The organism is Psychrobacter nivimaris (assembly GCF_009812035.1).
GTDB classification, from domain to species: Bacteria; Pseudomonadota; Gammaproteobacteria; order Pseudomonadales; family Moraxellaceae; genus Psychrobacter; species Psychrobacter nivimaris.
The window spans coordinates 57,672-115,342 of the sequence record NZ_VZIZ01000015.1 but is presented as its reverse complement, the minus strand read 5'-3'; the positions used below and the strand labels follow the sequence as shown (position 1 = coordinate 115,342).

Sequence of the window (57,671 nt, the reverse complement as noted above, 5' to 3'; positions counted from 1 at the left end):
TCGGTAGCTACCTAGCTGATCCGGTGTGCGGTTACCCATAGGGAAGTAGGCCAATCCAAGCTCTTCATCGGCAGTAGCGACTGACCATGAATTTGGCGAACTGGTCTTATAAGTTTGGGTTGGATCATTGACATCGAAAGGTGCTGTATTGTCAGGATCACCTGAGTCCCAGTTCCAAAGCAGCTCACCGGTATTGACATCATACGCACGGATCACACCAGAAGGCGAGTTGACGTCGTAATTGTCATTGACAGCACCAGCGACGATGATGGTATCACCCGCGATGACTGGTGGTGACGTCGAGTAATAGTAACCTGCTTGATTAAACGGCATGTTATGCATCAAGTCTAGTGCACCATCATCCCCAAAGTCTTGGCAGCGTTGCCCAGTGTTTGGATCAAGTGCATATAACTTCGCATCAGAGGTTGGGATAAATATCTTGGCATCACATTGCTTAGACGCGTTTTCAAAGGTATTGCCAGCAATTTTCTGTACTTGCACGGGGCTAGCTGTACTGTTGCTATTCTCTGCTGAATTATTAGCAGCGCTAGCGATAGGGTCAGGACTGGTCGCTTGACCCGCATAATAAGACACACCTCGGCAAGTTTGATGCTGTCGTTGTAAGTTTTCCTCTACTTGAGGATCAAACTTCCATAGCGTCTCACCAGAGTCGGCATCTAGCGCTAGTACCCAGTTATGAGGCGTACATAGGTACAGCGCATTGCCGATTTTTAATGGTGTTGCTTGATAAGTGGTCTCACCGACATCGTTAGGCCCTTTGACGTCACCTGTTTGGATTTGCCATGCCAGCTCTAAATCTTTGACGTTATCGGTATTGATTTTATCTAGAGGTGAGTAGCGCTGACCATAATCAGTACGACCATACGCGCTCCATTCGCCATCTGGTGTTTGCTGACCGTTTGATAACGGATCACCAAGGTTAGCTGACGTCTCATCTGAGCTGACGTTTTGCTCGTCATCATTTGCAGCAGTCAAATCAAGCTCACCGAGTTTGTCGGTGGCATTGTTGGCTAAACTACCAAAAGAGAGTAGTGCACCTACGGCCACGCTTACGAGCAGACCCCAATAGTACAGAGGGCTTTTCTTAACGTTGTTTGTAGCTGCAACATTTGCGGCTACGTGAGTTTTAGGCCCACGCATTTTGTTGGATACCCATGGCAGTAGCATGAGCAAACCAAATATAAGCGGGAAGCCAACTCGAGGTGCTAGCGCCCACCAATAGAACCCAGATTCCCAAAGCGCCCAAGCCATGGTTGCTACGATAAATAGTGCATATAACCCGTAAGCACTCCAGTGTTTTTTGAACAATAAAAAAGCTGTCGTTAGTATAATGACGCCAGCAATGAGGTAGTAAGGACTACCGCCTAAGGACAATAAATAAGCGCCGCCAATGAGTAGAGGGGCGGCAAAAATTGCCATAATGATCGCTACGAATTTTTCCATGAGCGGTATCACCTGTTTACAAAAGAGCAAGTTAATATGTATTGATATTTAGTCGCAAATCAATTTCATTCGACCAAATATCAATACAAGTGTGAATGATATATAAAAGAAACATTGAATAACGTTCTAGAATCTATTTTATCATCCACAGCTCAGTCTAGTAAGGGTGAGCAAGTCTGAGATACTTTATTTAACAAATGCTCATTAATTTGCAAATTGCTTTTGACATAGCTCTATGAAAGCGCGACCATATTGACGGATTTCTGCATCATCGCGTACCGCCATCCAACTGGTAAAGCGACCAAAATGATCGACGGGTATGGCAGTCAGGTTTTGATAATGGCTTGGCTCAAATGCCATTTCTGCGATGATACCAATACCTAGGCCTAGACCGACATAGGTGCTGATCACATCGGCATCGAGCGCCGCTAATACAATATCTGGCTCCAGTCCTGCTTCATCAAACGTCTTGTCAATCGCGCCGCGTCCTGTAAAACCACCGTGATAGGTCACAATCGGATAGCTGGCAAGCGTGGGCAAGTCGATAGACTCTTGGCTAGCCAGTTCGTGATCACTCGGTACGATAACGCGATGCGTCCAGTCATAGTAACGGTAGCATCTTAAATAGTTGTTATGCAGCAAGGACTCAGTGGCAATACCGATATCGGCTTGACCGCGGATGACCATCTGAGCGATGGTCTCAGGATCTGCCTGTTGCAAAATCAGATTTACTTTAGGGAAACGATCTTTGAACTCTTTAACCACTTGCGGCAGTACATAACGCGCTTGCGTGTGAGTGGTAGCAATCGTCAGCGTACCGATATTAGGATTATTAAAGTCTAAACTTAGGTTTTCAATGGTACGGATTTCAGCAAAGATAGACTCGATATGTGGCATAAGAGCCGTACCCATGGTGGTCAGCCCTGTCAGACGCTTTCCTTGACGAATAAATACTTCGGTCTTCAGTTGGTTTTCAAGTGCCGCGATATGTTTTGACAAGCTCGATTGGCTGGTGTGTAGCACAGTCGCTGCTTGACTTAAGTTATAGCCATTAATCACCGTATGCCAGACTGTTTCCAACTGCTTGAGCTGAATTTGCAAATGTCGCTGATTGACCACTACGTCGATTGCCATAACTTAATCCTATTGTATAAATATACAAACCTCGTCTGTATATGAAAGTAAAAATGTCTGAACATACAGTAATAAAGTAGTGTAAAACAAAGCTATTATTCTTGTATATAATAAATAGCTATCAATTTATGATAATTATGAATATAGAATTTGTATTTTGCAATGCTAAAAAATTATTTGTTCAGTAAATGTTGTTTAGTCAGTAAATGTTGTTTAGTCAGTAAGCGTTGTTTATCCAGAGAAGCCATTTGACCTAACAACTTATAAAGAGCGGTCACTATTAAGCATAAAAAACTAAGCATAAAAAAACAGCTACCTTCTAAAAGATAGCTGTTCGTTAGTTATAAAGTTATTTATTACTATTAATTAGTCGGTATTGACCAATTTCAAACTCAGCCTATTTGGCAATATCAAAGCGATCTGCATTCATAACCTTGTTCCAAGCGCGGACGAAGTCACGAACGAATTTCTCTAAGTTATCATCCTGCGCGTATAGCTCAGCATAAGCACGTAATATAGAGTTAGAGCCAAATACCAAGTCTACACGGCTCGCTTGCCATTTGACATTTCCTGTACCACGCTCACGTACTTCGTAGCTATTAGCAGTGTTGTCGGCTGCTTTTACAGGGTGCCATGTGTAGTTCATGTCTGTTAAATTGACGAAGAAGTCGTTAGTAAGCACGCCAGCACGTTCAGTAAAGACGCCATGTTGGCTTTGACCATGGTTGGTATCAAGCACTCGCATACCACCAAGCAATACGACCATCTCAGGCGCTGTCAATCCCATTAGCTGCGTACGATCAAGCAGCATCTCTTCTGGTGATACCGCATAGTCGCCCTGAATCCAGTTACGATAGCCATCATGTAGCGGCTCTAAATCAGCGAAAGATTCGGCGTCAGTCATTTCAGCGTCAGCATCACCGCGACCTGGACTAAACGGTACAGTAATATCTACGCCTGCATCGTTCGCTGCTTGTTCAATAGCGGCATTACCAGCGAGCACAATCAGATCGGCCAAACTCACGTCTTTATCAAAATCAGACTGAATGCTGGTTAATGTCTCAAGCACATGTTGCAGCTGCTCTGGCTCATTGCCTGCCCAGTCTTTTTGTGGGGCTAAACGGATGCGTGCACCGTTGGCACCGCCGCGATAGTCCGAAGCGCGGAAGGTACGAGCGCTGTCCCATGCTGTAATGATCAACTCACGACGACTAATGTCACTATCTAAAATTTTTGCTTTTAGCGTTGCAATATCATCAGCAGTCAAGTCTGCATTACCTGTAGGAATAGGGTCTTGCCATACAAAGTCTTCGCTTGGTACATCGGCACCTAAGTAACGAGATTTCGGCCCCAAATCGCGGTGAGTCAGTTTGAACCACGCTCTAGCAAACACTTCATCAAAGTATTCTGGGTTGTTATGGAATTTCTCTGAAATCTCGCGATAGATAGGATCTTTGCTCAATGCCATATCTGCATCAGTCATGATTGGGTTGCGACGTACACTTGGATCATGAGCATCTAACGGACGATCTTCTTCTTTGATGTCAGTTGGTTCCCACTGCCATGCACCTGCTGGACTTTTGGTCAGTGCCCATTCATGGTTCAATAGTAGCTCGAAATAACCGTGGTCCCACTGGGTCGGATTGGTGGTCCATGCGCCTTCGATACCACTTGAAACGGTATCACCTGCATTACCACGACCTTTAGGATTGCGCCAGCCTAGACCTTGCTCTTTGATATCAGCAGCTTCTGGCTCGTCTTCTAGTATCGTTGCATCACCATTACCGTGACACTTACCAACGGTATGTCCACCAGCGGTTAGAGCGACAGTCTCTTCATCGTTCATTGACATACGAGCAAAGGTAGTACGCATATCTTGAGCAGTCTTTAATGGGTCAGGGTTACCATCCACACCTTCAGGGTTGACATAGATCAAGCCCATTTGTACGGCTGCTAGTGGGTTTTCTAGTGACGCGCGGTCTTCGTCGCTGTCATAACGGTTTTTGGTAGCAGCTAACCATTCGCGCTCAGAACCCCAGTAGATGTCTTTTTCTGGATGCCAGATATCAGCACGACCACCAGCAAAACCTAGAGTTTTAAAACCCATAGACTCATAAGCCATGTTACCTGCCAAAATCATCAAATCAGCCCAAGACAATTTATTGCCGTATTTTTTCTTGATTGGCCACAATAGACGACGTGCTTTATCAAGGTTGACGTTATCTGGCCAGCTGTTCAATGGTGCAAAGCGTTGGTTGCCAGTATTAGAACCGCCGCGACCATCAGAACGACGATACGTACCAGCTGAATGCCATGCCATACGAATCATCAAACCACCATAGTGTCCCCAGTCAGCTGGCCACCATTCTTGCGACTCAGTCATTAGGTTTTTTAAGTCAGTCTTGACCGCTTCTAGATCTAGCTGTTTAAAAGCTTTAGCATAGTCAAAGTCTTCACCCATTGGGTCAGTCTTTTTGTCTTGCTGATGCAATATGTCTAAGTTTAGAGCATTTGGCCACCAATCTGTCGCAGCAGAAGCAGTGGTAGTGTGCGCTTGATGCATAACAGGGCAGCCACCCATACTAGGACGTTGAGCCTCGTGCGAGTTATCAACGTTTTCGCTATGGATCGTTGGGCCTTGACCATCACCCTGATCATAGGTTGTGTTAGTAGGCGCATTATTATTGTTGCTTTCGTGATCTACAGGACAACGAGCAGCATCTGGGGCAGTGTTTTTGTCAGTGGTGTTATTGGTTGAGTCGGACATGGTATAACTCCTAGGCTATGATAATCGAAAGAACAAACCGTGAATCTCGGTAGTCGTTGTTTATGTACAAAGCATAACTAAGCTGAGTGGATTTATAAAACTAATATATAAGAATTATAAGTTTTAAATTACCAATCATAAAATGCTTGATGTTTTGTTTATCTCAATCATTATTAACGCCCGTGCTTATCATCGCCAGTTAAGAGTAAACCAATAGAGTGCACCTAACCAATCAAGCCTGCGTCAGTTTTACTACTACCTTTATATTACCTATAAATAATGTCATTGTCAGACATCCTTCAAAATAGAAATTAGCAATAAAAAAAAGAGCTAAGATAACCTTGGTAAAACACTGCGGTTTTTTGCGTTACTATTAAGAAATATAAGCGATTGTACATGGCCTGCAATCGCTAAGTTAATGCAAAAACATCTAGTCAAGATAAAGGTTCTCAAGTACCATAACTGGATTTTGTTGTAATCATAATATTGGTGCAACGTAGAGCAATTTTTATCGATTCTTTTGTCGATAACTGATTCTAAAGATTGATAAAAATTGTGCGCGGTTGTGTTCTTTGTCTGAATTGTTGGTGAGTTATTATGTCTGCTGTCAAATCTGTACCGCCCAATCAACCAATTGCCAAAAAGTCATGGGGCGAGGCTACAAAAGCTTATCTCGATCCTCGTGTCATTATTATGCTGTTTTTGGGGTTCTCAGCGGGTATACCTATTCTGCTGATTTTCTCAAGTCTGTCGCTATGGCTGAGAGAAGCAGGCATTGATCGTAGTGTCGTCACTATGTTCAGCTGGGCAGCACTGGGGTATTCGTTCAAGTTTATTTGGGCGCCATTGATTGATGCGCTCCCTGTACCGTTTTTGACCAAGTGGCTAGGGCGTCGTCGTAGTTGGATGGTGGTATCACAGCTGCTTATCGTGCTGGCAATCTTTTTGATGGCAAGGGTAAATCCTGTTAGCGAAGATGTCTTGGTTTATATGGCAGGCGCGGCCGTGCTGCTTGGGTTCTCTTCTGCGACGCAAGATATCGTGATTGATGCGTACCGTATTGAGCTTGCGCCGCCGTCTATGCAGTCTATCTTGTCCTCTATCTATGTGTCAGGCTACCGTATCGGTATGATTGTCGCAGGGGCAGGCGCGTTATATTTGGCTGATTATTTCGGCTCAAATGAGACGTTTTATAGTTATGAAGCATGGCGCAATACCTATTACATCATGGCAGGAGTCATGACGTTAGGGGTATTAACGACGTTTGCTAGTTATGAGCCAACCGCTGAGACCCTGCAAAGTAAAAAGCAGAAGGGTAACTTAAAAGTATTCCTAATTTATTCGGCGTTACTGCTTATCCCAGGTCTGCTGTTTGGTGTTATTTACCTGATTAATATTTTGATCAATACAGTATTTGATAGCACAGTGGCCTTGATACCACTAATGGTAATGCCAGCGATTAAATTTTACTTTTTAGCATTGGTCGCGTGCGCGCCATTGTTATTACTGTACTTTATTATTAATCAACCAAAAATCATTAACAAAGCCCCGTTGGTCGCTGAAACTCGTGAAGACTACGTCAGACTGGTAGCGTTGTTTGTATTTTCAGTGATTGCCTTTATCGCTGCTTATATATTGATGGGACAAGTCTTACCAGAGTTCGAAGGCGCGTTTTCTAGTTTCTTTGTAGAAACCTTGCACTTGTTAGTAAGCCTAGGCGCGGCAATGGCAGCAGGTTATGCACTAGTACAAGTAGGACTGGTGAAAAAAGAAGTGGCCATGGCAACATGGATCGAGCCTGTCTTAGATTTTTTCCGACGTTATGGCAAAAAAGCCCTGCTACTCTTAGCCTTGATTGGTCTATACCGTATCTCAGATATCGTCGCAGGCGTGATCTCCAACGTCTTTTATCAAGATATGGGCTTTAGCAAAACAGATATCGCCAATGCCGTAAAACTGGTCGGTGTGATTATGGCAATTGCAGGTGGCTTCTTGGGTGGTATTTTGGCTCAGCGTTTCCGTATCATGCATGCCATGATGATAGGCGCGATTTTAGCGTGTGCGACCAACCTGTTGTTTGTGGTATTGACATATAACCCAGGTAGCCTGCCAATCATGTATATGGCAGTGATATTTGATAACTTGGCTGCGGGCCTTGCAAGCGCTGTATTTATCGCTTTCTTATCAGCACTGACATCGATTCGCTTTACTGCTGTACAGTATGCGATTTTTTCCTCATTGATGACCCTGATACCAAAAGTAATGGGTGGTTATTCTGGTGCTATCGTCGATAATATGGGTTATCCGTTTTTCTTTATCTTTACCTTTGCTATTGGTATTCCAATTTTGGCACTGATTTACTTTGTTGATAGACATATTGTCATTGGTGATAACGATGATATTTATGGCGATGATAATAATGATGGCAGCGGTGGTAACGGGATAGGTGACAAGCTGAGTAAAACCAATCATAACCTGACCGATACCAAAGAGCCACCACGCGCATCAGAGTAGGCTCAGCAGTATTTTACCTTTATCCATCCACTGTTTTTTAAGAGCTATCTATGACCGTATCAACCATTCGTCAAATCAAGCAGCAGATTCAACAACTGACGAATGGTGAGTCAGATAATCAGCAGCCGTCATTTTGGTTCACTGACTGGTTGGTGCATGTCATTGATAAGCCTGCGATAGCGTTGATGACTGATGAAGATTATCAGCTAAGTGATAGTGAAGTCGCACGGTTCAATGACGGCGTGGTGAAAATGCAGCAAGGTATACCGCTTGCGTATCTAACCGGACAGCAGGAGTTTTGGTCGCTTAGCTTTAGAGTGAACGAGCATACTTTGATTCCTAGACCCGATACCGAAGTACTGGTCGAGCAGGTATTAAACTGGATAAACGTTCAGCCAGTGCAACTTAATACTAAGCGATTACTAGACTTAGGGACAGGGTCAGGTTGTATCGCTATCAGTCTTGCCTATGAGTTAAAGCACGCTAACTGGCAAATTGTGGCGGTTGATTTATCGTCAGAGGCGCTTGAAGTTGCTCAGCATAACGCCGTGAGCAATAACGTTGCCAATGTTGAGTTTATCCAGAGCAGTTGGTATCAAGCGCTACCTATTTGCGATGAGCCGCAGTTTGATATCATCGTCTCTAACCCTCCTTATATTGACGAGACAGACGAGCATTTGGCAGGACTAACAGCTGAACCGATTAGTGCGCTCAGTGCACCCAATCAGGGTTTGGCTGATATCGAGCATATCGTCCAGCAGGCAACAATATATCTCTGTACGGGTGGGTTATTAGCTATTGAACATGGCTACGATCAAGGTAATGCTGTTCGCAAGTTGTTTTTGGATAGTGGTTTTGAATCAGTACATACCGTAAAAGATTACGGTGGTAATGATCGCGTCACGCTAGGGCAAGTTCAATAGATAGTTTTTTGGTAGTAGATTTCTTTGATTATAGGTTGTAGATGAATATGGTAGAAGAGATGGTACAGCTATCAGATGAAGAGCTGCTCCGTTATGCTCGACAAGTATTATTAGACGGTTGGGATATGGACGCTCAGCTGCGATTGAAGACAGCACGTGTGGTCATAATAGGGGCAGGCGGCCTTGGTTGTCCTGCGTCTGAGACATTGGTACGTGCTGGAGTAGGCCATGTCCATCTAATCGATGATGATGAGATTGAGGCGAGTAATCTACAACGGCAAACGCTGTTTTTGCCAGAAGATATCGGTCAGTCTAAAGCACTGACCGCAGCGCAAATGTTAGCGCGCATCAATCCCTTGATAAAGACTTACGGCACAGTCGCACGATTAGATGAAGACAACGCTTATGAATTGCTCGATATGGCAGCAGGCAAGCCTGACTTACTCTTAGACTGTACGGATAATTTTGCCACGCGCGATATTATTAATCGCATTAGTGTACGCTACCAAATCCCACTATTATCCGCCTCAGCGATTGCGATGCAAGGACAGCTAGCACTGTTCGAACCTCAGCTCGATACTGGTTGTTATCACTGCGTGTTCGGCTCAGTAGTACCTGATGAAGCCGCTGACGAACGTACGTGTGCCAACTCTGGTGTGCTGGCCAGTACCACTGCCATCATGGGCAATTTGCAAGCCAATGCTGCACTGCAATATTTAGGATTAACCAAAAATCTACTGACAAACAAGCTGCTCATATGGGATGGTAGTCAGATGCAGCAGCGGCTGATGGGTTATCGAAAAGACCCACAGTGTCCTGTCTGTAGCAGTCCTATAGTCAACTCTCTATAAATTGGATACGGTGTCAGGCTTGCTTAGTCTACGACTTGTAGTACTTTCACTCGCCTTCCTTGTATCCAAATTATATTGAACCTACTATAACTGAGTAATCTGATTTTAACGCATTTTTATATTGTATTGCCTATCTTCAAACATTCTTCTTATTACCATAGTTGTTTTTTATGAAAATTCATCGTCCGCATTTATTAAAGCATACTTTTAATGTCATGAACCGTGTTCGCCAAACAGCGAGCGTGGCAGGTCTGTCTGCGCTAAGAGTGGCAAAAGGTGAGAAACCTGACGCGATGCTACTCAAAGAAACTTTTGAGCAGTTAGGCACGACTTATGTCAAAATCGGTCAATTTATCGCCAGTACACCGTCATTGTTTCCACGTGATTATGTTAAGGCATTCCAGAGTTGCTTGGATCAAACCACGCCATTGTCTTATGCTTATATCGAGCAAGTGCTAAAAGAAGAGCTGGCGACTGATGACATGACCCTTGATGATACGTTTGCTCATATTGACTCAGAGCCACTAGCATCAGCTTCTATCGCTCAAGTGCATGCAGCTCGTCTGCACAATGGTAACGAAGTGGTGCTAAAGGTACAAAAGCCTGGCGTCGAAACCATCATGCAGACCGACTTGGGTGTATTGCATGGCGTAACTAAGCTACTTGAAATACTGATGCCATCGATGAAATTTGCGAGTATTGCGCCGATTATCGATGAGATTCGTTTGCGTATGCTTGCCGAGACTGACTTTATCGCTGAAGCACAGAATATTCGCGATTTTCAGCAGTTCTTAGCGGTATCAGGCAATACTCGTGTCGTTGCACCAACCGTCTATGAGGATCTTACCACCAAGCGTGTACTGACGATGAGCCGTCTATATGGCGTCTCTATGGTCGATGAGTCGCTCATGCGCCAATACTGTGCTGATCCTGCACAAGTCATGGCAGACACTTTAAATACATGGTTTGCCAGTCTCATGTTATGCAATAGTTTCCATGCGGATTTACACGCTGGTAATTTGATGCTATTGACTGATGGTCGTATTGGATTTTTGGATTTTGGTATTGTCGGTAAACTCAAAGCTGAGAGCTGGCGTGCGTGCATGGGCATGATGCAAGCCATGCAAGACAGCGACTATCAAGCCATGGCTCGCCATATGATTGATATGGAAATGACACATGGTGGCAATAAAGTCGATGTGGCTGCATTGGGGAATGATTTGCAGCGTATGATGACAACCATCATGGCAGAAGATAAGACCTTTACGAGCGGTGTACCTTTCAATAGTAAAGAGCAAGCCGATGAGCTGAATAAAATGATGCTTGAGATTGTTGAGGTTGGCAAACGTCATGGCATCCATTTCCCACGAGACTTCGCTCTATTGACCAAACAGATGTTGTATTTTGATCGGTTTATGCGTACGCTAGCTCCAGATATGGATATGTTTAGCGATCAGCGGGTGCAAATGCTAGGGCAGGATACAGTAGAGACACCAGCGTTAGACGTATCATAGTTTTCGCTAATAACTTTATGCTGGCCTAATATATCTAATAACTTCTCTATTTCTGCGTTTATTTATTACTGCTTTTGACTGTCTAACACAAAGGATTGTGTGCTAATTGCCACAAAAATGGCTCTGTCATGATGACTGCTTTTAAAAGCCGTATGATCCCGATGATTACCAACGAAGCTGCCATTGCCTGTATCGGTATGTACTGCATGGCAGTCGTCATGGGTTATGGACGCTTCCTGTTTACCGCCACCTTACCTGATATTATGGTGCAATTGTCGTTATCAACGACGATTGCAGGCTGGTTGGCATCAATCAATTATATCGGTTACTTTATTGGCGCTCTTATCGCTATGTTTGTGCCTCAGCGCTCGACATGGCAGGCGATGACGCTGTGGGCGATTATCAGTGTTGTCACCACGATGTTACTCGTCATACCAAATATGTCGCTCACGCTATGGTATATCATTCGCTTAATTGCAGGCATTGCAAGTGGCGTGGCGATGATTCTAAGCTCATCATTTGTGATTCAAACCCTCAGCCCTGAGCGCCGTTCTGTATTGTCAGCAGTCCATTATGCAGGTATTGGCGTTGGCATTAGCGCCTCTGCCATCGTGACGTGGTGGCTATTAAAACTAGGCTATCACTTCGATGTAATTTGGCTAGTCGCAGGTGTCACCAGTTTGCCGCTTGTATGGCTACTGTATGCGATAAAGCCAAGACAAGTACGGGCTGTTGATTCACAGCAGATTGATGCCAAACAACACGTGTCAGTGCACCAGACCTATGTAAACTTTAAACGCTCCTTATACGAAGCAATTTCTGGACACCATAAAGCGCTTACTTTACTTTTCGTCAGCTACGTACTGGCAGGGTTTGGTTATATCAGCTCAGCAACTTTTTTACCCGTTATGGCAGCACAACGTCTAACAACACAGACGTATGCTGGACTCATGATTTGGTTGGTCGTTGGTATTTTTGCGATGTTGTCAAACCCCCTATGGGGCGCGCTTGCCAAACGTATCGGTGAGATAAAAACCTTAATGGGGCTGACGGTATTGCAAGCATTTGGGATGTGCTTGCCGATATGGTTTGATGGTGCATTTGGATTATATGGCAATGCTGCGATTTTGGGATTGACCTTCGTCGGTATGGTATCGATGACACTGACGCTGTTTAAAAACATCAATCCTGCCTATTCTAATTTACTGATTGCTTTGGCAACGTTGGCTTATGCATTGGGGCAGTTTTTGGGACCTTTGGTGACAGTGGCACTGGCAGGGAGAGATGGCAATTTCAATGCAGGGTTGCTTGTCGCTGCTATCGGATTAATGATCGGATTTGTACTATTGGTATGGTTTCGTCGACAGTCGCCAAAGACAGCTAAGCTCGTCTAAACCACGCTACGGCTAAATACTTCTCGTAATTCAAAACTGGTATGAACTTGGGCCACGCCTTCGATACGATTGAGGCGATGCAATAAAAACTCTTCGTAATGTGTCATATCACGTACCCTGACCTTAATCAGATAGTCTTCCGTGCGTCCTGTGACAATACTACAGCTAATGACTTCCTCAAAGCTCTGAACTTTGCGTTCAAACTGCTCAAAACGTTCTGCTGTATGTTGATCCATACTAATAGCGATAAACACGGCTAGCGGATAGCCAAGTTTTTGCGCATCGGTTTTGGTATGGTAGCCAGTGATAATGTTCGCATCCTCTAAGCGTTTGATACGACGTGCGCAAGGGGTGGCAGACAGGTGGACGCGTTCAGCAAGTTCAGTAATACTCATGCGCGCCTGCGTTTGCAGTAAGCGTAGCAACTGTTTATCTATCTCGTCTATATCTGCAGTTCCTGTACTATCAATATAATTGTCTGGCATTTCTCAAGCCTTAATAGTGAATTAATTCGATTATAATGTCTAAATTGTGTTTTTCCACTAAAATAACAGAAAATAAAGTAAAAGAAAGCAGGTTTCTCTCTGTTAAACTTTGATATTATTATGGTATGAACACTAGTTATCTCGTATGATAAATACTGATCTAATCAACAGCTAATCGCCTAGCTAAATATATAAATAACCATATCATCTAAGGATTGATTATGTCTGACCAAGCCACGCACACTGCAGCCACAGGGACTGCAAAGATCACACCAAAAAGTGCCGCTTTTGACTTCCGTAAATACCGTCCATTTGCATTTGCGCCATCGCTGCCAGATCGTACTTGGCCAAGCAAGACAATTGAGAAGTCACCGATATGGGCAAGTGTGGATCTGCGTGACGGTAACCAAGCACTGATTGATCCGATGACCATTGAACAAAAAATGCGCTTCTTTAAGACTTTAGTAGATGTTGGTTTTAAAGAGATTGAGATTGGTTTTCCATCAGCGGCGCAGGTAGAATTTGACTTTGCTCGTAAGCTTATCGAAGAAAACCACGTACCTGAAGATGTAACGCTACAAGTATTGGTACAAGCGCGCGAGCATTTGATTGCCCGTACTTTTGAATCATTAAAAGGTGCTAAACGTGCGGTTGTCCATGTTTATAACTCGACCAGCCGTGTACAACGCGAAAAAGTCTATGGCAAAGATAAAGCTGAAATCAAAGAGATTGCTATTGCAGGTGCTAAGCTATTGCAAGAATATGCAGCAAAGTACCCTGAGACAGATTGGGTGTTTCAGTACTCGCCAGAGAGCTTTAGCCAGACAGAAACTGAATATGCCGTAGAGGTTTGCGATGCAGTATGTGACGTGTGGCAACCACAGCAGGGTCAGGAAGTTATTTTTAACTTGCCAGCGACGGTTGAGGCTTCTATGCCCAATGTCTTTGCTGATCAAGTAGAGTACTTCTGCCGCAATTTAGCGCAGCGTGAGCACGTGATTGTGAGCTTGCATACTCATAATGACCGTGGCTGTGCGGTAGCGGCAGCTGAATTGGGTGTGCTTGCAGGTGCGGATCGTATCGAAGGCACATTGCTTGGTAACGGTGAGCGTACAGGTAACATGGATATCATGGTCATGGCCATGAACTTGTTTAGCCAAGGTATCGATCCTGAGCTTGATTTTAGCAATATGAGTGAAATCGTACAGGTGGTGAGCGAATGCAATAACTTACCATTGCACCCACGTCATCCTTATGTAGGCGAGTTGGTCTTTACGGCATTTAGTGGCTCACATCAAGATGCTATCAAAAAATCTCTCGATTACAATGAAAGCAATCAGAGCGAAACAGACAACGTCTGGGACGTGGCTTATCTACCTATCGATCCTGCGCATATTGGGCGTAGCTACCAAGATGTAGTACGTATCAATAGCCAGTCAGGCAAAGGCGGCGTCGCATATATCTTGCAGCGTAACTACGGTTTCAACTTACCACGTTGGATGCAAATTGACTTTAGCCGTGTGGTACAAAAGCAAGCTGAAGCGGCTGCACGAGAATTGCAGAATGATGAAATCTTGCAGACCTTTGAAGATACTTACTTGCAGCAAGGCAAGTTTGAGCTGCTAGACTATAGCGTCAACAATAAAGGCGGCGCGGTTTACTTTAGTGGTCAAGTACAAATGAATAGCGATACCATCGATATTGATGGCACGGGTAACGGCCCATTATCATCGTTTATTGACGGACTTGCACAGCATACGGGCAAATCACTACATATTATTAACTATGCAGAGCATGCGATTAATCCGCATCATAATAGCGGTAATGGTATCGATGATGATACCAATAGTGATAACAAAACCAATGCCAATGCTGCTGCTTATATACAGCTTAATGTCGATGGCGAGGTATACTCTGGCATCGGTACTTGTAGCAGTACGGTATCAGCCATGCTAAAAGGGGCGTTATCAGCTTTTGCTCAAGCGCTAAATACAGAAGCTGCTTAGTATTAAGTAGTCATTAATATCACGCAAAATTCTGTATGCTAATAACGTCATCGCTCCTTGTCTCTAGCAAGTAAAGCGATGGCGTTATTTTTTGCTATAAATACCTATGAAATTCCAACTATAGGTTTATGAGCAATAGCATAATGTTACTTGTGTTTTTGGTGTCTAAGACTTACGCTAATGTATATATTAAAATATTATAAATAAAAGGTTAATTATGGAACCTATCTCATTTGCTTCATTCACACTGGCATCTATTCTAGCCTCGTTGCCTGCGAACGGTGAGGCTATTACCAAGCCGACCATTACCACTCATATTAGTCCAGCCATTGCCGGACAGTGGGAAATAGACTTGGACAGCAGCGCTCATTCTACTCACGCTATGATGACCAAGGAAGCGGAAGCTAATCAGTCGGCGTCAGATAGTGCGCAACAGCCTAGCAGTGTAGAGCCTAAGGTAATGACGGGCATGGACGGTGGCGTACTGACTCAAAATGAAAAGCGGGTTCTAAACATTCAACCAACTACTAGCAAAAACTTACTTGCGTCAGTTGGTAAGTCTAACCAGTGCCGTGAGCTATATAACTTTGGTGCGGATAATGAGATGTGGTCTGTCAGCGGCAAAGAATGGACATACGGCCGATATCTGGTTACCCATCGTGAAGAAGGGCTGCCAGTTATTGCGATTAAGACCGTTTATGATAATAATGAAGTAGACTGCTCAGGTAATCAGATCGATCAGACTGATGAAGCGTTAATTGCATTTATCAATCATGATGGTAATCAGATGCAATGGTGCGCTGACCCTGATGGTAACGAATGCTTTATGAACTTCAATAGAGTGTTGCCATAATTAGATATGCTCGTTGTACTTTATGTATGATTGACAGCTTATTGATGACATAAAAAACCGCTATATTAATAGCGGTTTTTTATGTGCTGTTTTAATTAAACTTAGCGAACTCTATAAGTATTTTAGCCTACGAGTCTTTTTTAGCTTTATTCGCAGTCAGCAGCTCTCTTTCGAGATAGTGAATATTTTGCGCTTCACGAGTAAAGTTATCATCCGCTAAAATCACATCACGATGTAAAGGAATATTGGTTTTGATACCTTCGATAATCAGCTCATCAAGGGCATGTACTGTCTTAGCAATGGCTTGCTGACGAGTTTGTCCGTGACAGATAAGCTTGCCAATTAATGAATCATAATAGGTCGGTATCTCATAGCCAGGGTATAGATGCGAGTCAAAGCGAATACCAGAACCACTTGGTGTGAACAATTGACTGATAGTACCTGGACACGGTACGAAAGTTGCTGCATCTTCGGCATTGATACGACATTCGATCGCATGACCTTGGATCTCAATCTCGCTTTGGCGATAAGACAGGCCGTAACCAGCAGCAATTTTGAGCTGTTCGACGACAACATCAATACCAGTAATCATCTCAGTCACTGGATGCTCAACCTGTACACGAGTGTTCATTTCAATAAAGAAAAACTCGTTATTTTCAAACAAGAATTCAAACGTACCAGCACCGCGATACTTAACAAGCTCACACGCTTTTACACACGCCTTTAAGATTGGCTCACGTACATCATCTGGGATGTCAGGTGCAGGTGCTTCTTCTAGCACTTTTTGATGGCGACGCTGCAATGAGCAATCACGGTCATATAGATGGATAGCATTACCATTACCATCACCTAACACCTGTACTTCTACGTGGCGCGGGTTTTGTAGATAGCGCTCCATATAGACAGTGTCGTCACCGAACCAGAGCTCAGCTTCTTGTTTGGCCGCTTGTACTTGACCAATTAGTTCGTCAAAGCGTTCAACCACACGCATACCGCGTCCACCGCCGCCAGAAGCCGCTTTAATCAATAGTGGGAAACCGATATTGCGGGCTTGCTCTTCAGCATTATGCAGGGTCACAGCGCCAACTGAACCAGGTACGGTTGGTACGCCCGCTTTTTTCATGGCGTTGATGGCAGAAACTTTGTTGCCCATGAGGCGAATATGATCAGCATTAGGACCAACGAAGGTCAATCCTGCTTCTTCTACTTGTTCAGCAAATTCAGCATTCTCAGACAAAAAGCCATAACCGGGATGGATAGCATCTGCACCAGTGATTTCAGCAGCAGTTAAGATGGTATTGATATCAAGGTAGCTTTGGTTAGCATTAGGCTTGCCAATACAAATTGCCTCATCAACAAAGCGCAAGTGCATCAAGTTAGCATCAGCAGTAGAGTAGACACCTACCGTTTCGATACCTAGCGCTTTACAGGCGCGGACGATGCGCAGGGCAATTTCACCTCTGTTGGCAATGAGCAATTTTTTTATCATGGGTTCATCCTTGTCGAAGCGTCAGTCATTGACTGAGTTTCGATACATAGCATCAGGTTGTTTAGCATTGACGCGGTATATATACCAAAAGTCAGCCATAATGAAATAAAGTATGGCAAATATCGTTACGCTTTATAGCGTATGACAGGTTGACCGAACTGTACGACTTCAGAGTTATCTACCAAGATTTCGTCAACAATACCACTTTGAGTCGCTTCAAGCGGGTTCATGATTTTCATAGCTTCGATGATACCTAAAGTATCACCTGCCTGAACCTTTTGACCGACTTTTACAAATGGTGGGTCATTAGGACTTGGTGCTGAATAGAAAACACCAACCATTGGTGAAGACTCAACGCTACCCGCTTTTTCTGCAGGTTTGCCTTCAACAGCGGCAGCGCTCGCAGCTGGGGCAGCCATCATAGTTGGCACAGGCGCGTCATAGTGACGAGTTAAGCTAATATGCTCGTCGTCAGAACTGATTTCTAAATTAACCAGTTCACTTTCTTCCATAAGGGCGATGAGGGTGCGTATTTTTTCAATATCCATAGTTTTTATCTGGCCTTGTACTAAATTCGAGAAATAGTGTAACTAAATATTGTCTAATTAATTGCTAATGATACCTAGATTCAGGGCAATGAGCAATCAATGTACAGTTGTTAACTGAGAATTTTTACATATTTTGACGTAAGCCTTCTTTTTAGTAAGAAAATATCTACGATTTTTCATAGTCTGTATGATCAAATGACGCTAACAATGATTATAAAATGAAATCCATCAGCAATTGGCTTAACCCCATAGCACAGTTAAGCGTTTTTGCTGATAGCGTAGACGCAAAGTAAGTAAAATAGATGATAAGAATAAACCTGTAATCAACGCCATCCAAAACCCTTGTGCACCAACGTCAGTGAAACGCACCAGATAGACGCCAAGTGGTAGGGCAACTAACCAATAGCAGAAGAGCGTTACCCACATCGGTATGGTGGTGTCTTGCATGCCGCGCAATATACCAGCGACGTTAACTTGCCAGCCATCAAATAATTGATAAGCAAGCGCAAAGATCAGCAAATGCATAGACTGTGCTCTAACTTCTGGGTTATCCGTGAATGCTGCTGCCAGTTCTGGTCTGAATAGCCATATCCCAAGCATGCAGGTCAAAGCGATCAATACGGTCCATACCAGTCCAGTAGCTTGCACTTGGCGAAGTGCTAATAGGTTTTTTTGGCCAAACCGATTGGAGACCATGATAGTGAGCGCCATGGCAACAGATATCGGTATCATAAATAGCTGTGAGGTCACTGACAGTGCCACTTGATGCGATGCTGTTGCTAGCTCACCCAATGGGCTAATGACGAGTGCGCCTAAGCTAAATAAACTGGCTTCGAAGAAAATAGAGATACCAATAGGAATGCCAAGTTTTAACAGCTTTTTTATCTGTGTACGATTGGGACTAGAAAAGCCATAAAAAAATCGCGTACTTACAAATTCGCGACGTTTCGTGAAGCTAGTATAGGCCGCAAGCAATAGGACATTTATCCATAACACCAATGCTGTCGCCACCCCGCAGCCTGCACCGCCCATTTCTGGCATGCCAAATAACCCATGAATAAAAATATAGTTCAAAGGAATATCTGCGAGTAGGCCAATGATACTGATGACAGTCACGGGCTCAGGACGACCCAATGCCTCACAATAACTGCGTAGAACGGCATATACAGCGAGCGCTGGGAAACCAAATGAGACACCATGTAAATATTGCGTTGCTATCGGCTGAATGTTTTCTGGGACACCCATAATGCCAAGAACATGGGGAGCCAAATTAACAATGATAAAACCGATAATGCCAATGACACCTGCGGTCCATAAGGACTGCTGCGTGATATGGGGTACTTGGCCGTGCTGGTCTTGACCAATCGCTTCACCAATTAGAGGTGTGGTTGCGATAAGCACACCTGTGGCCAATAAAAACAATGGTAGCCAAATACCAGAGCCAACGGCTACCGCCGCCAAATCAAGCGCCGAAACTTGACCTGCCATGATGGCATCAACCACGCCAAGTGCGGCTTGGCAAAACTGAGTAATTAAGATAGGGAGGGCAAGTATGCCTAAACGTAAGCTGTAGCTTTTAAAATCTTTGAAAGACAATGGAAAAACCATGGTAAGCAACTTTTTATTCTTTGCGGTAATTGTTATTAAGGTAGTTATTATTAATAAACAAACACTGCTATCAATCGATTAAGATTGACGCAGCAAGGAGAGAGTAGTGCCGACGATAATACTCCGATAAATAATATGAGCAAGCTTATAATGTTGCATGAGTAGATAGGCAGAGTATGAAAATAAAAGTAAAGACACTAAAATAAAAATAACCCGTCGATCCAAGTAGTGGATTGACAGGTCATATACATAGTAAGATGGTAAAGAAGCCACACTATGATGTCAACGCTTTAGCACCGCTATGTAAGTATTAATCTTAGGTTTTTTGTACTCTATTTCATAGCCAATAGCCAATAGCCAATAGCCAATAGCCAATAGCCAATAGCTCAGAGATGATTTAATAAGTTTACTCCGGTAACAACTCAAGTGTTTCTGCCATATCCATAATCGCCCGCCAATGTTTGGGCTCTAATGGAATCACTGTTAATTGCTGACAGCCTTTCCTCAATAATAACGAGTCTTCCAAAGTTGGCAAAAATTTTAGCTCTGATAGTGGCAATACCTCTGTAAAAGCTTGCTCAAAAGTGAGATCGACCATATACCAACGAGGTTCCTCTTCAGTCGCAATAGGATCATAATGACGATGCTCAGGGTGAAATTGAGTAGGATCAGGATACCCTGCTGTAGTAACTGTCATAATACCAGCGACTCCAGACGGCTTGGCGCTAGAGTGATAAAAGAATACCTTGTCACCAACTTTCATATCATCACGCATAAAGTTACGCGCACGGTAGTTGCGAACACCGTCCCAACCATCGGTGCCCAAGCGCTGCAAATCTTCGATACCAAAAAATTTAGGGTTGGATTTCATTAACCAATACGCCATATATTTGTCCTTCGATTCTTTATTTTATTCTTTAATTGGTTCTTAAAATTATCAGGGTTAGTTTCTATTGACTCACTCTCAAACACGTTTTGAATAGTAACTGTTCTTAGTAGAGGCTGTTTTGAATAAAGTTTTTATATACTGCCTATAAGTTGCCATGGTGAATAGGGCGGTTATACGTGTTTTTGTTAATAGTTTTATGATAGATAGGCTTTTCTTTATCTCATCTAGTCGCTATCCTAGCCTTACTTTTGATATCGATCATTATTGCTCACTACAAAATAAGTTTATTTATGCCCAAAGTGAATACAGACAGTATGCCAAATGACCTGAATACGTTAAGTCTTACTGAAACAACGACGGATACTATCGCGGTAGATGTGACAGACATTCCATTGTCTCTTTACATTCACATCCCGTGGTGTGTGAAGAAATGTCCTTATTGCGATTTTAATTCGCATGAGCTACCGATAGACAGTGAGCTATCCATGTATGAGAAATACGTCGATGCATTATTGTTAGACGCCGCGATGCAGCGACCTTTAACTCAGAACCGAGAGATTGGTTCGATATTTATCGGTGGTGGTACGCCGTCTTTGCTACCCATTTCTCAGTATCAGCGACTGTTTACTGGTTTACGTACATGTTTTGAATTTTCAGAAGACATCGAAGTCACCATGGAGGCCAATCCTGGCACGCTTGAGCATGCACCATTTGCGCAGTATCTAAAGGTTGGTATCAATCGTCTGTCTATCGGCGTACAGAGCTTCGCTGCTGACAAGCTTAAAGTACTTGGGCGTATTCATGATCCTGTACAAGCATTATCAGCAATTCGCGCTGCCAAAGCGGCTGGATTTGCACGGGTCAACGTCGACCTGATGCACGGTCTACCGCAGCAAACCATGAATGAAGCGCTAGAAGATATCCAAATGGCGCATGATGCTGGTGCAACGCATATCTCTTGGTATCAACTGACTATTGAGCCAAATACCGTGTTTTACCGTAGCCAGCCTATTTTACCCGATGAAGACAATTTGGCAGATATCGAACAAGCAGGGCAATCGTTATTGCAGCAATTAGGCTATAGTAATTATGAGGTGTCTGCGTGGGCAGGCGAGTCAGACAAACCATGTCGTCATAATATCAACTATTGGCAGTTTGGCGACTATTTAGCTATTGGCGCTGGTGCACATGGTAAAGTGACGATTGGTCGTAACGATAGCAATGGTAGTAACTCGTCAGACGTAAAAGATAAGATGGAAGATGACTTGTTAGTAGCGTCAGGTATCTATCGCTTTAGCAAATCACGTTTGCCAAAAGATTATGTAGTAATAAATCCAGATACCACAGAGAAGTCTGACATACGCCAAATCACACCAAAAATGGTTGGCTGGCAAGCGATTGATCAAGAAGAATTGGTGAGTGAGTTTATGCTAAACGCGCTGCGCTTACATGGCGGCGTCGCTTGGTCACTGTTTGAAGAGAGAACTGGATTAACCATTGATAGTATTGCTGAACAAGTAAACAGTCTGGTCAAACAAGGGTTGTTGGTAGATAGTGATACGCAGTTGCAACCGACGGTATTAGGTCAGCGTTATCTCAATCAGATATTACGCGCGTTTTTATAAAATCGTGCTTGAGTAATTGTTTAACAGCAGCGAAGTAAGAACACAAAAAAGACTTATCAAATGAATGATAAGCCTTTTTAAAAATCTAAAAAAAGCAGACCTTAGATTTTATCTTGTACGTCTTGTGCGCCGCCAGTTACAGCATTTCCGGCGCTTGATACGTCTTGGCCAAGGCCTTTGAACGTGTTGCAACCAGTTAGAACGAACATAGCAGTTAAAGATGCGATGATTACTTTTTTCATAATAGTATCCTCAAAGATAAATGAATGGTTATAAATAACAACAGTGACGCTAAGCGTGTGCTCAAGCTTCACTGAAGGGGTATTGGATGAGACAGTCATACATAAATGCTATCGCGCTATCCATTACAGACATCATAATGAAAGTTAAAAACGCTGCACAGTATCAAAATGTAATTATTGGCAGTAAACTGTAACTTTCGATTACCTACCGCTCATAAATTTAAATAATAGAGCGCTGAATATTTGTGGAGTAAGAATGACCATCCATATTGTGCTAGTAGCACCAAAAATGCCGAGTAACACTGGCAATATTATTCGACTGTGTGCCAATAGCGGGGCACAGCTACATTTAGTCAGACCGTTAGGATTTGAGCTTGATGACAAAAAGCTACGCCGCGCAGGTCTGGATTATCATGAATATGCTCATTTACAGGTGCATGATGATTGGACGGCTGCGAGGCAAGCTCTAAAAGCCGCCGATTGCCATGTCGTTACCGCATTGACAACCAAGCTAAGCAAACCATTCTACGATTATGACTTTGGTAAGCACTCGGACTCTAAAGCATCTGATAAGGCTGCTATGCCCAATATTGCGCTAGTCTTTGGTTCTGAGACAGCAGGTCTGGCAGACGATATACGTGAAGATATCGGTGCTGATAACTGGCTAAGATTGCCCATGCTAGCTGACTCACGCAGTTTGAACTTATCAAATAGCGTAGCCATCTGTTTGTACGAGATATGGCGACAGCAAGGGTTTATGGGCGATGAAGGTCGTAGTATTGGTTATGAGACATTGACAGTCTATGATCCAAAGTAGATCTTCTTAAAAGGCAATTGCACACGTCATGAGTAGTTAAGCACTGCTCATTTTTATATTCTCAGTTTACGATAAGAGAGTACTAAAGCTTTACAGTAGAGCGGAACTATCTATAAACAGTTCGGTGGTTTTGGTAATCCTGCCAAGCGATTGACATGACGCGCAACCAAACCTGTATTAAACAATTGCTGTAGCTTTTGATTGCTAATATCGAGTTCTGGCAGAGTCTTTTGTAGCCATTTGATTAATGGACGGGTTGCTGGCGCGTGATTGAATTTGTCAAAAAACGCGCGCACTTGTTGCAAAATTTCTAAATGCTCATCGCTTAGATTGATCTCTAACGTGTCTGCCAATTGCTGCGCGATAACAGGTGTCCAAATCATATGGTCACACAGATGGCCATCTTGATCTAATTCGATATCAGCCGCTGATAATGTGGCGTTGTGAGTGGTCATGTCATTACTCATAAGGCAATTGTCACCACTTTGTCAAACTGACTGCTCTGAGTCAGATTCACCCATTCTGCGTCGGTTAAAACAGCAGTCAACTTAGTCTCTAAATTAAGCTTGCCAGTTGTATTTGCCGTGAGCTGGGCGATGTCATCTGCTAATGCGTAAATACCAGCAATATCCTCGATATCGCTATCATTTAAATAAGCATTGAGCCAGTCGATAAAAGCAGGAGTGCTGCCGAGTAACATAATACTATCGCCCGTGCGCCAAGTGCGAGACATCTCTTCAGTACTGCGTCTAAGGGTATCCATCGTGCTATGCAATTGATATAAAGTTGCCATAAAAGTGTCCGATTACGTGCTTTATTATTTTATAAATCTAAGTTATACAGCGTCTTAAAAGGTAAGTATCTGCTCAAAGTCTTGCGAGTTGATGACCTCTGGCACGAGTGTGAGCTGTGATGCCAGATCTGTCGGCAACATACCAGTGACCCAGCCACTAAAGACATCATCAGGTAGCCAAGCTGCGGGCATATCGTAAAGCTCAAGTGACTGAATCATGCCATGTAGCCGCGAGTCAGATTGCATCAATAAGCCAAAGACAGGTGCATCTAAGAACAATTGCACCTCATGACCAAATGTCGCTAAAGTTAGTGCAAGCGCACAACCTTCGTAGCTTGCTGCTTCAGTGGGCGTGTGCAGCTGAATTAATAATCTCATTATGTATTCCTAAAAATAGTTACCGCTACCAGTGATCTCAATAGACAAACTATCAAACGACACGCTATCAAAACTGTATCAAACGACTGTCATCTTGCATCATCATCGCAAGCTCACTGAGACCCACTAAGGTAAACCCTGTCGCAAGATTGGCACCGTCAAGCTGATGACGTGAGCTGTTGTCTACATCACTCACACCGCGGCTAAGGGCTGTACTGACACAGACAGGCAGGGGTAATTGATACCGCTCAGCCAAAGACTGCCATTCTTTGGTCAAGTCTAATTGATCGGCTGACTGCCAACGCAATCGATTGGCTATGTGAGCCGAGTCGCCATAAAAGAAGACGTTGAGCAGAGGTAGTTCAGAGGTAGCATTATCGCTGCTGCCTACGCTATTAGTGTCATTGTTATCAACATCATCACTATTCGCTGCGCCCTTCAGGTAAGCGCGTGCATAGCGTAACGCCAAGTGTGCCAATGGGTGACTAGGGTCAGCAGTAATCAGTAGTAACGGGGGAGTGGTCGTCATAAGGCGCGGTATCACATGTTATAAATAAGAGTTTAAAAATTATGGCCGAGTTGCTATAAATGCTTTGTATAAAGTCATTTGGTCGTTATTATTATAGTGCTTGTGTGCTTGTGTGCTTGTGTGCTTGTGTGCTTGTGTGCTTGTGTGCTTGTGTGCTTGTGTGCTTGTGTGCAAGTTTGCGTGACAGAAAACAGAATTTATACTGATAATGCGACATACAGCGGATCATACTGTCACATCAAATATCGTTATGTCATAAAAGAGAGGCGCATCGTCTCTATTAAAGATGTTTATGCTACCATAAAGCGCCGCAAACCAAATAGAGTCACTGTTATTTAACGTGGTTTTATCTCAAGTACAGGCACACTGAGTATTATTATTTGATGCTGTGACTGCCTCGTAAGAAAAAACAATAAACTTATGAGCTAGGTTCACGTAGTCTTACCATTCTATGTAAGGAGTTTTTGTCACTATGTTACCTGCTATGCCCTCACGTGTGAACAATGGTACAGATTATCAGCCTACCGTAGAACAACTGCAAGTCCTGCAGACAGCGAGCGAGTTCGCTTATCAGATTTGGGAAAGTCGGACCGTTTCATGTCAGACGTTTTTGCGTAGCTATCCATTGAATAGTACGCTGACCCGTCAGCAAATCGATGATCTGATACAAGATTATACGTTAGATGAGAACTATCAACTCGCTGATGAAATCAAGGTCATGAGTGGTCTGCGTCACTTGCGCACGCTACTAATGATGCGCTGGATTTGGCAAGATGCCTTGCAAACGATCAGTCTGGAGCAGCTGACCGATGAGTTGTCTGAGTTTGCAGATGGCTGTATCTCTTTTGCTAAAGATTACACTTATCAGCACTTGGTTGCTAAATATGGCGAGCCGACCTTTATCAATGAACAAGGCAATGTACAGATTGATGATATGGCAATCATGGCCATGGGTAAACTTGGTGCGCAAGAGCTGAATTTATCAAGTGATATTGATCTAATCTTTGTGCATCAAGCGCGCGGCGAGACCAATGGCAATAAGGCAAAAGGCACACGTAGCATAGACAACAAACGCTTTATGACCAGATTGGGTCAAGGCATCATTAAACTGCTTGATAACAAGACCGCTGACGGTTTTGTCTTTCGAGTAGATATGCGCTTACGTCCATGGGGTGATGGAAGTGATTTGGCTATTCATCTATCCGCATTACAAAAATACTTTACGATGCATGGGCGTGCATGGGAGCGTTTTGCTTGGTTAAAAGCGCGCGTAGTCGGACAAATAGACCAGCCATTTTATGAAGAGTTACAAGCGCTGATTAAGCCATTTGTCTTTCGTTATTATGTGGACTACAGTGCGTTTTCGGCATTGAGAGAGATGAAGTCTCTTATCCAAAATCAAGTTGCACAGCGTGAAGACTTGGACAATATCAAGCTTGGTGCAGGTGGTATTAGAGATATTGAGTTTATCGTACAGGCCTTTCAGCTTATCTATGGCGGCCGGCATCCACAGCTGCAAATCAAACCTTGCTTGCAAGCGATGCAAGTATTGTGTGAGCTTGGCTATCTGGAGCATTCAACTTACGAGCAGCTACAGGCAGCATATCGGTTTTTGCGCCGGCTTGAGCATGCTATTCAAGCGATTAATGATCAGCAGACCCAGCGCTTACCACACGATGAGCAATGGCAGCATAATCTAGCAGTGACGCTGAATTTTAAAAACTGGCATGCCTTATTAGACCAGCTTAATCGTCATCGCGAGAATGTTAATGTGCCGTTTGAGCGTATGGTCACTGAGCGCCAAGTACCTGATAACGAAGATACCGATCTAGAGCCAGAGCACTTAGATGAGCAAATTGCTCGTTTAAATAAAGTGCTGACAGAAGAAAATCGCGAGTTACTACAGAAATTTTGGCAATCAAAAATGGTGGCTAACTTAAGTGATGAGGCCAGAGAGCGTTTAGACGACGCATATCCTGTCATTGTCCATGCGTTGTTAGCGCATCAAGAACAGCAGCAACTTGCCAATACTGCTTTACCGAGATTGATCTCACTGCTTGAAGCGATTTGCCGTCGTTCTATCTACTTGGTCATGATTGCTGAAAACCCTAATGCAACGATTGAGCTGATTCCAATGTTATCTGCCAGCCCATGGATCGCAAAAGAGTTGGCTCAATATCCTGTATTATTAGACACATTTTTGCAGCAGCGTTATCGCCATCTGCCAGATAAACGCGAGCTGCGTGATATCTTGCGTCAACAGTTGCTACGCGTTGAGCCAAACGATGAAGAAGAGCTGTTAAGCGTCCTACGTCTGTTTAAAAAGAATCAAGTGTTGGCTGTCGCTGCTAGTGATGTATTGGCCGAACGCCCGATTATGAAAGTGTCAGATTCACTAACTTACATCGCTGAAGTCGTACTAGAAGCGGCATTAGAGCGCGCTTTTGCAGAGATTGTTAATCGTTATGGGTATCCTATTGGCCAAGATGGCGACCCAGTCACTGAAGCGGACTGCGGCTTTGCAATTATTGGTTATGGCAAGCTTGGTGGCTTAGAGCTATCGTATTCTTCAGATTTGGACTTGGTATTCTTACACAAGATAAAAGAGCAAGGTATGACCACTGGTGAAAAATCAGTCAGTGGTATGAAGTTTGCCGCGCGTCTTGTACAAAAGCTAATGAATTATCTCAATACTCAAACCCGTGATGGCCGTGCCTATGAGATTGATATGCGTCTGCGGCCTTCAGGAAATGCTGGCATGATGGTGGTGTCTTGTCATGCGTTTGAAACCTATCAAATGGATAAAGCATGGTCATGGGAGCATCAAGCGCTGGTACGTGCTCGCGCGATTTGTGGAGACAAGCGAGTCACTGCACGTTTTTGTGATATTCGCCGCGATGTCTTGTCGTTGCCACGGACACTGGATCAAGTACGTAGTGAAGTCACTAGCATGCGTATCAAAATGCAAAAGCATCTAGGCACGAGCCAATGGCAGCAGGAGGCGGGCAAGTTTCATCTTAAACAAGATGCAGGCGGGATTGTAGACATTGAGTTTTTAGCACAGTTTGCCGTATTGGCTTACTCACATGAATATCCGAGTTTGACGAAATGGAGCGATAATGTGCGAATTTTTGCAGAAGTTGCTTTGCTTGGTATTTGGGATGACCAAGTCTGTCAGGATTTGACTGATGCCTATCTAAGAATACGTGCTGCTACTCATCAATTGGCACTATCAGAGCAGTCTTTGCTCGTTGATGAGTCATTGTGGCAGGAGACGCGAGCGTTAGTACAGTCACAATGGCAGCATCTTATGGGTGTGGAGACAGACGACGAGTAATATCGTAACTTGTATGATTAAGGCCTTGCCGATAGTCCAAGAGACGCTTAAACTGTCATGCGTTACGATAAATAGAAGCTATGAACAAAAGCCATCGATAAAAGTTATGAACAAAAACTATGGATAGAATTGGTAGCTAGGAACGATATAATTAAAAACCATATAGTGCCAAACCAAAAGAATTCATTTGCCAAGACGGCCAGTGATATAATCGGTCACACATCATCATAATACTGTCAGTCGTTTGTCATAATGAAGCTGCTGTTTAGGCAGTAAAAATTGACGCTGCGGTGTTATCATACGATGTTGATCAATACTGTTAAATAAAACCTACCTAAAAAAAGTTAGACGTCAGTGCTAGCATAAGGACAATAAAATGAATATGGCAACACAAGATGGTAAGCTTTGGATGAATGGCACGATGATCGAACAGCCAGATGCTAAAGTTCATGTGCTTACACATAGCTTGCATTACGGTATGGCTGTGTTTGAAGGCGTACGCGCTTACCAAACAGCGGATAATCGTACCGCTATTTTCCGCTTAAAAGAACATACTGAGCGTCTACTTGGCTCAGCTAAAATCTTCCAAATGGACGTACCTTTTGATGCTGCCACTTTAGAGCAAGCACACAAGGATGTGGTCAAGCAAAACAACTTGGCGGAAGCTTATATTCGTCCGCTCATCTGGGTAGGTGCAGAAAAACTTGGCTTGTCTTCGCGTGATAACAGCATCAATGCAATGGTTGCTGCTTGGCATTGGGGTGCTTATCTTGGTGAAGAAGGCATCAAAAATGGTATCCGTGTAAAAACCTCTTCATTCACGCATCATATGCCAAACGTCACTATGTGTAAGGCAAAAGCCTCAAGTAACTATCCTGTGTCTATCATGGCCAACCAAGAAGTCACTCGTAATGGTTATGACGAAGCTATCTTGATGGATCCGCAAGGGTATGTGTGCCAAGGCGCTGGCGAGAACTTATTCTTGGTAAAAGATGGCGTGTTACATACGCCAGATTTAGCGGGCGGGGCACTTGATGGTATTACTCGTCGTACTATCCTTCAGTTCGCGGCTGATCTAGACATCAAAGTCGTTGAACGCCGTATCACTCGTGATGAGTTCTACTTAGCAGACGAGATCTTTATGACAGGTACCGCTGCTGAAGTGACACCTATCCGCGAATACGATGATCGTACTATCGGTAATGGTGGCCGTGGTCCGCTGACTGAGAAGCTACAAAGCTTGTACTTCGATGTGGTACATGGTCGCAATGAGCAGTATATGGATTGGTTAAGCTTTATTGACTAATAAAGTCGTTAGTTTAAAGACCAAAAAGGCTGAACATAATTGTTCAGTCTTTTTTTATGCTAATATAGCCATCATATTTATTCTTAAGATTAAAGTGAGCAGTCCATGCCAATAGATTCTAGTACAGCAGATAACAATAATATCAAACAAATTATTTGTATTAAATGGGGTACAAAGTACGGGGCTGATTATGCCAATAAACTGTATGGCATGGTATCTCGCAATATTACGCCACCGTTTCGTTTCGTCTGTTTTACCGATGATACCACCGATGTACGTCCAGAAATCGAATGTCAAGAATTGCCACCATTAGATGTCACCATGCCAACCAACACACTTGGCAAGTGGCCAAAATCACGTTTGTGGGGTGAGAAGTTAGGTGATTTGACAGGGACAGTATTATTTGTAGATTTGGATGTGATTATAGTAGATAGCCTCGATCCTTTCTTTGAGTATGGCGAGCCAGACGATGTTATTTTGTCTTATAACCCAAGTAACCCACTAGAGCGCCTCGGCCAGACTTCTTGCTTCCGCTTTCAGGTAGGGTCGCTTGTCTCACTACAAGAAAAATTCAAAGCTGATCCACAAGGTATCGCTGATGAATATCGTTTTGAGCAGCGTTTTGTGACTCGTAATGCCCCAGGCGGGGTTAAGTTATTTCCAAAAGCATGGGTTGCGCACTTTAGACGCAAATGTCGTCAACCGTTCCCACTTAACTACATCAAAGAGCCAAAGATTCCTAAAGGTGCTAGAATTGTTATTTTCCCTGGCGACTTATATCCTACACATGCGATCGAAGGTAGATATAATAAAAATGCTGCTAACAATGCCAAAGATCACTTAAAAAGATTAACTGAGCCCAAAAATCTAAAAAGACCGCTACGTCACTTGCGTCATTTTATCTTGCCAGTAGGGTGGATTGAGAAATACTGGAAAGAATAGGTTCAATTATATAGTTGATTATTATCGCATTGCATTAGCAGAGATAAATATTAGTTAGTGAAGGATAAAATTATGAATACAGAAGATACTATTAAAGTCTTTGTTGGTTGTGATCCAAATAACTGTGATCTAGAGCAGATGATGGTATTAGATTATAGTATTCATAAACATGCCAGTGTACCCGTTGAGATAGTATGGATGCAGCTGTCACGCGATCCTAATAGCTATTGGTACTCTAATCCTGAGACTGAAGAGGGTTGGAATACCACTAAATGGTCAACGCCTTTTTCAGGTTTTCGCTGGGCAATTCCAGAATACTGTCAATATTCTGGTCGTGCCATCTACATGGACGCTGATGTCATTATTTTAGATGATTTGGCAAAGCTGTGGCGCCATCCTATTGAAGGTCAGTCTGTTGTAGCTGCTAAGACTAATGCGGATATGACTCGGTTGTGTACATGCGTATGGGATTGCAAGGCGGCGAAAAACATTGTCCTGCCAATTCAAAAACTCAGGAAAGATCCCAAAAGCCATAAAGAGATGATGGCTGTATTCAAAAATAACAATCAGCTCATTGAGCCTTATCAAGATAGTTACAACTGTATAGATGGAGAAAATTTAGCGTTAGAAGATATTAGGATTTTGCATTATTCAGACATGGGTACACAGTTCAGTCATAAATATTCATTACCTAGAGTCAGTGAAGAAGGTATCGAGCATTGGTTTGACGGTGAGATAATGTCGCACCCAAGGCAGGATTTATCTGAGGTTTTTGATGAATATTATAACGAAGCACTTGCTGATGGATATGACTTAGACAGTTATAGGGTAGAACCTTTTGGTCATTTTCCTAAAAAATCTCAAGAAGGTTATACCGGTAATAAGGTGACTCGTCCACACGCTTCTAAATCATTTTTTTCGAAGCTATTTAAACGCTAGTTTTTTAATGAAGCAATGATAAGCCTTTCTAAGAAGGTGAAAAATTACTCCATAGGTTATCGTGTATGAAGCAGCATAAAAAAACAGTGTTACTCGTTATTAATTGTCTACAAGGCGGCGGTGCGGAACGTGTCGTATTAACATTGGGGCAAGGGTTTTATGAATTGGGCTATGAAGTACACATTTTAAGATTTAAGCCGTTAGTACAGTATGACTTAAGTCCAAATCTTAACTACCATGTACTTAAGTTTAAGCCATATAAACTTATACCAGGGGCACAAAGACGTGACCAGATTTTTGCACGTGCTGTTGATAAATACGTGTCGAAAAATATCGGTCAGCCTGACATTATACTGTCCAACCTAGATCGTGCCGATAGTATTCTAAGTAATAGCAGACTGCCTAATATCACTTATGTTATTCATAACACAGTATCATTGCTCTATAAGTTTAATAAAAATCACGACGCTGAGCAGTTAAAGCAAAGAATGATAGATATATATGCCAAGCACCCTTGTGTATGCGTCAGTGAAGGCGCTCAAAAAGACTTTATCAAAAGCTTTGGTCCTATTACGCCAACCACTGCCATTCATAATCCAATTGATAAAAACAGTATTCAAAAGCAGGCCGATGCTTTTGTTCCTGACTATCAGAACTATATTATCCATGTAGGTAGTTTTAAAGATGCCAAGCGTCACGATGTATTGGTAAGGGCTTACGCACAGACTGATCAATCTATGCCTTTATTACTCCTAGGTCAAGGCAAGCACAAGAACGAGACAGAGCAGCTAGTAACAGAGTTGAATTTAACAGACAAAGTGGTATTTCTAGGTTTTCGTGACAACCCTTTTCCCTATATTAAGCATGCGCAATTTAAGATATTGACTTCTGATTGGGAAGGTTTTGCTTTGGTTATTGCCGAAGCCCTCGTACTAAATACGCCTGTTATCAGTACCAATTGTCCATCAGGCCCAAGTGAGTTATTGCCTGAAAGTAACTTGATGCCAATGGGTGATATTGATGCCATTGCCAAAAAAATGCAGCAAGCTATGAATAACCCGCAAGCGTTTCATGCGCCATTCGATGAAGCGCTGCTACCAGTCAAAATAGCAGAAAAATACGTAGAGTTTGCTGAACAAGTCAATATTATGCATAAATAGTTCCAAATATTTTATACTCACAATGTCTATTTCTAAGAAAATTTAAAATGATTAATAGTGTTATTAGAACAAGAAAAAAAGAAGTTAAAAATAATAAAAAGAAAGTACTCTTAGTCATTAACTGTCTACAAGGTGGCGGCGCTGAACGTGTTGTTCTGACTTTAGGACAGGGATTCTATGATTTGGGTTATGAAGTACATATTTTACGGTTTAAGCCCCGTGTAGATTACGAGCTTAATCCAAAACTAAACTACCACTTTATTGATTTTAAGCGTTATAAACTGATACCAAAATTAGAACGTCGTGACAAAGTTTTTGCGTTCGTAGTCGATCGTTACATTTCAAAAAACATTGGTCAGCCTGATATGATACTGTCTAATCTAGATCGTGCAGATAGTATTTTAAGCAATAGCAAACTACCTAATATATTTTATGTGATTCATAACACAGTGTCTTTGTTATATAAATTCGATAATACGAATGCTGCTGACACACTAAAGTCAAAGATGATTAACATCTACTCCAAGAATCCTTGTATATGTGTCAGTAAAGGTGCTGAAAAAGATTTTGTTGAAAGCTTTGGTAATATTACGCCAACGATTGCCATTCACAATCCAGTCGATAGAGATTACATTCAAAAGCTAGGTGACGTATTTACTCCTGAGTACCAAGATTATATTGTTCATGTGGGGAGTTTTAAAGAAGCGAAACGTCACGATGTGCTGCTAAAAGCATATGCTCGAACAGATCAGTCTATGCCACTATTACTGCTAGGTAAAGGAAAGCTGAAAGACGAAATAGAGCAATTGGTAGTAGAACTCAACTTAGAAGAAAAAGTAGTATTTTTAGGTTTTCAGGAGAACCCTTTCCCTTATATAAAGCATGCTAAATTTAAAGTGCTAACCTCTGATTGGGAAGGTTTTGCCTTAGTGATTGCCGAAGCTCTTGTATTAGGAACCCCTGTTATCAGTACAGACTGCCCATCAGGTCCAAGTGAGTTACTACCAGATAACAACTTAATGCCGATGAGCGACGTAGATGCTATCTCTGAAAAGCTTAGCTTAGCGATGAAAAATCCAGAGCAATTCTTTTCTGAGTTTGATGGGTCGCTTTTACCTATTACAATAGCCAAAAAGTATATTGCATTCGCATCTGATTCTAAAATCAAAGAATATTCTTAATTCAACCACCACTTAGACCAATCGTCTCTGTGTAATGCTCGTAATGTGGCAAACGCACTATCAGTATGCTGTAGTTTTTCGAAAACAGATAACAGTATACTAGTGGCCAATTTATCAACTTTCTGAAATTTATTATAGCGTTTGCGCATATTTCTTAAGCTGTCATCAGTGCCGATACGGAAATAAGTAAGACCATCGTATAGGGGCAGGTCACCAGCATAAAGCATATCGGTTTTTTCAGTTAGTAATGGCATAGATTCAGCATTAGTGGATAACTGCAGAAAGTTTTTGGTTTCATAAGTGCGCAAAGTATTCATTAGAGTTACAACATTCATCAAGATAGCTGCTCTATGAGTATTGTTTGAATGATCAATAAACGTATCGCAAGCAGAGACAATCCAGCGCAACGACAGATGTGTCAATAAATAGTCGCTCTCTACTTCCCATAACTTTTCAAATTCAGCGAATGTTTTATCTATTTTGTACTTACGGCGCATTAGTATAATAAGCGTGTTGTGATAAAAGCAGAGCTCAGACTCACCAAGCGATTTGTATTTCAAGTTGTTCAAATGGTTATCTAAATCTGTGCTTTTACGCTCATTGGTTAACGCTTCAATATCACACATTGATTCAGTAATGGTTGTTGCTTTCATCTCATCAAAGCTTCTATCATTATAGGTTTTGATAATCTTACCTGCATTCAATCTTTTTTCGCTTCGAAAGATCAATAGCAATTTTCTCTGCCAACTTGAAGGTGTAGCCATATTATCAAAATCCTCTAAAAATATATAAAGATATTAGCGCCGTAATCTCTATAATATAAGTCTTAGAGATCATTGTTGTTTGTTTAGACTGAATAATACTGTTTATACCAGTCAACAAATTGTTTGATACCTTCTTCGATACTGGTTTCAGGCTTAAAGCCAATGTCCTCTACCAACTCATCTATATCGGCGTAAGTAATCGGTACGTCGCCTGCTTGCATAGGCAATAAGTTTTCTTGCGCTTTTTTACCACAAGCGTTTTCAATAGCAGTAATAAAACGGCGCAAAGTGACTGGCTGATTATTACCAATGTTGTAAATCTTATAGGGGGCAGCTGCAGTCGTAATAGTAGAATGCTGGGGCGAAGGGGCCTTATTAATTATACGAATAATGCCGTTGACGATATCATCAATATACGTAAAGTCACGCTGCATAACACCATTATTGAATACATTAATTGGCTCGCCAGCCAGAATTTTCTTAGTAAAAGAAAAGTACGCCATATCAGGTCGACCATAAGGACCGTAAACGGTGAAAAACCTTAATCCTGTCGTAGGTATATTATATAAATGACTATAGCTATGTGCCATAAGCTCGTTGGATTTTTTGGTAGCGGCATATAGGCTGATAGGAAAATCAACACAATCAGCAGTGGTAAATGGCTGCTTTATATTCATACCATAAACAGAGCTAGAGCTTGCGTAGATTAAGTGCTTAATATCGTGGTGACGACAGCCTTCTAGAATATTAACAAAGCCAACCACATTTGAGTCGATATACGCGTTAGGGTTTTCGATAGAATAGCGCACACCTGCTTGGGCACCTAAATTAACAACTGTATCAAATTGATAGGTTGCAAAAAGCTCAGATATGGCTTCACGATCAGCCAGATCTAACTTAATAAATGTAAAAATTTCTGGATCTGATATCTCACCTAATATTCTCAAACGCGCTTCTTTTAGATCTGTATCATAATAGTCGTTGATATTGTCGATACCAACGATACAGTAATCCCTAGCAGATAGATCTGTTTCTAGTATCGCCTTGATTAAATGAAAACCAATAAAACCTGCCGCACCAGTGACCAGTATTTTCATTAGTCGCTCCCAAACAGATCGCGAGTGAATACTTTGTCTGCGACATCTTTTATCTCATCAGATAGGCGGTTTGCGACAATGACATCACTCACTGATTTAAAGGTTTCTAAATCTTGAATCACACGCGAATTAAAGAAATTGTCTTCTTTTAGCACAGGTTCGTAGACAACAACCTCGATACCTTTTGCCTTGATACGTTTCATGATGCCTTGTATGGCAGATGCTCTAAAGTTATCTGACCCACTTTTCATCACTAGGCGATGTATTCCCACGATTTTTGGCTGTCTTTCGATGATTTTATCGGCAATAAAGTCTTTGCGGGTCCTATTAGAATCGACAATGGCTTTTATTAGGTTGCTTGGTACTTCATCGTAATTTGCTAATAACTGCTTAGTATCTTTGGGCAGACAGTAGCCGCCATAGCCAAAAGAAGGGTTATTATAATGATTGCCAATACGAGGGTCTAAGCCAATCCCTTCGATGATTTGTTTGGTCTCAAGTCCAAAGGTTTGCGCATAAGTATCAAGCTCATTAAAATACGCTACTCGCATCGCTAGATAAGTATTAGAAAATAATTTGATCGCTTCAGCTTCAGTAGACTCTACAAATAACAGCGGTGCATCTTTTTTGACTGCACCCTCAAGTAAAAGATTGGCAAATATTCGAGCCTGCTCAGACTGTGCACCTACAATGATACGTGAAGGATAAAGGTTGTCATGTAGTGCCTTACCTTCTCGCAAAAACTCAGGCGAAAAAATAATGCGATCAGTCGCATAACGTTCTCTGATACTTGTTGTATAGCCCACTGGTACTGTGGACTTAATAATAATGGTCGCTTGTTGATTGACAAAAAGTACTTGCTCAATCACTGATTCTACCGTTGATGTATTAAAATAATTGGTCTTGGTATCATAATCAGTCGGCGTGGCAACGATGATGAAATCTGCATCTTTATAAGCTTCTTTGGCATCCAGCGTTGCAGAAAAATTGAGCTCTTTATGCAATAAAAAATCTTCGATATCTGTATCTTCGATAGGAGACTGCTTGGCATTTAACAAGGCTATTTTTCCAGCGATGACATCGACAGCAACGACTTCATTATGCTGTGCTAACAGCATTGCATTCGATAAGCCTACGTAGCCTGTACCTACTACTGCTATTTTCATAATATATCCAAGTAATTTTTAAGCTTTTATTGGTTTAAATCAAGAGTGAGTAATCATCATTATAGTTCAAGCTTAGTCTGAATTCATTTAGGCTCATTATTTGTGTTTTCTAACACGGAATTAGGCAGATAATCTAAGAACTTGTGCCTCATAGCTTGACTGATTTTTTTATACAAATCTGGTTTCAAAAGATCCAAACTTTGAATACAACCATATTTGATAGTTTTATCTTCTAAAGCAATGATAAAGTCCTCTACGCTATTCTCATTTTTTAGATAGTTGATAGAGGTATTAGGCTTTAAGTGTGCTTCGCTTTTTTGAATTTTCAGATGATTCATCAGTGTTATAGGGTTAACTTGGGCGACATCTCTGAATTTGTATTTTATCTGCTCGGTCAATAATTGCGGATGATTCAACAAATGGGACTTTAAGATGTTTTTATCGACAATATGAGGGTAATGATGAATTTCAAAAAACTGATTCATGCCCAGTATTTTAGCACTTAACATTTGCGCGATAGTATGCCTTGGCTGTATCGATGTGCCAAACAATTTAAAGCGTGATTTTCGAAAATTAAGCTTGGCATTCAAAGCAGCACTTTTACGCCACTCACCATGAATGATTAGCTTCTCACTGTCTAAAAAGTCATCTATCGTCACTGGTTGATTAAAAAAGAAATCATCGTTCATATAGATAAAATAGTCAGACAATCCTTGGATATTCCAAATCATCGTCTCAATTGATCGAGTGTTGAAGGTCGGTAAAAATTCTTCATAACCTAAAAATATGTCCTTATGATCAACAATGCGTATTTTATCTGCTGAGCAAATACCTTGCTTGGCAAACTCATCGATGAACGCTGGCTTTTGTTGATCTGTGACGACATATATATGACGACAAAAAGGCACATATTTGATGATAGAAGCAATATTATAATATATCTCATCGTCACTGGCGAAACGCGTGTCAGTTATTGCGTCAGATGCCACTTCTTTAGTTGGCTTATACTGTTCTCGCTTTTGTTTGAGTATAGGGTCTGCGCCATCTACCCAAGCAATGACGATGTCTAATGTATTTTCATTAGGCTGCTTCATAACTGATCCTGTTCTTTGCGGATACATATCTATTTTAGTAACGATATTAGACCAGCTATGATATTTGCTGATGCGATTATTGACAAGGTTTAATCGATTCAGATAGTTAGACTTATTATCATTTTTTATAGAGATACCGTTAAATCCTGCTCGTACTTTACTGAGTAAATGCCGAGCACCAGCGGTAGGTGAGACTAGCATATAAAGTTAGAACGCTGCAATAATTATGACCATAGATGCATTCATTTGGCTAACCTATCATGCCTATACCGTTAAAAAACCAAGCTGAGACACCAATGCCACCTATTATTCTATTTATTTTAAAAGCGCTTGAAGGTCGCGGTGCTGAGCGTATGGTTACGACGTTGGCAAGCACTTATGCAGATATGGGCTATCGTCCTCATATTCTATGTTTGGAAGCGACGCAAGATATGCTACTAGACGCTCGTGTGCAATATCACATCGTGCCATATGATGAGATGTTTTCTGAGCAGAATCTCGACCCAGAATCTACGCAAGCACAAGCCTACGAATCAGTCGCTAAACGTATTGATGGTTACGTACGTAGCCAAATAGGGAAGCCAGATTTGATACTGGCTAATATCTATAAGATAAACTGGATTATGGCATATAGCCAGTTGCCAAACATCGTAAATGTACTGCATACAGCGCTATCAAAGCAGTTTCAAAACCAATTATTAGAGGCGCCAGTACAGACGATAAATCATTTGAAAATGGTCTATGGCGCTCATCCTTGTAGCTGTGTGAGTAAAGGTGCACGTCAAGATTTGATTGATCTTATAGAAAATATCACCAAAACCACAACAATCTACAATCCTTGTGATGCTGCTGATATAAATACCAAAGCAGCAGCATCTAGCCATCTAGAACATTTCGGCTTAGTAGATAAAGAGTACATTATACATGTTGCCTCTTTTGATGACATGAAAGGTCATCGAGACTTGCTACAGGCATATGCCAAAACAGTACGAAAACTGCCGTTAGTCCTAGTAGGTAAAGGTAGGCTTGAAGAAGAGATTAAGCAGCTTGCGACCGAACTTGGGATTAGCGATAGTATTAAGTTTTTAGGCTTTCAGACCAACCCTTATCCATTAATTAAATCAGCTGCACTGATGGTACTCACCTCTAAGTTTGAAGGCTTTGGTTATGTCATAGTAGAGGCACAAGCACTGGGTGTACCAGTAATCAGTACGGATTGTCCTTTTGGGCCAAGAGAATTATTACCTAAAGAAAACTTAATAGCGGTAGGTGATATTGATGGCTTGGCCACTCTCATTGATCAAGCCATAGACAACCTTACAGATTATATCGTGCCGCTAAACCAGCAGTTACTGCCTGAACATATTGCAAGCCAGTACTTAGCGTTTGGTTCTGTTTTAGATTCAGATAAAAATGAGGGTTTATAAATCGTAGTGGTTCTTAATTAAACGCCATCAAGCAGAGGTTATTAACTAGAAAGTGTCGAATAGCGATTTAGAGATAGGAGAGTGATTGACAACAGGGACACCATGCGATTGATAGATTCTGCCGAGTAAGTTAAACGAAGGGACAATGCGCTCGTGCATGACTTTGCTGAGCATACTTGGCGCCCCATTGTTTTTATTTTCATAAAACCGTGGTTGCTTACTGTTAAGTAGGTCAATACCATACAGATGAATGCTCGCTGCTTGACGCGAAAACGCCAACTGCGCCGCGACATAAGCAACGGTTCCTGCTTCCACAAAGCCATGAGTAATGTTAAGAGAGACACCGATGTCAGCCGCTTTATGATCGCTATCAATAATAAAGTTTGGATTATTGATAAAGTACGATAGCGGCATTTTTTTATTAAGTAATTTTTTCTTAAAGATAAGCTTATTAAAAGATAGCTTGTTTGACTTGACTCCCCAGGGCCTATCTACTGGGTACAACACCCGCATGGCATGATGGTACGTTCGCATAATATCAGGGTGCGTAGTGGCCATCGCTTCAAAGACAGCTAGCGTTGCATATAGAGGTTGACCTGTATAGTACTGCCGTAAAATCTCAGGCTGATGATTGATGAAGCGCGCATCACTGATGACGTAACCAACAATATCGGTAAACTGATGCTGCCCAATCAGGCTGATACTGCCATTAACAAAAATAGTAGGTGTATCTAGTAGCTCTGTTAACGGCAGCTGCTGTATAGATGGTCCTGAGGCGATAATATTGACGTCTTTTCCATGCAGGCTTTGTGCTGGTTCATTGGCATTAAACGCATTGATAATGATGAGCTCATTATCAATGTTGAACCCAGCGGTAGCAGGTAATCTTAAATATAGCGCCATACTATTTTCCAGTCGTTTATCTCACCTATCTTATATCGTAATACACAGCCTTTATGTTAATTATAAATTGTCTACATATGGTTAATTGCTAAGCATCTATTGCCAATGGTCTTTTAACCATGGGCTTGGCTTCACATGTCGATACCATTTACCACCACTGCCAGCAATCGCATCGGGCGGGTTAATCTCACCATGGAAGATAACGATTTTTGCATCATCTGGCAGAGTAGGTGTGCGTACAAAGTTAAAAGGAATCGGCGCAATGCATTGGTACTTAAAGCTGACACACCATGTCTTATCCCAATACTCTAAGTGGTGATGCTCACGCAAATAGTTAGAGAGATAGGCCTGCTCGTGACGTACTTGGGTGCGAATGGTTTCAAAGTTCCGCTCAAAATTGGACAGCAAATCAGGGTAGGTATTCATACCAATATTAAAGCGATAGACAGAGCTATTGCCAATCATGCGCCAAGGTTTTTTCCAGTCGCGGATGATGACGACACTGTCCTCATGCTCAGCTTGGTAAGTAAAAAACGCATCGATATTATCGACAATGACGATATCAATATCTAAAAATAGGGCCACACCTTTTAAATCATACAGCTCAGGCTTAAAGGTAGTCAGTTTTTTCCAACCACGTTCAGGACCTGCTGGTAAATCCATGTCAGGTATCGGATAGCACGCAATCGCAGGGTCAATACCTGTGCTGTCATCGGTCAAGCAAACCATTTTAAAATCCAAGGTTAGATGTCGACTAACCATGTTGTAGAGACGATTGACATATTCAGGACCATATTTGTCGCCCCATTTCATACAGATGATATAACGCTGTTCAGCAGCATTTGTGATGGTTTGATGAGGGTCTATAGATGAAGTCTTAGTTACGTCAGATGTCATAATGCACTCGTATTGAGATAATAGTCAGATAAATGAAGGACTAATAAAAGTAAAAGAATATAGAGTTCAGCCAATATTAGCATAGCTGTGACTGATGGAACGTCTAAACTGATGGTATGTATAAATAGGCAACGTTAGGTTGGTGATGACTAATGATTGTCGAGCTTAGTGTTATCATTTTTAACAGTACTATCGTTTTCAACATTGTCGCTTTCAACATTGTCATTTTTAACGCTATCGTTGATATTACTATCAGAGCGACTAGAAACGTTAGAATGGTGAGATTGAATAAAGGCTGCTAAAGTCTCTTTATCTTTTCGGTAAGGATTGCCTAAGTCTGGTATACGCTTAAAACGTCGATAGCCCCACATATAATGACTGTAGTTGTCTGTAATCATACGCTCCATGGCCTGATTGAGAGCATGAGTTGCCACTTCAGCATTACGGTCATACAAGGCTGGATCGTTGAGTTTGTAGCAGTAAATATCAAAACCGCGTCCATCGGTACGGCGAATACAAGATAAGCCAACCAGCGCACATTTGGTCTTGCTCGCCAATTTTGAGGCAAGGGTACTGGTCAATGTTTTGATACCAAAGAACGGAACAACAACACCGCCTGATGGCTCTGGAACGTGATCTGGCAATACAATACTAAAACCACCTTGCTTGAGCGTCTTAAACACGGCTTTAACGCCGCTACCATCAGTAGGGACTAAAGTCGCGTTGAGTCGGCCTCGACCTTGAAGGATAAACTCATTAGCGAATTTGCCGTCAACTGGCTTATACATAATAGTTGGCGCACCAAACTGGTTGAGCCAAGCATTCATCATCTCCCAAGTGCCGAGATGCGGTACGATAGCAAGCATGCCATTTGGATTGGCAAGACCTTCTAAAAGAATGTCTTTATTATGGACATCACGAATCTGAGCGATACTCCACTCAGGTGGCATCGCCCAGCTTTTTATAGATTCAATACTGGTCAGACATTGATGATAAATAATGTCTTTGGTCAATGCACGCTTTTGCTGCTCAGACAGTGTATGAGTAATCAGCGCCATATTGATCTGAATGGTACGCATGATACTTAGACTGGGTATCTTAATGATAACCCAAGCGGCAAAACGTGCCAGCATCTGCAGTACAGACAATGGCACGACTTTGAAAATATGATACGGATTCATGACCACTCACATGGTAATGAATCACGTAACAAGCACTGTAGACAGCAACCGCGCATCATCAAACGATTTATTCAGCAGGCTTGTTGGTATCAGCCTGTGCTTTTTCACGCACACGGATACCAAGCTCACGTAGTTGTTTGCTATCAACGCCAGCAGGTGCTTGGGTCAATGGGCAGTCAGCTGTTTTGGTTTTTGGGAAAGCGATAACGTCACGGATAGAGCTTGCGCCTACCATCAACATAATCAAACGATCCAAACCAAACGCTAGGCCGCCATGCGGTGGCGCACCGAATTTTAGAGCATCAAGTAAGAAACCGAATTTGTCTTCAGCTTCTTGCTCACCAATACCCAAGGCTTCAAGTACAGCTTGCTGCATATCGTAAGTATTGATACGTAAGCTACCACCACCAATCTCAGTACCGTTCAATACCATGTCATAAGCGATAGAAAGGGCAGACTCTGGGTTGTTTTTCAGTTCTTCAACTGAGCCTTTAGGCTTAGTAAATGGATGATGCATCGACGTCCATTGACCGTTATCAGTTTCTTCAAACATTGGGAAGTCAGTCACCCAAAGCGGCGCCCACTCACAAGTTATCATTTCAAGGTCTAGACCAATTTTCTGGCGTAATGCACCAATTGCGTCATTCACGACATTGGCTTTATCTGCACCAAAGAAGATAATATCGCCATCTTCTGCAGCAGTACGCTCGATCAAGCTCACAAGTACATCATCAGTCATATTTTTGATGATTGGTGATTGTAGGCCAGACTCTTTGTCCACACCATTATTGACGCTGCTTGCGTCATTGACTTTGATGTAAGCCAAGCCGCGTGCGCCATAAATACCAACAAACTTGGTATAAGCATCGATTTGCTTACGGCTTAATGAAGCGCCACCAGGAATGCGAAGGGCAGCAACACGACCTTTAGGATCGTTAGCAGGGCCGGCAAATACTTTGAAATCAACATCTTTCATCAAATCGGCAACGTCAACCAACTTTAGAGGAATACGTAAGTCAGGCTTGTCTGATGCATAGTCACGCATGGCTTCTGCGTAAGTCATGCGAGGGAATTGCTCGAATTCAACATCCATCATTGTCTTAAACAAATGCTTGATAAGACCTTCATTGATGTTCATGATTTCCTCTTCATTTAAGAAAGAAGTCTCAATATCCACCTGAGTAAATTCAGGCTGACGATCGGCACGTAAATCTTCATCACGGAAGCATTTAGCAATTTGATAATAACGGTCAAAACCTGACACCATCAATAATTGCTTAAATAACTGTGGTGACTGCGGCAGGGCAAAGAAGTTACCTGGACGGGTACGTGATGGTACAAGATAATCACGCGCACCTTCAGGCGTTGCACGAGTCAAGATAGGCGTTTCAACATCCAAGAAACCATGATCGTCTAAATAACGACGAATCGCTGAGGTTGCCTTGGCACGGAACACCATACGCTCTTGCATTTGCGGACGACGCATATCAAGATAACGATACTTTAGACGCAGGTCTTCAGATACAGTCGTTTTTTCGTCATTCAATGGGAATGGCGGTGTTTCAGATTTAGCCAGTACTTCAATTTCTTTGCCCAATAGCTCAATCTGGCCACTGGTCATATTATTATTTTCAGTACCTTCATAACGGCGACGTACACGGCCAGTTATCTTTAGCACGTATTCAGGACGTACAGCATCTGCTGCTGCGAAAGCTTCTGGGGTATCAGGGTCGACCACGACCTGTAAGATACCAGCGCGGTCACGCATGTCTAAGAAAATCACGCCACCGTGATCGCGACGACGATGTACCCAGCCTACGATACTAATGGTTTGCTCAAGCAAGCTCTCGGTTACGGCTCCGCAATACTCGTCTCGGTATTCGCTATGCGTCATAGTGCTTTGCGTCATAATATGGTTATCCAGTTATCAGCCCAATTCGAAGTACAATAATGCAGCCATTGTTGTGCGTTTCAAGCTATTTGCAAAAAAAACACACAAACAACGCGATTAAGACATATGGTCATCACGTTGGCTGCAGAAAATTTGATATAAACGCATATTATGCCTAATCTGCCTTTGTTATACAACCAGCTGAGTTCAATCAAAGAACGGGAGTCTGCAAGTATCTGACGTATTTATTCAGTGATATTTATATTGGGTTAAATATTGTCATCATGCTTGAAAACACCGCTTAGTGTGCACATATCAACCGCACGCTAATAAAAACAGCCATATCAATATATTTACTGACTTGAGGATTTGTAACCATGCTATTTCATCCCCCTAAAAACCCTGTTGAGCTTAAAATACGCCACTTGAATGATGCTCAAAAGCAGCGCCGTGAAGATTTGATGGAAGCCACCCAAGGCAAAGCTGCCCTCAAACAGTTCAAAAAAGTCATGGCCAAAAAAGCCAAGCAAGCATTGAAAGCAAAAACTAAAAATAAGAAAAAACATACTGATGATAAGGCACAAGTTTTTGTGCTCGATTTTGACGGTGATATCAAAGCAACTGCGGTCAAGCACTTGCGTGAAGAAATCAGTACTTTAATTAGTACCGCAAATAAAGGTGACGAAGTTATCGTACGTCTTGAATCAGGCGGTGGTCTGGTACATGGTTATGGTTTGGCCGCAGCGCAATTGGTTCGCCTAAAGGATGCTGGCTTAAAATTGACGGTCTGTGTTGATAAGGTGGCGGCAAGCGGTGGCTATATGATGGCTTGTGTTGCAGACAAGGTAATAGCCGCACCATTTGCTATCATTGGTTCAATCGGTGTGGTGTCGCAATTGCCAAACTTCCATAAATGGCTAAAAAACCACGACGTCGATTATGAGATGTTTACCGCTGGTGACTATAAGCGTACGGTGACTGTATTTGGTGAAAATGATGCCGAAGACCGTGCCAAATACCAAGAAGAACTAGAGCAGACGCATGAGCTATTCAAGCATTTTGTTAATACCTATCGTCCAGAACTCGATGTTGCCAAAGTAGCTACGGGTGAGCATTGGTATGGCGAAGATGCGTTAAAGCTTAACTTAATTGACAGTCTACAAACTTCAGACAGCTATATTTTAGAGCGTATGGAAGACAACGAAGTGTACGCACTTTATTCACGTCAGAAGCCGACGTTAGCAGAAAAGCTAGGATTGGCTCAAGCAGCAGAAGCGACACTGAGTATGGCTGTAGATAAATTACCTGATGCACTTGCACGTTTTGATTTGAATAGTCGCCTAAATATTCTGAAATAATGTTAGTTATCATTATGATAGTTAAATAATGGTATTTTAGTGCTCAGAAGTTTTTGGATACATTGTTTATATTTTGTAAAAGGCGTGGCCTAGCTGGTCGCGCCTTTTTGCTGTTTATTGACAATTGCTGTGTTATAAATGTAGCACACGGAAAACAGTATACGTGCGTACACTAAAGCTCTAGTAGAGCTTTTTATCAACATTTGATTTAGACAATCAATAAAGAAAAGGAAGTCATTTATGTCTAACGACAATTTAATGTTTACCGCAACAGAACATGGTCAAGCCATGCATGCCAAAGTCAAAGCGTTTATCGAAACGAATATTGAGCCTATCGAAGCCCAATTCTGGGAAGATTGTCATAAGAAAAACCCTGATGGTAATTGGGAAAACTGGGAATGGCCAGAAGCCTACGAAAACCTGCGCAAACAAGCACGTGAAGAAGGCTTATGGAATTTATTCCTGCCAGATGACACACTAGGTGCAGGACTGTCAGTCACTGATTATGCGCCTATTGCAGAATTGACTGGTCGTAGTTTGCTAGCACCTCATGTATTTAACTGTAATGCACCTGATAGCGGTAACATGGAGCTGTTATGGCGCTACGGTACTCAAGAGCAGCAAGACAAGTGGCTTACCCCAATCCTAGAAGGTAAGACACGCTCTGTATTCTGTATGACTGAGCCTGACGTGGCGTCAAGTGATGCAACCAATATGCAAGCAACCGCCGTAGTAGATGGTGATGAGATTGTCATCAATGGTAGCAAGTGGTGGTCATCTGGTCTTGGTGATCCAGCGGTTGATGTCCTGATTGTGATGGCATATACCGCGGATGAAAGTGCAGACCGTCATCATCAGCATTCGATGGTGCTTGTGCCAGTCAACACACCAGGTGTGAACATCAAACGTATGCTTAAAGTGTTTGGTGATTATGATGCACCGCACGGCCATGGTGAGATTAGCTTCGAGAATGTGCGTGTGCCAGTCAGCCACTTTATTGGTGGACCTGGTAAAGGTTTTGAGATTGCCCAGGGTCGTCTAGGGCCAGGTCGTATTCATCATTGCATGCGCTGTATCGGTGCTGCCGAAAAATCTCTTGAATTAGCAGTCAAGCGTGGTATGTCGCGTACTGCCTTTGGTAAGCCGTTACTACAATTGGGTGGTAACTTTGAGCGTATCAGCGAGGCCCGTATCAAAATTGACCAAGCACGCTTGCTCACATTGTACGCCGCCCAAAAAATGGATGCTCAAGGCACCAAAGCAGCATTGACGGAAATCTCTGCTATCAAAGTAGTGGCGCCAACTGTGCTACAAGAAGTCGTTGATATGGCGATTCAGATTCATGGTGGTATGGGCGTGTGCCAAGATACATTACTACCGAACTTCTACGCGCAAGCACGTGTACTACGTTTGGCAGATGGTCCAGATGAAGTACATAAAACCATGATTGCCAAATTAGAACTAAAACGTCAGGGCTTTAGTCGTTCTGCTAAATCTGACAAAGCTTAGTCTTAAGTTTAATCTTAACAAACGGTTGTGTGAGTTAGTTTTGATTTGCTCACGCAACTATCAAGAATAAGCCAATCAAAATGCTAATTAAGAATTCACTATTAATGATTTAGTAGTGAATTTTTCATCACTAGAGCGAGTCCTCATTTCAAAAATGGTAATAAGCATGAGATAAATTGAATTGAGAACTAGCTCGCATATTTGTTATAAAAATAAATGACCACATGATAAGGAATGTCTCATGGCAACTGATAATAAAGTACTAGACAAAGGCGGTGCCGTACGCGAGGGTGAAGAGCTTGATGCCAAAGCAGTCAGTGAATGGCTTCGCGGTCAAGGTGTCGGCGTAGTAGGCGAGCCTACAGTCACTCAGTTCTCAGGCGGCGCATCAAACTGGACGTATCGACTACAATATGAAGGTAAAGATAAAAACCAAGACCTCATATTACGTCGTCCACCAAAAGGTACCAAGGCAAAATCTGCCCATGACATGGTGCGTGAGTACACCGTTCAAAAAGCGTTAAAAGATGCATATCCTTATGTGCCTGAGATGATTGCGCTATGTACGGATGAAGCTGTTATCGGCGCTGACTTTTATGTGATGGAGCGGATGGAAGGTATTATCCCTCGTGCAGAATTACCAGAAGGTATCGATCTAAATCCTGAGCAAACGCGTCTGCTTTGCACCAATGTATTAGACGCTTTGGTAGAGTTACATCAGATAGACTATACCGAGCATCCTGATTTGGTCAATTTGGGCCGCGGTAAAGGTTATTGCGAACGCCAGATCAGTGGTTGGGATAAACGTTATGTTAAAGCAAAGACGCCAAACGTACCGAGCTTTGCACTGGTTAGACAATGGCTTGCTAAGCACACACCAGCTGATAGCAAAACTTGTATCATTCATAATGATTGGCGCTTTGACAATGTAATACTTGATGCGGATGAGCCGACCAAAGTTATTGGCGTGCTCGACTGGGAGATGGCAACCCTTGGTGATCCATTGATGGACTTGGGTAGTGCGTTGGCTTACTGGATTGAAGAAGATGATAATATCATCATGCAGCAGTTCCGTCGTCAGCCAACACATTTAGAAGGCATGATGACGCGCGATGAAGTGGTTGAATATTATCTAAAACAGTCAGGTTTAGAGATAGATAATTGGACCTTTTATGAAGTGTTCGGATTGTTCCGCCTCTCAGGCATTATTCAGCAAATCTACTATCGTTATTATCATAAGCAAACCACCAATCCAGCTTTCAAAAACGCTTGGCTCGTTATACATGTCATGCATGCTAAATGTTTGAAATTAATTGCGCAATATGAAGGCGAAGCCTTATTCAATGCGCATGTGCAGCCGCATTTAGAAGACATAGGGGTAGATGCTGCTGCTATCGAGCAGTTACCAAGCCCTGTTCAAAAAGTGGTCAAAAGTATTTTACCAAAAGGTTATTTTGCAAAAGCACCTGACTCCCCCTGAAGCGTAAGCATTCAGCAAACCGTACTTTAGCAAATATGATAAAAGGTAAGAATTTATGACAACCATACTTTTAGCACGTCATGGCCAAGCGTCTTTTGGACAAGAAAACTATGATCAACTCTCAGAGCTAGGTACTGTCCAAGCCCAAATGTTAGGTCAGCACTATGCAGCCACACAGCGCCGCATCGATGCCATATTTACTGGTAGGCTGGTTCGACAGCAAGACTCAGCACGTCATTTTTGGGAGCGTTACCAGTCATCTGTACATGCCAGTAATAGCAATGGCACAGCTGTTGCGCCCGCAATCAACTTTGATCAGCCTGATAGTTATATTCTGCCGCAGTTTGATGAGTTTAATCATAAAGACGTATTCGTTAAGTCAGCAGAGGCATCTGGCAATCGATCTGACATCTCAGCTGAAATCGCCAAAGCAGAATCGCCAGCGACACGACTGGCTGAGCTATTTGATCAAGCGATGCAGCGCTGGCATGCTGGTGACAATGACCAAGATTATCTTGAAAGTTGGCCACAGTTTAATGATCGTGCACAGCAAGCCCTTGAACAAGTACGTACAAAAGTAGCAAGTATGAGCTTAGATCAGGGCAGCACCGTGCTCGTATTCACTTCAGGTGGTGTCATCGCTGCAATCACTGCACAGTTATTGCGACAAGGCAGTCAGACCGCTTATCAGCTGAATAAAAGCTTGGTTAATACGGGTGTGACCTCTATTACTTTAAAAAATCAAAGTTCTCGCTTGTTGTCTTTAAATGAATACAGTCATTTATTCTCTGATGGTAAACCGTTTGTGACATGGCGGTAAATTTACACATGATTTGCGGATAATGTAGTGTCATATCTGCTTAAAGTATAAACCTTATCGACGTTTATACTAAGAAATACCGATTTGATTCTGTGTAATATCGATATACAAAGGACGGTACATGCAAAATAAATTAATAAAATTGGTTGCTAAAAGTGCGCGCCATAGCAAAAACCAGATAGTAGGCGCGGTTCGACCTACAAGCTATCTAAAAGACCTGAGTAAGCAGCAAGTAGGCACAGGTAAAACGGTGCTTATCACAGGTGCCAGTTCAGGTCTGGGCGAGGGTATGGCAAGATTGTTTGCTAGCCTTGGCTACAACTTGGCTATATGTGCGCGTCGCACTGATCGTTTAGAGCATCTAAAATCAGAGATGATGGACAAGTACCCTGATATCCGAGTCGAATACCAAGCACTAGATGTGAGTGATTATGATACGGTTTTTCAAGTATTTGATGCTTTTGCAGATGACTTTGGTAGCATTGAGCGAGTAGTGGTCAATGCTGGCATTGGTGATAGTCGCCGCATTGGTAAAGGGCATTTTGAAACCAATCGTCGCACTGCCGATGTCAATTTTGTCGCCGCACTGGCACAGTGTGAAGCCGCCATGAATATCTTCCGTGCTCAGAACAATGGCCATTTGGTCGTGATATCGAGCATGTCAGCCATGCGTGGATTACCTAGGCATCTGACGACCTATGGTGCAAGTAAAGCTGGCTTGGCTCACTTAGCAGAAGGCATTCGTGCTGATATGCTTTTGACCAATTTACCTATTAAAGTTTCTACAATTTACCCAGGTTATATTCGTACTGAAATCAATGAAGGCTCTAAGCCATTACCATTTGAAGTTGATACAGATACTGGTACCAAAGCAATTGTCGCGGCTATCGAAGCGGGTGTGGATGAAGCCTGTGTGCCGAGCCTACCTTGGTCCATGGTCAGTCACGCGATGAAGCACTTGCCATTACAAGTAATGAATAAACTAAGTTAATAAAATTGGTTTTCTTAAGTTAGAAAAGAAGAAGCCTACTACAATAATAGTAGGCTTCTTCTATTTGCTCTGAAATAGCAGAGCAAGTATTACAACGTTTGAGGATTATTTGACATATGCTGTTCACGCAGCTTTTGACGTAGTACTTTACCAACATTACTCTTTGGTAGTTCACTGACAAACTCAATATGACGTGGACATTTATAACCAGTCAAATTTTCAAGTGCGAATTCTTTGATGACTTCTTTAGTGACGTTATTATCGGCAGGTACGATATAAATTTTAACCGCTTCACCTTGATTTTCATCAGGAATACCAATTACGGCACAATCGACAATACCATCACAATCAAGCATGACAGATTCGATCTCATTCGGAAATACATTGAAGCCTGAAACTAAGATCATGTCTTTCTTGCGATCTAGTAGAGTAAAGTAGCCTTTTTCATCCATGCTAACGATATCGCCAGTGCGGAAGTAGCCATCACGAGTAAAGTCATTGCTATTGTCTTTATTAAAGTATCCTGACATTACGTTTGGACCTTTGATACACATCTCGCCTGCTTGATGCATACCAACACGCTCACCGTTTTCGTCAATCACGATAATATCGACACTCGGTACAGGTATACCAATAGTACCGTTGAACTTGCGGTCAGTGATAACGTTGGCAGTACCACCAGCCACGCCTTCAGTCATACCCCAACCTTCAACCATAGGGCAGCCAGTCACTTCTAACCAACGTGCTGCGGTTTGCTCAGTTGCCGCCATACCACCAGCTTGAGTGATACGTAACGAGCTAAAGTCTAAGTCTTTAAAGTTTGACTGGTCAAGTAACCCTTTGAATAGAGTGTTGACTGCAGGAAAGATGTGGAATGGTTGTTTTGATAACGTTTTAATAAACCCTGGCATATCGCGCGGATTAGGTACTAGGATAAAGGTATAACCTGAACGCATACCGAGCAAACTCAGCATAAAGGCAAAAATATGATACAGCGGTAAGGCCATAACCATATTGATGTATACTTCGTTGATACCTGAGGTCACAGGGCGATACCATGCCTCTGATTGCATAGCAGCAGCAACGACATTACGTTGTGTTAGGACAGCACCTTTAGATAACCCAGTCGTACCACCTGTATATTGCAAAATCGCTTTTTGTTGTAGGGTGGTTTTTGGTGCTTGAATCGGTAGGTTTTTTCCCTTTTTCAATACTTCAGGGAATTTAGTGACATTGTACTTAGGATCGTTCAGGTTGTATTTTGGAACCAAGCGTTTGACCTGACGGATGACTGTATTGACCAAAATACCTTTTAAACCCATCATATCGCCCATTTTTGACAGCACGATACGTTTGATATTGGTTTCTTCAATGACTTGTTCTAAAGCTTGAGCAAAGTTATCCACAACAAAAATAACCTGAGCGCCCGAGTCGTTCAATTGATGACGTAGCTCACGGCCTGTATATAGCGGATTAATAGGTGTACAAACGTAACCTGCACGCAGAATACCAATCATAGTCGGTAGGTATTGTGGAACGTTCGGCATCATGAGAGCCACTACGCTACCTTTAGGTAAACCTTGAGCTTGTAACCATGCTGCTACTGCCAGTGAAGCGTTATCAACATCACCATAAGTATGCGTCACACCCATACAGATAGTCATCGGATGCATACGAAAGCGGTTAAAACACTCTTCATATAACTCTATGAGGCTTTCATACTGATCAGGATTAATCGTCTTGGGTACATTTTCTGGGTATTGAGCAAGCCAAGGTTTATCTACAGTCATGATTAGCGTCCTTAAATATTAAAATAAATTAAGGCTCTATAAAAAAGTAGTCACATCCATGTCAACAATTTAAATCGCTGTTCCGTTAGCAAGAAATTGTCGAGTGCTATCCTATATGTTCACATACTGCTAAAATACGGGGCCCTTATAAAGTTTGATTTAATCACAGAGCATAAATAGCTCATCAGATTAAAAAACCAATTAATGTTTTGGTAATGAAAATAGCTACTAGTAATGCTGCTAATCAATCGATATGAATCATAATTATATAAGATCAAAATAACAGAAAGTATAGTGACACATTTTGGCAATACATTAACATAACTACAACCGTGCCTGTTATTCTTATACAAGAACTTGATAGTTTACAGTTAAATTTGATAAATGAAATAATATATGTTGAATAATCAGAAAATACCTAGACAAATAATTTACTTTCTTATCAAGTAATTAACATGAAATTTATTCAAAAAATGTCATATAACTGAATATGAAAGTAGATTTGTAGTAATTATAATAGAGAAATTTTATAGTTGAATGACAGAAAATAAATATACAAAAAGGGCATCTTACAATTACTGTAAGATGCCTTTAGTAAAAATAAATTCATGTTTTTAGAATTTTTTAAAAATTGTCTCTATTTATACTTGAGGGTAGTCTGCATTGTGTTTTTCACGCAATTTTTGACGCAGTACTTTACCGACATTACTCTTTGGTAAGTCGCTCACAAACTCAATGTGACGTGGACACTTATAACCCGTTAGATTGTCTAACGCAAAATCTGTAATCACTTCTTTGGTAACATTATTGTCTTCAGGTACTACGTATATTTTGACCGCTTCACCTTGATGACTATCAGGAATGCCAATTACCGCGCAGTCAAGAATACCATCACAATCAAGCATCACGGACTCAATTTCGTTTGGAAATACATTGAAGCCTGAAACCAAGATCATGTCTTTTTTGCGATCTAGCAGTTTAATATAACCCTTGTCATCCATGCTGACGATATCACCAGTGCGGAAATAACCATCACTAGTAAAATCAGCACTACTGTCTCTATTTAGATATCCAGAGGTTACGTTAGGGCCTTTAATACATAGCTCGCCCCCTTCGTTTAGATCTACATGCCTGCCGTCTTCATCGATAATAATAACATCGACACCAGGGGCTGGCACACCGATAGTACCGTTAAACTCACGATTGGTAATAACGTTGGCGGTGCCGACTGCAACGCCTTCTGTCATACCCCAACCTTCGATCATCGCGCAGCCAGTTACTTCTAACCAGCGATTCGCAGTTTGCTCAGTAGCCGCCATACCACCAGCTTGTGAGATACGTAAAGAGCTAAAGTCCAAATCTTTAAAATTAGGATTATCGAGCAGCCCCTTAAAGAGGGTATTTACTGCAGGGAAAATATGGAATGGTTGTTTTGATAAAGTTTTAACAAATCCAGGAATATCACGTGGATTAGGTACTAGTATAAAGGTATAGCCTGAGCGCATACCAAGTAGGCTAAGCATGAATGCAAAAATATGATAGAGCGGCAGCGCCATTACCATATTGATGTACACTTCGTTAATTTCTGATGTGATAGGGCGAGTCCATGCTTCTGATTGCATCGCTGCTGCTACGATATTACGCTGCGACAAAATAGCGCCTTTCGAAAGTCCTGTGGTACCACCTGTATATTGTAAAAATGCTTTTTGATCCAAAGACATTTTTGGTTGCTGAAAAGGTAGGTTTTTACCTTTTTTCAATACTTCAGGAAACTTAGTGACATGGTACTTAGGATCGTTAAGGTTGTATTTGGGCACTAAGCGTTTGACCTGACGAATAATTGTATTGACCAAAATACCTTTCAAACCCATCATATCGCCCATCTTCGATAGGATGACACGTTTGATAGCCGTTTCTTCAATAACTTGCTCAAGCGCTTGGGCAAAGTTATCAACCACAAAGATTGCCTGGGCACCTGAGTCGTTAAGCTGATGGCGTAATTCTCGGCCAGTATATAGTGGGTTGACAGGGGTACAAACGTAGCCTGCACGTAGTATTCCAATCATGGTGGGCAGATACTGTGGAACGTTTGGCATCATGAGAGCGACGACACTACCTTTTGGCAAGCCTTGGTTCTGTAGCCAAGCAGCGACTGCCATCGAAGCATTATCAATATCACCATAAGTATGAGTAACTCCCATACAAATGCTCATCGGATGTCCACGGAAGCGATCGAAGCATTCTTCGTACAGCTCCATGATGCTGCTATATCTATCGGGATTAATGGTTTTTGGCACACCGGCTGGATATTGAGAAAGCCAAGGTTTGTTCGATATCATAGTTAGCATCCTTGCGATTTGATATAGGCTAAAATGGTTTAAGAGGATAGTTGTTAATTTATCAATAGTACAAACCACCACTTATTTAGGCGATATATACTATATTCAATAGCATCCTTGTCTATTGATTAATAGCTAGTCTTTTTGCTGCTATCACAGCATTCTATTTAATAAATATTTAGATAAAGCATTAAATAGAACAAACAAATAAAATGTTTAGTAATAAAAATAATGCTCGTTCTAAAACTGTTTATCTGCTGCTTACAAATAAAGTATCAAAAAAACGATACATTTGAGCAATACATTAGCATGAATTTAGTTTAAAACAATAACAGTAAGCGATACTGAGCAGTACATATATTAACTTATTAGAATATAGTAACTTTGCTGGCTGACAAAAGAAGGATTAGATAATTAATATTGGTAAGCTGACAAAAAACACAGGAATGTAGATGCTAAGACTATTGCAGTAAAATGAATTGATCTTTTTTATTAAAAAAACGTCGATAAATGAGTAAGGCACTGATGGTGCAGCCAAGCGTGCTGCTGACACATATCAGGAACATAGTGACTATTTGATAGCGTACGGCTTGAGTGGGATCGGCGCCCGCTAGAATTTGACCCGTCATCATGCCTGGTAAGCTAACAATACCGACGACTAGCATAGAGTTCAGGGTTGGAGTCATGCCATTAGTGATAGCTGCTTTTATCTGCTCATGGACGGCTTCGAATGGCTTAGCAGATAGACTGAGCATCATCTCGATACGTCCAGATTGCTCATGAAAGGATTCAATCAATTGATTGCTTGTCAACGAAATGGCAGTCAGAGAGTTACCTAATATCAGACCCAATATAGGAATAATGAATTGTGGTGTATACCAAGGCTGCACATTCAAAATCGCTATAATCGCAATCGCCGTTACTAGTATTGCTGAGATACCGACTGCCAATAACGTATCTGTTAATAACCCCTTATAACTGCGTTTAACGCGATTTTTGGCGGCACTTCCTGCAATTAAAGTCATGACCGTTAAGATAAGTAGCACTTCATACCATTGTTCACGTGCAAAAATCCACGCCAGTATCAGCCCAATAAAGCTAAGCTGTATAATCGTACGAAGTGCCGCTATCAAAAGGGTCTTGCTTAGTCTTAACCGTAAGCGCCAAGAGATGAGTAACACGATAATAATTAAACTACTGGCAAGAGCAATATCACTATAAGTGAGAAAAATTTGCATATCATTCGTACCACTCGTATGAGCTTATTTAGGAAGTAATTATGGTAATAATATATGGTGAGGGTTGAAGTTATTAACGTGCTAAATTGTCCGAGCAGCTATATGAAGACTTACTCATTTGATTAGATATTCTTGTATAAAAGTTCTTCAAGAGTCTGCGGTGAGTACACCTGCTTGCATATGCCAATGTCTATTTGCCAAAGGCATGATATCTTTTGTGTCATGAGTTACCCATAGGAGTGTGCGCTGTGCATCGGCGTGCAACCAGTTAAAGAGTAAGTTGACTAGCTGTGTTGAAGTGTCAATGTCCAAAGCAGCAGTTGGTTCATCTAGCAATAGAACTTTTGGATTGAACTGTAATAGACGCAATGTATTGACCAGTTGGCGCTCGCCACCAGATAAGTGCTTGGCGTCTTGTTGCAAAAAATCTGCACTTCTATCTAAGTGTTCAAGCTGAGCAATATGCCAGTCTCTATCAAAAGTCTGCGATTGATGAGCATGCAATTGATAAGGCATTTGTAGGTTTTCAAGGACACTGCCGTCTAGCAACTGTGGATGCTGAGCGAGTAGGGCAACTTGCTGGCGCCACAGTACAGGTGCAGTTTTGTGAATATCATAGTAATCACTACTCAACTTGCCATCATTGCGCAAACGAACAGTACCGCTGCTCATGGGAAGTAACCCTGCCAATATTCGCAACAGTACTGATTTACCGCTACCAGACGCTCCTGTCAAAACAGTAACTTGCCCTGACAATAGCGTACCGCTCGCACCGCTTATTAGCGTTCGATCAGGAGTTGATGGCTCTTTATCCAGTGAAGCGTCTGCGGTTAGCTTGCTTGCCCATTTTTGATAAATGCTATACGGCATAGAGATTTTATTCGAGGCTTCTTTGCTATTTTTAATGCTTTGAGCATTTATCGTCCGTTGGCTATGTACCCATAGGTTATCAAATTCAAGCAACACTCTATCCGTATCTATGCTCATAGCGTTCTACTGCTGACCATTTACTTGCTCGTCGATAGCTTGTTCGATCGTAACGCGCAGTTTTTTTGGTACACGAATAGGACGCATTGGTGGGGTTGTCGCTGCAGTATCTTGTTTATCGCTGCCTATCTCGTCATTACTCATTGGCTCTGGTTTGACGAGGTTTTGTACGCAGGCAATAACGATTTTGGTGCTGCTTAGGAGCTGGCTATCATCTGTTTCGGTAGTACTATGATTTGGTAGATTGCGATATATACTTTGGTAAAATATGATGCTGGCAGGTTTTAGCTCCACTTTATCAATACGTACGCTAATTACCTCATCTAATAGAATGGCTCTTTTGTATTGCAAGTCGGCCTGACTCACGACAAAATGCTGCACTTCACCACTGTCAGTCTGCAAAAAATATCCATTTAAGCCCAGCTCAGTAAACCAGTCGCGTCGGCAGTTTTCAAAAAACACCAAGTGATTGGCGTGATAGACTATACCGCCAGCATCAGTATGGTTAATATAGACGTTATAGTCTTTAGCAAATAATGGTTTGGTGTCATCATTCATGGCTGATGTCGTATTTTTTTGCTTAATTGTTGTCATAATGATGCTCGATATTCTTAATAAGTATTGTTGAATAAAAGTGTTTCAGATAGACCAATAATAGATAGTGCTTATAATAGAGTTACTCTAGCTCAAGATATCAGGCCATGCAACCGCTAGAACCGCTTACATTTGTTATCATAGTCGTTTATATTTCACCTATTTATAGAGCGCTATATTCTAACCAATCAGTATAGGACAGTTTATGACCCGTTTTGTCAGTTTTAACATCAATGGTATCCGCGCACGTCAGCATCAGCTCGAGGCGGTGCGTGAGGTAATCGATCCTGATGTCATGGGCCTACAAGAAACCAAGGTTCATGATGATCAATTTCCGCTTAGCGATATCGAAGGTCTGGGCTACCACGTAGAGTACTTTGGACAAAAAGGGCATTACGGCGTCGCACTATTATCCAAAGCTGCACCTGTATTCGTACAAAAAGGCTTCCCTGGCGAA

The 57,671-nt window shown here is 42.1% G+C and carries 48 protein-coding genes (2 of these 48 cut by a window edge); 22 read left to right on the top strand and 26 right to left on the bottom strand.

Translation table 11 applies throughout. The annotated features are described in order from the left end of the window. The 3 genes from FQV37_RS07075 to katG all read right to left on the bottom strand — a co-directional run. Positions 1–1,464, bottom strand: partial view of a glucose/quinate/shikimate family membrane-bound PQQ-dependent dehydrogenase gene (locus tag FQV37_RS07075; protein WP_160021929.1) — the 5' portion only. Its footprint begins 1,068 nt before the window's first position; 1,464 of the gene's 2,532 nt are visible here — the first part of the coding sequence; it begins with the start codon at positions 1,462–1,464; the stop codon falls past the left edge of the window. Positions 1,465–1,668: 204 nt separating this feature from the next. Continuing rightward, on the bottom strand, positions 1,669–2,598 hold the full coding sequence (locus FQV37_RS07070; RefSeq protein ID WP_160021927.1) for a LysR substrate-binding domain-containing protein: 930 nt from the start codon (positions 2,596–2,598) through the stop codon (positions 1,669–1,671). 397 nt (positions 2,599–2,995) lie between these two features. Next, positions 2,996–5,179 carry a catalase/peroxidase HPI gene (katG, locus tag FQV37_RS07065; protein ID WP_160021987.1) on the bottom strand — a complete coding sequence of 728 codons (2,184 nt, stop codon included), beginning with the start codon at positions 5,177–5,179 and terminating at the stop codon, positions 2,996–2,998. 783 nt (positions 5,180–5,962) lie between these two features. Here katG and FQV37_RS07060 point away from each other — a divergent pair. From FQV37_RS07060 to FQV37_RS07040, 5 genes are all read left to right on the top strand, one after another. After that, complete coding sequence (locus tag FQV37_RS07060) at positions 5,963–7,879, top strand: AmpG family muropeptide MFS transporter (protein ID WP_160021925.1); 1,917 nt, start codon at positions 5,963–5,965, stop codon at positions 7,877–7,879. Positions 7,880–7,929: 50 nt separating this feature from the next. Further along, entirely contained in the window at positions 7,930–8,802 is an 873-nt protein-coding gene (prmC, locus tag FQV37_RS07055) for a peptide chain release factor N(5)-glutamine methyltransferase (RefSeq protein WP_160021923.1), read from the top strand. A 47-nt stretch (positions 8,803–8,849) separates the two neighbouring features. Further along, positions 8,850–9,653: a HesA/MoeB/ThiF family protein gene (locus FQV37_RS07050; RefSeq protein ID WP_420876991.1), complete on the top strand. Its 804-nt coding sequence runs from the start codon at positions 8,850–8,852 to the stop codon at positions 9,651–9,653. A 170-nt stretch (positions 9,654–9,823) separates the two neighbouring features. Next, on the top strand, positions 9,824–11,167 hold the full coding sequence (locus FQV37_RS07045; RefSeq protein ID WP_160021919.1) for an ABC1 kinase family protein: 1,344 nt from the start codon (positions 9,824–9,826) through the stop codon (positions 11,165–11,167). 128 nt (positions 11,168–11,295) lie between these two features. Beyond that, positions 11,296–12,561 carry a YbfB/YjiJ family MFS transporter gene (locus tag FQV37_RS07040; protein ID WP_167514306.1) on the top strand — a complete coding sequence of 422 codons (1,266 nt, stop codon included), beginning with the start codon at positions 11,296–11,298 and terminating at the stop codon, positions 12,559–12,561. Here the strand turns inward: FQV37_RS07040 and FQV37_RS07035 are convergent. Further along, the gene (locus FQV37_RS07035; RefSeq protein ID WP_160021917.1) at positions 12,558–13,046 is read right to left on the bottom strand and encodes an Lrp/AsnC family transcriptional regulator; all 489 of its coding nucleotides are present in this window, start codon (positions 13,044–13,046) and stop codon (positions 12,558–12,560) included. The two genes, FQV37_RS07040 and FQV37_RS07035, sit on opposite strands and share 4 nt — an antisense overlap. A gap of 221 nt (positions 13,047–13,267) precedes the next feature. Between FQV37_RS07035 and leuA the strand changes: the two genes are divergently transcribed. Beyond that, positions 13,268–15,052, top strand: a complete 1,785-nt coding sequence (gene leuA, locus FQV37_RS07030) for a 2-isopropylmalate synthase (RefSeq protein ID WP_160021915.1) — start codon at positions 13,268–13,270, stop codon at positions 15,050–15,052. Between the two features lie 217 nt (positions 15,053–15,269). Then, a complete protein-coding gene (locus tag FQV37_RS07025) occupies positions 15,270–15,905 on the top strand; it encodes a hypothetical protein (protein WP_160021913.1) in 636 nt (211 codons plus the stop codon). Between the two features lie 127 nt (positions 15,906–16,032). Here the strand turns inward: FQV37_RS07025 and accC are convergent, their stop codons facing one another. From accC to FQV37_RS07005, 4 genes are all read right to left on the bottom strand, one after another. After that, on the bottom strand, positions 16,033–17,394 hold the full coding sequence (gene accC, locus FQV37_RS07020; RefSeq protein ID WP_057759692.1) for an acetyl-CoA carboxylase biotin carboxylase subunit: 1,362 nt from the start codon (positions 17,392–17,394) through the stop codon (positions 16,033–16,035). Between the two features lie 125 nt (positions 17,395–17,519). Further along, positions 17,520–17,942 (bottom strand): acetyl-CoA carboxylase biotin carboxyl carrier protein, encoded by a 423-nt coding sequence (gene accB / locus FQV37_RS07015; RefSeq protein ID WP_160021911.1) that lies wholly within the window; start codon positions 17,940–17,942, stop codon positions 17,520–17,522. A 240-nt stretch (positions 17,943–18,182) separates the two neighbouring features. Further along, a complete protein-coding gene (locus tag FQV37_RS07010; RefSeq protein ID WP_160021909.1) occupies positions 18,183–19,550 on the bottom strand; it encodes an MATE family efflux transporter in 1,368 nt (455 codons plus the stop codon). A 406-nt stretch (positions 19,551–19,956) separates the two neighbouring features. After that, entirely contained in the window at positions 19,957–20,436 is a 480-nt protein-coding gene (locus FQV37_RS07005; RefSeq protein WP_160021907.1) for an EVE domain-containing protein, read from the bottom strand. Between the two features lie 317 nt (positions 20,437–20,753). On the opposite strand from FQV37_RS07005, the gene hemW reads away from it, so the two are divergent. Further along, complete coding sequence (gene hemW, locus FQV37_RS07000) at positions 20,754–22,064, top strand: radical SAM family heme chaperone HemW (protein WP_160021983.1); 1,311 nt, start codon at positions 20,754–20,756, stop codon at positions 22,062–22,064. Positions 22,065–22,165: 101 nt separating this feature from the next. Here hemW and FQV37_RS06995 read toward each other — a convergent pair whose 3' ends face one another. Then, entirely contained in the window at positions 22,166–22,306 is a 141-nt protein-coding gene (locus tag FQV37_RS06995; protein ID WP_101204419.1) for an entericidin A/B family lipoprotein, read from the bottom strand. A 256-nt stretch (positions 22,307–22,562) separates the two neighbouring features. Between FQV37_RS06995 and FQV37_RS06990 the strand changes: the two genes are divergently transcribed. Next, entirely contained in the window at positions 22,563–23,123 is a 561-nt protein-coding gene (locus tag FQV37_RS06990) for a tRNA (cytidine(34)-2'-O)-methyltransferase (RefSeq protein WP_160021905.1), read from the top strand. A 110-nt stretch (positions 23,124–23,233) separates the two neighbouring features. Here the strand turns inward: FQV37_RS06990 and FQV37_RS06985 are convergent, their stop codons facing one another. The 4 genes from FQV37_RS06985 to tusD all read right to left on the bottom strand — a co-directional run bounded on the left by FQV37_RS06985 (position 23,234) and on the right by tusD (position 24,823). Continuing rightward, positions 23,234–23,578: a TusE/DsrC/DsvC family sulfur relay protein gene (locus FQV37_RS06985; protein ID WP_205962065.1), complete on the bottom strand. Its 345-nt coding sequence runs from the start codon at positions 23,576–23,578 to the stop codon at positions 23,234–23,236. 8 nt (positions 23,579–23,586) lie between these two features. Beyond that, positions 23,587–23,916: a hypothetical protein gene (locus tag FQV37_RS06980; RefSeq protein WP_160021901.1), complete on the bottom strand. Its 330-nt coding sequence runs from the start codon at positions 23,914–23,916 to the stop codon at positions 23,587–23,589. A 54-nt stretch (positions 23,917–23,970) separates the two neighbouring features. Then, entirely contained in the window at positions 23,971–24,294 is a 324-nt protein-coding gene (locus FQV37_RS06975) for a hypothetical protein (protein WP_101204423.1), read from the bottom strand. A 67-nt stretch (positions 24,295–24,361) separates the two neighbouring features. Next, positions 24,362–24,823, bottom strand: coding sequence for a sulfurtransferase complex subunit TusD (gene tusD / locus FQV37_RS06970; RefSeq protein WP_160021899.1), 462 nt, complete (start codon positions 24,821–24,823; stop codon positions 24,362–24,364). A 472-nt stretch (positions 24,824–25,295) separates the two neighbouring features. On the opposite strand from tusD, the gene glnE reads away from it, so the two are divergent. The 6 genes from glnE to FQV37_RS06940 all read left to right on the top strand — a co-directional run bounded on the left by glnE (position 25,296) and on the right by FQV37_RS06940 (position 33,688). Further along, positions 25,296–28,160, top strand: coding sequence for a bifunctional [glutamate--ammonia ligase]-adenylyl-L-tyrosine phosphorylase/[glutamate--ammonia-ligase] adenylyltransferase (glnE, locus tag FQV37_RS06965; RefSeq protein ID WP_160021897.1), 2,865 nt, complete (start codon positions 25,296–25,298; stop codon positions 28,158–28,160). Between the two features lie 376 nt (positions 28,161–28,536). After that, entirely contained in the window at positions 28,537–29,466 is a 930-nt protein-coding gene (locus FQV37_RS06960) for a branched-chain amino acid transaminase (RefSeq protein WP_160021895.1), read from the top strand. Between the two features lie 105 nt (positions 29,467–29,571). Further along, on the top strand, positions 29,572–30,408 hold the full coding sequence (locus tag FQV37_RS06955) for a glycosyl transferase (RefSeq protein WP_102092192.1): 837 nt from the start codon (positions 29,572–29,574) through the stop codon (positions 30,406–30,408). A 72-nt stretch (positions 30,409–30,480) separates the two neighbouring features. Further along, positions 30,481–31,347, top strand: a complete 867-nt coding sequence (locus FQV37_RS06950) for a glycosyltransferase (protein WP_160021893.1) — start codon at positions 30,481–30,483, stop codon at positions 31,345–31,347. Between the two features lie 65 nt (positions 31,348–31,412). Then, complete coding sequence (locus tag FQV37_RS06945) at positions 31,413–32,507, top strand: glycosyltransferase (RefSeq protein WP_160021891.1); 1,095 nt, start codon at positions 31,413–31,415, stop codon at positions 32,505–32,507. Positions 32,508–32,554: 47 nt separating this feature from the next. Further along, on the top strand, positions 32,555–33,688 hold the full coding sequence (locus FQV37_RS06940) for a glycosyltransferase (RefSeq protein ID WP_160021889.1): 1,134 nt from the start codon (positions 32,555–32,557) through the stop codon (positions 33,686–33,688). Here FQV37_RS06940 and FQV37_RS06935 read toward each other — a convergent pair. The 4 genes from FQV37_RS06935 to FQV37_RS06920 form a co-directional block, all read right to left on the bottom strand. Further along, the gene (locus FQV37_RS06935; RefSeq protein WP_160021887.1) at positions 33,685–34,452 is read right to left on the bottom strand and encodes a hypothetical protein; all 768 of its coding nucleotides are present in this window, start codon (positions 34,450–34,452) and stop codon (positions 33,685–33,687) included. The two genes, FQV37_RS06940 and FQV37_RS06935, sit on opposite strands and share 4 nt — an antisense overlap. An 83-nt stretch (positions 34,453–34,535) precedes the next feature. Next, a complete protein-coding gene (locus FQV37_RS06930) occupies positions 34,536–35,549 on the bottom strand; it encodes an NAD-dependent epimerase (protein ID WP_160021885.1) in 1,014 nt (337 codons plus the stop codon). After that, positions 35,549–36,715 (bottom strand): nucleotide sugar dehydrogenase, encoded by a 1,167-nt coding sequence (locus FQV37_RS06925; RefSeq protein ID WP_160021883.1) that lies wholly within the window; start codon positions 36,713–36,715, stop codon positions 35,549–35,551. Before FQV37_RS06925 ends, FQV37_RS06930 begins: the two co-directional genes overlap by 1 nt. An 83-nt stretch (positions 36,716–36,798) precedes the next feature. Next, positions 36,799–37,809, bottom strand: a complete 1,011-nt coding sequence (locus tag FQV37_RS06920; protein ID WP_160021881.1) for a Stealth CR1 domain-containing protein — start codon at positions 37,807–37,809, stop codon at positions 36,799–36,801. Positions 37,810–38,069: 260 nt separating this feature from the next. On the opposite strand from FQV37_RS06920, the gene FQV37_RS06915 reads away from it, so the two are divergent. After that, complete coding sequence (locus FQV37_RS06915; protein WP_240990972.1) at positions 38,070–39,236, top strand: glycosyltransferase; 1,167 nt, start codon at positions 38,070–38,072, stop codon at positions 39,234–39,236. Positions 39,237–39,281: 45 nt separating this feature from the next. On the opposite strand, the gene FQV37_RS06910 is transcribed toward FQV37_RS06915, so the two are convergent. The 4 genes from FQV37_RS06910 to aspS form a co-directional block, all read right to left on the bottom strand. Further along, on the bottom strand, positions 39,282–40,139 hold the full coding sequence (locus tag FQV37_RS06910) for a hypothetical protein (protein ID WP_160021879.1): 858 nt from the start codon (positions 40,137–40,139) through the stop codon (positions 39,282–39,284). Between the two features lie 96 nt (positions 40,140–40,235). After that, positions 40,236–41,036 (bottom strand): glycosyltransferase, encoded by an 801-nt coding sequence (locus tag FQV37_RS06905; RefSeq protein ID WP_102092200.1) that lies wholly within the window; start codon positions 41,034–41,036, stop codon positions 40,236–40,238. A gap of 149 nt (positions 41,037–41,185) precedes the next feature. Next, the gene (locus tag FQV37_RS06900; protein ID WP_102092201.1) at positions 41,186–42,217 is read right to left on the bottom strand and encodes a lysophospholipid acyltransferase family protein; all 1,032 of its coding nucleotides are present in this window, start codon (positions 42,215–42,217) and stop codon (positions 41,186–41,188) included. Between the two features lie 67 nt (positions 42,218–42,284). Further along, a complete protein-coding gene (gene aspS / locus FQV37_RS06895) occupies positions 42,285–44,111 on the bottom strand; it encodes an aspartate--tRNA ligase (protein ID WP_160021979.1) in 1,827 nt (608 codons plus the stop codon). A gap of 374 nt (positions 44,112–44,485) precedes the next feature. On the opposite strand from aspS, the gene sohB reads away from it, so the two are divergent. From sohB to FQV37_RS06870, 5 genes are all read left to right on the top strand, one after another. Continuing rightward, entirely contained in the window at positions 44,486–45,466 is a 981-nt protein-coding gene (gene sohB, locus FQV37_RS06890) for a protease SohB (RefSeq protein ID WP_160021877.1), read from the top strand. 258 nt (positions 45,467–45,724) lie between these two features. Continuing rightward, positions 45,725–46,975 (top strand): acyl-CoA dehydrogenase family protein, encoded by a 1,251-nt coding sequence (locus tag FQV37_RS06885; protein ID WP_227526716.1) that lies wholly within the window; start codon positions 45,725–45,727, stop codon positions 46,973–46,975. A 241-nt stretch (positions 46,976–47,216) separates the two neighbouring features. Next, complete coding sequence (locus tag FQV37_RS06880) at positions 47,217–48,455, top strand: phosphotransferase family protein (protein WP_160021873.1); 1,239 nt, start codon at positions 47,217–47,219, stop codon at positions 48,453–48,455. 55 nt (positions 48,456–48,510) lie between these two features. Continuing rightward, positions 48,511–49,275 carry a histidine phosphatase family protein gene (locus tag FQV37_RS06875; protein ID WP_160021871.1) on the top strand — a complete coding sequence of 255 codons (765 nt, stop codon included), beginning with the start codon at positions 48,511–48,513 and terminating at the stop codon, positions 49,273–49,275. A 121-nt stretch (positions 49,276–49,396) separates the two neighbouring features. Continuing rightward, the gene (locus FQV37_RS06870) at positions 49,397–50,266 is read left to right on the top strand and encodes an SDR family oxidoreductase (protein WP_160021869.1); all 870 of its coding nucleotides are present in this window, start codon (positions 49,397–49,399) and stop codon (positions 50,264–50,266) included. 89 nt (positions 50,267–50,355) lie between these two features. Here FQV37_RS06870 and FQV37_RS06865 read toward each other — a convergent pair whose 3' ends face one another. The 5 genes from FQV37_RS06865 to FQV37_RS06845 all read right to left on the bottom strand — a co-directional run bounded on the left by FQV37_RS06865 (position 50,356) and on the right by FQV37_RS06845 (position 57,214). After that, positions 50,356–52,056, bottom strand: coding sequence for an AMP-binding protein (locus FQV37_RS06865; RefSeq protein ID WP_102092207.1), 1,701 nt, complete (start codon positions 52,054–52,056; stop codon positions 50,356–50,358). A gap of 641 nt (positions 52,057–52,697) precedes the next feature. Continuing rightward, complete coding sequence (locus FQV37_RS06860) at positions 52,698–54,395, bottom strand: AMP-binding protein (protein ID WP_102092208.1); 1,698 nt, start codon at positions 54,393–54,395, stop codon at positions 52,698–52,700. Between the two features lie 461 nt (positions 54,396–54,856). Further along, positions 54,857–55,633 carry an ABC transporter permease gene (locus FQV37_RS06855; RefSeq protein WP_160021867.1) on the bottom strand — a complete coding sequence of 259 codons (777 nt, stop codon included), beginning with the start codon at positions 55,631–55,633 and terminating at the stop codon, positions 54,857–54,859. Positions 55,634–55,780: 147 nt separating this feature from the next. Beyond that, positions 55,781–56,620 carry an ABC transporter ATP-binding protein gene (locus FQV37_RS06850; RefSeq protein ID WP_160021865.1) on the bottom strand — a complete coding sequence of 280 codons (840 nt, stop codon included), beginning with the start codon at positions 56,618–56,620 and terminating at the stop codon, positions 55,781–55,783. A gap of 6 nt (positions 56,621–56,626) precedes the next feature. Next, positions 56,627–57,214, bottom strand: a complete 588-nt coding sequence (locus tag FQV37_RS06845) for a thioesterase family protein (protein ID WP_160021863.1) — start codon at positions 57,212–57,214, stop codon at positions 56,627–56,629. A 205-nt stretch (positions 57,215–57,419) separates the two neighbouring features. On the opposite strand from FQV37_RS06845, the gene xthA reads away from it, so the two are divergent. Continuing rightward, on the top strand, positions 57,420–57,671 hold the 5' end (the start) of the coding sequence (gene xthA, locus FQV37_RS06840) for an exodeoxyribonuclease III (RefSeq protein WP_057759777.1). It continues 573 nt past the right edge of the window; the window shows 252 of its 825 coding nt (coding positions 1–252); its start codon is at positions 57,420–57,422; its stop codon lies beyond the right edge, outside the window.

Excerpts from the sequence above, each read along its gene's own strand:
- FQV37_RS06870 (WP_160021869.1), top strand. The coding sequence starts at position 49,397 with ATGCAAAATAAATTAATAAAATTGGTTGCTAAAAGTGCGCGCCATAGC.
- aspS (WP_160021979.1), bottom strand. The coding sequence starts at position 44,111 with ATGACGCATAGCGAATACCGAGACGAGTATTGCGGAGCCGTAACCGAG.
- FQV37_RS06975 (WP_101204423.1), bottom strand. The coding sequence starts at position 24,294 with ATGAGATTATTAATTCAGCTGCACACGCCCACTGAAGCAGCAAGCTAC.
- FQV37_RS06950 (WP_160021893.1), top strand. The coding sequence starts at position 30,481 with ATGAATACAGAAGATACTATTAAAGTCTTTGTTGGTTGTGATCCAAAT.
- FQV37_RS06995 (WP_101204419.1), bottom strand. The coding sequence starts at position 22,306 with ATGAAAAAAGTAATCATCGCATCTTTAACTGCTATGTTCGTTCTAACT.
- FQV37_RS06865 (WP_102092207.1), bottom strand. The coding sequence starts at position 52,056 with ATGACTGTAGATAAACCTTGGCTTGCTCAATACCCAGAAAATGTACCC.
- FQV37_RS06855 (WP_160021867.1), bottom strand. The coding sequence starts at position 55,633 with ATGCAAATTTTTCTCACTTATAGTGATATTGCTCTTGCCAGTAGTTTA.
- FQV37_RS06845 (WP_160021863.1), bottom strand. The coding sequence starts at position 57,214 with ATGACAACAATTAAGCAAAAAAATACGACATCAGCCATGAATGATGAC.
- FQV37_RS06935 (WP_160021887.1), bottom strand. The coding sequence starts at position 34,452 with ATGGCTACACCTTCAAGTTGGCAGAGAAAATTGCTATTGATCTTTCGA.
- accC (WP_057759692.1), bottom strand. The coding sequence starts at position 17,394 with ATGATAAAAAAATTGCTCATTGCCAACAGAGGTGAAATTGCCCTGCGC.
- FQV37_RS06920 (WP_160021881.1), bottom strand. The coding sequence starts at position 37,809 with ATGAAGCAGCCTAATGAAAATACATTAGACATCGTCATTGCTTGGGTA.
- FQV37_RS06860 (WP_102092208.1), bottom strand. The coding sequence starts at position 54,395 with ATGATATCGAACAAACCTTGGCTTTCTCAATATCCAGCCGGTGTGCCA.
- leuA (WP_160021915.1), top strand. The coding sequence starts at position 13,268 with ATGTCTGACCAAGCCACGCACACTGCAGCCACAGGGACTGCAAAGATC.
- FQV37_RS07060 (WP_160021925.1), top strand. The coding sequence starts at position 5,963 with ATGTCTGCTGTCAAATCTGTACCGCCCAATCAACCAATTGCCAAAAAG.
- FQV37_RS06885 (WP_227526716.1), top strand. The coding sequence starts at position 45,725 with ATGTTTACCGCAACAGAACATGGTCAAGCCATGCATGCCAAAGTCAAA.
- tusD (WP_160021899.1), bottom strand. The coding sequence starts at position 24,823 with ATGACGACCACTCCCCCGTTACTACTGATTACTGCTGACCCTAGTCAC.
- FQV37_RS07025 (WP_160021913.1), top strand. The coding sequence starts at position 15,270 with ATGGAACCTATCTCATTTGCTTCATTCACACTGGCATCTATTCTAGCC.
- glnE (WP_160021897.1), top strand. The coding sequence starts at position 25,296 with ATGTTACCTGCTATGCCCTCACGTGTGAACAATGGTACAGATTATCAG.
- FQV37_RS06930 (WP_160021885.1), bottom strand. The coding sequence starts at position 35,549 with ATGAAAATACTGGTCACTGGTGCGGCAGGTTTTATTGGTTTTCATTTA.
- FQV37_RS06955 (WP_102092192.1), top strand. The coding sequence starts at position 29,572 with ATGCCAATAGATTCTAGTACAGCAGATAACAATAATATCAAACAAATT.
- FQV37_RS06985 (WP_205962065.1), bottom strand. The coding sequence starts at position 23,578 with ATGACCACTCACAACGCCACATTATCAGCGGCTGATATCGAATTAGAT.
- FQV37_RS06900 (WP_102092201.1), bottom strand. The coding sequence starts at position 42,217 with ATGAATCCGTATCATATTTTCAAAGTCGTGCCATTGTCTGTACTGCAG.
- FQV37_RS06875 (WP_160021871.1), top strand. The coding sequence starts at position 48,511 with ATGACAACCATACTTTTAGCACGTCATGGCCAAGCGTCTTTTGGACAA.
- FQV37_RS07045 (WP_160021919.1), top strand. The coding sequence starts at position 9,824 with ATGAAAATTCATCGTCCGCATTTATTAAAGCATACTTTTAATGTCATG.
- hemW (WP_160021983.1), top strand. The coding sequence starts at position 20,754 with ATGCCAAATGACCTGAATACGTTAAGTCTTACTGAAACAACGACGGAT.
- FQV37_RS06960 (WP_160021895.1), top strand. The coding sequence starts at position 28,537 with ATGAATATGGCAACACAAGATGGTAAGCTTTGGATGAATGGCACGATG.
- FQV37_RS07010 (WP_160021909.1), bottom strand. The coding sequence starts at position 19,550 with ATGGTTTTTCCATTGTCTTTCAAAGATTTTAAAAGCTACAGCTTACGT.
- FQV37_RS06980 (WP_160021901.1), bottom strand. The coding sequence starts at position 23,916 with ATGGCAACTTTATATCAATTGCATAGCACGATGGATACCCTTAGACGC.
- FQV37_RS07005 (WP_160021907.1), bottom strand. The coding sequence starts at position 20,436 with ATGGCGTATTGGTTAATGAAATCCAACCCTAAATTTTTTGGTATCGAA.
- prmC (WP_160021923.1), top strand. The coding sequence starts at position 7,930 with ATGACCGTATCAACCATTCGTCAAATCAAGCAGCAGATTCAACAACTG.
- accB (WP_160021911.1), bottom strand. The coding sequence starts at position 17,942 with ATGGATATTGAAAAAATACGCACCCTCATCGCCCTTATGGAAGAAAGT.
- FQV37_RS06910 (WP_160021879.1), bottom strand. The coding sequence starts at position 40,139 with ATGGCGCTATATTTAAGATTACCTGCTACCGCTGGGTTCAACATTGAT.
- FQV37_RS07035 (WP_160021917.1), bottom strand. The coding sequence starts at position 13,046 with ATGCCAGACAATTATATTGATAGTACAGGAACTGCAGATATAGACGAG.
- katG (WP_160021987.1), bottom strand. The coding sequence starts at position 5,179 with ATGGGTGGCTGCCCTGTTATGCATCAAGCGCACACTACCACTGCTTCT.
- FQV37_RS06915 (WP_240990972.1), top strand. The coding sequence starts at position 38,070 with ATGCCTATACCGTTAAAAAACCAAGCTGAGACACCAATGCCACCTATT.
- sohB (WP_160021877.1), top strand. The coding sequence starts at position 44,486 with ATGCTATTTCATCCCCCTAAAAACCCTGTTGAGCTTAAAATACGCCAC.
- FQV37_RS07070 (WP_160021927.1), bottom strand. The coding sequence starts at position 2,598 with ATGGCAATCGACGTAGTGGTCAATCAGCGACATTTGCAAATTCAGCTC.
- FQV37_RS06880 (WP_160021873.1), top strand. The coding sequence starts at position 47,217 with ATGGCAACTGATAATAAAGTACTAGACAAAGGCGGTGCCGTACGCGAG.
- FQV37_RS06940 (WP_160021889.1), top strand. The coding sequence starts at position 32,555 with ATGATTAATAGTGTTATTAGAACAAGAAAAAAAGAAGTTAAAAATAAT.
- FQV37_RS07040 (WP_167514306.1), top strand. The coding sequence starts at position 11,296 with ATGATGACTGCTTTTAAAAGCCGTATGATCCCGATGATTACCAACGAA.
- FQV37_RS06925 (WP_160021883.1), bottom strand. The coding sequence starts at position 36,715 with ATGAAAATAGCAGTAGTAGGTACAGGCTACGTAGGCTTATCGAATGCA.
- FQV37_RS06905 (WP_102092200.1), bottom strand. The coding sequence starts at position 41,036 with ATGACATCTGACGTAACTAAGACTTCATCTATAGACCCTCATCAAACC.
- FQV37_RS06990 (WP_160021905.1), top strand. The coding sequence starts at position 22,563 with ATGACCATCCATATTGTGCTAGTAGCACCAAAAATGCCGAGTAACACT.
- FQV37_RS07050 (WP_420876991.1), top strand. The coding sequence starts at position 8,850 with ATGGTAGAAGAGATGGTACAGCTATCAGATGAAGAGCTGCTCCGTTAT.
- FQV37_RS06945 (WP_160021891.1), top strand. The coding sequence starts at position 31,413 with ATGAAGCAGCATAAAAAAACAGTGTTACTCGTTATTAATTGTCTACAA.
- FQV37_RS06850 (WP_160021865.1), bottom strand. The coding sequence starts at position 56,620 with ATGAGCATAGATACGGATAGAGTGTTGCTTGAATTTGATAACCTATGG.